Source organism: Paraburkholderia lycopersici (genome assembly GCF_900096975.1).
Lineage (GTDB): Bacteria > Pseudomonadota > Gammaproteobacteria > Burkholderiales > Burkholderiaceae > Paraburkholderia > Paraburkholderia lycopersici.
This window is the reverse complement of the sequence record NZ_FMYQ01000029.1, coordinates 57362-109714: the sequence shown is the minus strand read 5'-3', so window position 1 is coordinate 109714 and position 52353 is coordinate 57362. Positions and strand designations below refer to the sequence as shown.

General features: G+C 64.7%; 45 protein-coding genes and 1 pseudogene. 30 read left to right on the top strand and 16 right to left on the bottom strand.

Features of this window, described 5'->3' with window-relative positions; translation table 11 throughout:
- Positions 1 to 99 precede the first annotated feature (99 nt).
- From tnpC to BLU17_RS25870, 4 genes and pseudogenes are all read right to left on the bottom strand, one after another.
- A pseudogene (gene tnpC, locus BLU17_RS25885) lies at positions 100 to 1287 on the bottom strand (IS66 family transposase); the annotation flags it as partial.
- Positions 1288 to 1317: 30 nt separating this feature from the next.
- A complete protein-coding gene (gene tnpB, locus BLU17_RS25880) occupies positions 1318 to 1662 on the bottom strand; it encodes an IS66 family insertion sequence element accessory protein TnpB (RefSeq protein ID WP_092003338.1) in 345 nt (114 codons plus the stop codon).
- Positions 1659 to 2084 carry an IS66-like element accessory protein TnpA gene (gene tnpA, locus BLU17_RS25875; protein WP_092003335.1) on the bottom strand — a complete coding sequence of 142 codons (426 nt, stop codon included), beginning with the start codon at positions 2082 to 2084 and terminating at the stop codon, positions 1659 to 1661. Before tnpA ends, tnpB begins: the two co-directional genes overlap by 4 nt.
- A gap of 78 nt (positions 2085 to 2162) precedes the next feature.
- Positions 2163 to 3356 (bottom strand): M20 aminoacylase family protein, encoded by a 1194-nt coding sequence (locus BLU17_RS25870; RefSeq protein WP_092003332.1) that lies wholly within the window; start codon positions 3354 to 3356, stop codon positions 2163 to 2165.
- Between the two features lie 179 nt (positions 3357 to 3535).
- Between BLU17_RS25870 and BLU17_RS25865 the strand changes: the two genes are divergently transcribed.
- Entirely contained in the window at positions 3536 to 5614 is a 2079-nt protein-coding gene (locus tag BLU17_RS25865; RefSeq protein ID WP_092003329.1) for a molybdopterin-containing oxidoreductase family protein, read from the top strand.
- Between the two features lie 143 nt (positions 5615 to 5757).
- Positions 5758 to 7431 (top strand): long-chain fatty acid--CoA ligase, encoded by a 1674-nt coding sequence (locus BLU17_RS25860; RefSeq protein ID WP_092003326.1) that lies wholly within the window; start codon positions 5758 to 5760, stop codon positions 7429 to 7431.
- 172 nt (positions 7432 to 7603) lie between these two features.
- On the opposite strand, the gene BLU17_RS25855 is transcribed toward BLU17_RS25860, so the two are convergent.
- Entirely contained in the window at positions 7604 to 8779 is a 1176-nt protein-coding gene (locus tag BLU17_RS25855) for a porin (RefSeq protein WP_092003323.1), read from the bottom strand.
- 309 nt (positions 8780 to 9088) lie between these two features.
- Between BLU17_RS25855 and coq7 the strand changes: the two genes are divergently transcribed.
- The 18 genes from coq7 (at position 9089) to lpxC (ending at position 29639) form a co-directional block, all read left to right on the top strand.
- The gene (gene coq7 / locus BLU17_RS25850; protein ID WP_092003321.1) at positions 9089 to 9751 is read left to right on the top strand and encodes a 2-polyprenyl-3-methyl-6-methoxy-1,4-benzoquinone monooxygenase; all 663 of its coding nucleotides are present in this window, start codon (positions 9089 to 9091) and stop codon (positions 9749 to 9751) included.
- 398 nt (positions 9752 to 10149) lie between these two features.
- The gene (gene mraZ / locus BLU17_RS25845; RefSeq protein WP_092003318.1) at positions 10150 to 10578 is read left to right on the top strand and encodes a division/cell wall cluster transcriptional repressor MraZ; all 429 of its coding nucleotides are present in this window, start codon (positions 10150 to 10152) and stop codon (positions 10576 to 10578) included.
- 16 nt (positions 10579 to 10594) lie between these two features.
- On the top strand, positions 10595 to 11548 hold the full coding sequence (rsmH, locus tag BLU17_RS25840; protein ID WP_092003315.1) for a 16S rRNA (cytosine(1402)-N(4))-methyltransferase RsmH: 954 nt from the start codon (positions 10595 to 10597) through the stop codon (positions 11546 to 11548).
- Complete coding sequence (gene ftsL, locus BLU17_RS25835; protein WP_092003312.1) at positions 11545 to 11901, top strand: cell division protein FtsL; 357 nt, start codon at positions 11545 to 11547, stop codon at positions 11899 to 11901. Before rsmH ends, ftsL begins: the two co-directional genes overlap by 4 nt.
- Positions 11898 to 13793, top strand: a complete 1896-nt coding sequence (locus tag BLU17_RS25830) for a peptidoglycan D,D-transpeptidase FtsI family protein (protein ID WP_092003310.1) — start codon at positions 11898 to 11900, stop codon at positions 13791 to 13793. Before ftsL ends, BLU17_RS25830 begins: the two co-directional genes overlap by 4 nt.
- The gene (locus tag BLU17_RS25825) at positions 13790 to 15340 is read left to right on the top strand and encodes a UDP-N-acetylmuramoyl-L-alanyl-D-glutamate--2,6-diaminopimelate ligase (protein ID WP_092003307.1); all 1551 of its coding nucleotides are present in this window, start codon (positions 13790 to 13792) and stop codon (positions 15338 to 15340) included. Before BLU17_RS25830 ends, BLU17_RS25825 begins: the two co-directional genes overlap by 4 nt.
- Complete coding sequence (locus tag BLU17_RS25820) at positions 15337 to 16773, top strand: UDP-N-acetylmuramoyl-tripeptide--D-alanyl-D-alanine ligase (RefSeq protein WP_092003305.1); 1437 nt, start codon at positions 15337 to 15339, stop codon at positions 16771 to 16773. The genes BLU17_RS25825 and BLU17_RS25820 overlap by 4 nt, the downstream gene beginning before the upstream one ends.
- Before the next feature lie 20 nt (positions 16774 to 16793).
- Positions 16794 to 17963: a phospho-N-acetylmuramoyl-pentapeptide-transferase gene (mraY, locus tag BLU17_RS25815; RefSeq protein WP_092003300.1), complete on the top strand. Its 1170-nt coding sequence runs from the start codon at positions 16794 to 16796 to the stop codon at positions 17961 to 17963.
- Between the two features lie 43 nt (positions 17964 to 18006).
- Positions 18007 to 19524, top strand: coding sequence for a UDP-N-acetylmuramoyl-L-alanine--D-glutamate ligase (murD, locus tag BLU17_RS25810; protein ID WP_092003297.1), 1518 nt, complete (start codon positions 18007 to 18009; stop codon positions 19522 to 19524).
- Positions 19521 to 20786 (top strand): putative lipid II flippase FtsW, encoded by a 1266-nt coding sequence (ftsW, locus tag BLU17_RS25805; protein ID WP_092003294.1) that lies wholly within the window; start codon positions 19521 to 19523, stop codon positions 20784 to 20786. Before murD ends, ftsW begins: the two co-directional genes overlap by 4 nt.
- On the top strand, positions 20783 to 21907 hold the full coding sequence (gene murG, locus BLU17_RS25800) for an undecaprenyldiphospho-muramoylpentapeptide beta-N-acetylglucosaminyltransferase (protein WP_092003290.1): 1125 nt from the start codon (positions 20783 to 20785) through the stop codon (positions 21905 to 21907). Before ftsW ends, murG begins: the two co-directional genes overlap by 4 nt.
- Positions 21907 to 23301, top strand: coding sequence for a UDP-N-acetylmuramate--L-alanine ligase (gene murC / locus BLU17_RS25795; protein ID WP_092003287.1), 1395 nt, complete (start codon positions 21907 to 21909; stop codon positions 23299 to 23301). The genes murG and murC overlap by 1 nt, the downstream gene beginning before the upstream one ends.
- A 5-nt stretch (positions 23302 to 23306) precedes the next feature.
- The gene (locus BLU17_RS25790) at positions 23307 to 24248 is read left to right on the top strand and encodes a D-alanine--D-alanine ligase (protein ID WP_092003360.1); all 942 of its coding nucleotides are present in this window, start codon (positions 23307 to 23309) and stop codon (positions 24246 to 24248) included.
- Positions 24249 to 24308: 60 nt separating this feature from the next.
- On the top strand, positions 24309 to 25064 hold the full coding sequence (locus BLU17_RS25785) for a cell division protein FtsQ/DivIB (RefSeq protein WP_092003284.1): 756 nt from the start codon (positions 24309 to 24311) through the stop codon (positions 25062 to 25064).
- Positions 25065 to 25091: 27 nt separating this feature from the next.
- Positions 25092 to 26324, top strand: a complete 1233-nt coding sequence (gene ftsA, locus BLU17_RS25780) for a cell division protein FtsA (protein ID WP_092003279.1) — start codon at positions 25092 to 25094, stop codon at positions 26322 to 26324.
- A gap of 139 nt (positions 26325 to 26463) precedes the next feature.
- Complete coding sequence (ftsZ, locus tag BLU17_RS25775; RefSeq protein ID WP_092003276.1) at positions 26464 to 27666, top strand: cell division protein FtsZ; 1203 nt, start codon at positions 26464 to 26466, stop codon at positions 27664 to 27666.
- Between the two features lie 284 nt (positions 27667 to 27950).
- Positions 27951 to 28460 carry a peroxiredoxin gene (locus tag BLU17_RS25770; protein WP_092003273.1) on the top strand — a complete coding sequence of 170 codons (510 nt, stop codon included), beginning with the start codon at positions 27951 to 27953 and terminating at the stop codon, positions 28458 to 28460.
- Between the two features lie 261 nt (positions 28461 to 28721).
- Complete coding sequence (gene lpxC, locus BLU17_RS25765; protein WP_092003270.1) at positions 28722 to 29639, top strand: UDP-3-O-acyl-N-acetylglucosamine deacetylase; 918 nt, start codon at positions 28722 to 28724, stop codon at positions 29637 to 29639.
- A gap of 84 nt (positions 29640 to 29723) precedes the next feature.
- On the opposite strand, the gene BLU17_RS25760 is transcribed toward lpxC, so the two are convergent.
- The gene (locus tag BLU17_RS25760) at positions 29724 to 30197 is read right to left on the bottom strand and encodes a DciA family protein (RefSeq protein ID WP_092003267.1); all 474 of its coding nucleotides are present in this window, start codon (positions 30195 to 30197) and stop codon (positions 29724 to 29726) included.
- Between the two features lie 407 nt (positions 30198 to 30604).
- Here BLU17_RS25760 and secA point away from each other — a divergent pair, with 407 nt between their 5' ends.
- The 4 genes from secA to mutT all read left to right on the top strand — a co-directional run bounded on the left by secA (position 30605) and on the right by mutT (position 36081).
- The gene (gene secA / locus BLU17_RS25755; protein WP_092003265.1) at positions 30605 to 33409 is read left to right on the top strand and encodes a preprotein translocase subunit SecA; all 2805 of its coding nucleotides are present in this window, start codon (positions 30605 to 30607) and stop codon (positions 33407 to 33409) included.
- A gap of 122 nt (positions 33410 to 33531) precedes the next feature.
- On the top strand, positions 33532 to 34773 hold the full coding sequence (argJ, locus tag BLU17_RS25750) for a bifunctional glutamate N-acetyltransferase/amino-acid acetyltransferase ArgJ (protein WP_092003262.1): 1242 nt from the start codon (positions 33532 to 33534) through the stop codon (positions 34771 to 34773).
- A 16-nt stretch (positions 34774 to 34789) separates the two neighbouring features.
- A complete protein-coding gene (locus BLU17_RS25745; RefSeq protein WP_092003259.1) occupies positions 34790 to 35662 on the top strand; it encodes an ATP-binding protein in 873 nt (290 codons plus the stop codon).
- Positions 35659 to 36081 carry an 8-oxo-dGTP diphosphatase MutT gene (mutT, locus tag BLU17_RS25740; protein WP_092003256.1) on the top strand — a complete coding sequence of 141 codons (423 nt, stop codon included), beginning with the start codon at positions 35659 to 35661 and terminating at the stop codon, positions 36079 to 36081. Before BLU17_RS25745 ends, mutT begins: the two co-directional genes overlap by 4 nt.
- A gap of 89 nt (positions 36082 to 36170) precedes the next feature.
- Here the strand turns inward: mutT and BLU17_RS25735 are convergent, their stop codons facing one another.
- The 7 genes from BLU17_RS25735 to BLU17_RS25705 form a co-directional block, all read right to left on the bottom strand.
- On the bottom strand, positions 36171 to 36365 hold the full coding sequence (locus BLU17_RS25735; protein ID WP_092003253.1) for a DNA gyrase inhibitor YacG: 195 nt from the start codon (positions 36363 to 36365) through the stop codon (positions 36171 to 36173).
- Between the two features lie 49 nt (positions 36366 to 36414).
- Positions 36415 to 37170, bottom strand: a complete 756-nt coding sequence (gene zapD, locus BLU17_RS25730) for a cell division protein ZapD (protein WP_092003250.1) — start codon at positions 37168 to 37170, stop codon at positions 36415 to 36417.
- Positions 37171 to 37389: 219 nt separating this feature from the next.
- Positions 37390 to 38010 carry a dephospho-CoA kinase gene (gene coaE / locus BLU17_RS25725; protein ID WP_092003247.1) on the bottom strand — a complete coding sequence of 207 codons (621 nt, stop codon included), beginning with the start codon at positions 38008 to 38010 and terminating at the stop codon, positions 37390 to 37392.
- 3 nt (positions 38011 to 38013) lie between these two features.
- Positions 38014 to 38931 (bottom strand): prepilin peptidase, encoded by a 918-nt coding sequence (locus BLU17_RS25720; RefSeq protein WP_092003244.1) that lies wholly within the window; start codon positions 38929 to 38931, stop codon positions 38014 to 38016.
- Between the two features lie 28 nt (positions 38932 to 38959).
- Positions 38960 to 40180: a type II secretion system F family protein gene (locus tag BLU17_RS25715; RefSeq protein WP_092003241.1), complete on the bottom strand. Its 1221-nt coding sequence runs from the start codon at positions 40178 to 40180 to the stop codon at positions 38960 to 38962.
- Positions 40177 to 41472: a GspE/PulE family protein gene (locus BLU17_RS25710; protein WP_092003238.1), complete on the bottom strand. Its 1296-nt coding sequence runs from the start codon at positions 41470 to 41472 to the stop codon at positions 40177 to 40179. The genes BLU17_RS25715 and BLU17_RS25710 overlap by 4 nt, the downstream gene beginning before the upstream one ends.
- A gap of 83 nt (positions 41473 to 41555) precedes the next feature.
- Positions 41556 to 42875 carry an HlyC/CorC family transporter gene (locus tag BLU17_RS25705; protein WP_092003235.1) on the bottom strand — a complete coding sequence of 440 codons (1320 nt, stop codon included), beginning with the start codon at positions 42873 to 42875 and terminating at the stop codon, positions 41556 to 41558.
- Between the two features lie 667 nt (positions 42876 to 43542).
- On the opposite strand from BLU17_RS25705, the gene BLU17_RS25700 reads away from it, so the two are divergent.
- The 6 genes from BLU17_RS25700 to BLU17_RS25675 all read left to right on the top strand — a co-directional run bounded on the left by BLU17_RS25700 (position 43543) and on the right by BLU17_RS25675 (position 49502).
- Entirely contained in the window at positions 43543 to 43911 is a 369-nt protein-coding gene (locus tag BLU17_RS25700) for a hypothetical protein (RefSeq protein ID WP_092003232.1), read from the top strand.
- Between the two features lie 20 nt (positions 43912 to 43931).
- Positions 43932 to 44411 carry a hypothetical protein gene (locus BLU17_RS25695; protein WP_092003229.1) on the top strand — a complete coding sequence of 160 codons (480 nt, stop codon included), beginning with the start codon at positions 43932 to 43934 and terminating at the stop codon, positions 44409 to 44411.
- 20 nt (positions 44412 to 44431) lie between these two features.
- A complete protein-coding gene (locus tag BLU17_RS25690; protein ID WP_092003226.1) occupies positions 44432 to 45037 on the top strand; it encodes a hypothetical protein in 606 nt (201 codons plus the stop codon).
- An 11-nt stretch (positions 45038 to 45048) separates the two neighbouring features.
- Positions 45049 to 46257 (top strand): hypothetical protein, encoded by a 1209-nt coding sequence (locus tag BLU17_RS25685; protein ID WP_092003223.1) that lies wholly within the window; start codon positions 45049 to 45051, stop codon positions 46255 to 46257.
- A gap of 400 nt (positions 46258 to 46657) precedes the next feature.
- A complete protein-coding gene (locus BLU17_RS25680; protein ID WP_092003220.1) occupies positions 46658 to 48901 on the top strand; it encodes a P-loop NTPase family protein in 2244 nt (747 codons plus the stop codon).
- A gap of 241 nt (positions 48902 to 49142) precedes the next feature.
- Complete coding sequence (locus tag BLU17_RS25675) at positions 49143 to 49502, top strand: helix-turn-helix transcriptional regulator (RefSeq protein ID WP_092003216.1); 360 nt, start codon at positions 49143 to 49145, stop codon at positions 49500 to 49502.
- 1028 nt (positions 49503 to 50530) lie between these two features.
- Here the strand turns inward: BLU17_RS25675 and BLU17_RS25670 are convergent.
- Genes BLU17_RS25670 through BLU17_RS25660 form a run of 3 tightly spaced genes read right to left on the bottom strand, consistent with a single transcriptional unit; the run spans position 50531 to position 51712 of the window.
- Positions 50531 to 50914, bottom strand: coding sequence for a hypothetical protein (locus BLU17_RS25670; protein WP_092003213.1), 384 nt, complete (start codon positions 50912 to 50914; stop codon positions 50531 to 50533).
- 18 nt (positions 50915 to 50932) lie between these two features.
- Entirely contained in the window at positions 50933 to 51136 is a 204-nt protein-coding gene (locus BLU17_RS34460) for a BPSL0761 family protein (RefSeq protein WP_342713865.1), read from the bottom strand.
- Positions 51137 to 51163: 27 nt separating this feature from the next.
- On the bottom strand, positions 51164 to 51712 hold the full coding sequence (locus BLU17_RS25660) for an HAD domain-containing protein (protein WP_092003208.1): 549 nt from the start codon (positions 51710 to 51712) through the stop codon (positions 51164 to 51166).
- Between the last annotated feature and the right edge of the window lie 641 nt (positions 51713 to 52353).

Here is a 52353-nt window from a genome sequence, read left to right as displayed (position 1 = left end):
TCTTTGTCAGGCATAGGTGTCCACCTCGAATTGGTGGACCCCTATGCTCCTCGCTCCTGTCGATCAGGACTAGACGTTAAAGATGGACCGCTTACCGATGAGCAGTGGCTTGCTCTTCTCTTGCCGCACTCGCAGCCGTTCGGTGGCTGGTTTGCCGCGGATATTCGCCTCGATGCTGTAGAGCTCGCCGAGCATGTCGAGCAGTTCCTGCGTGTCGTCGGTTGGCGTGCTCGCATGAACTTCGTAGTACCGTCTCCTCGCATGGTCCCAGCAAGCCGCCTGACGAACTCTGCCGCTCGCGTACAACTCGTTGACGCCATCGTAGCCATCTGCTTGCAGGATGCCCTCGAATCCGGCGAGACGGGTCTGGGGATGGATGCCTTTGCGGTCAGACGAGTAGTCGAACCATACTGCGGCCGGTTCGTTCGAACCAGAGCGGCGGTCGTCGCGCACGTAGACCCACAGGCGACCGGTCCTGGTCTTCTTGTTGCCCGGCGCGAGCACGGGGATCGGTGTGTCATCCGCATGCAGCTTCTTGCCGGCCATCGTGTAGCGGCGCAGTGCCTCGGTCAGCGGGCGGCACAGCTCCTCGCATTGACCAACCCAGCGCCCCATGCTGGCGCGGTCGAGCGCGACGCCGTCGCGTGCGGCAATCTCCGACTGACGGTACAACGGGGCGTGGTCCGCATACTTCGAGACGAGGATGTCAGCCAACAGGCTCGGGTGGGCAATGCTGCGTTCAATCGGCAGACCGGGCATCGGCGGCTGCGAGAAGTGCTTGCAGCAGGTGCAGACGCCCTTGCGCCGGATCGTGCGGATCACCTTGAAGGCGGCCGAGACACGAGCGAGCTGCCCGGATGTGTCTTCGCCGATCAGCTACATCACGTTTCCGCACAGTGGGCAGCCCGGATCGAGTTCGAACGCATGCTCTTCGCGCGGCAGATGGGGCGGCAGGGCCTCCTGCGGCGACGCGTTGACGCCAGACATGCTCGCGGTCGACGCGCGGGCTCGGCGCATATCGGCAACGCCGCGACCGGCAGCCAGATCTTCGAGCTCGGTCTAAAGCCGGTCGATCTGCCGGTCAAGCTGCTCGGACTTGCGACCGAAGTGCATCCGTTTGAGCTTGTCGATCTGCGCCTTCAGCCGCTCGATCTCGAGTTCCCGTTCGGCCATGTCCCGCACGAGCCGTTCGATCTCGCCACTTTGTTCGGCAAGCGACGCGCGTTGCGCAAGCACCAAGGCCTGCAGCGCGTGAACATCCTCAAGGAGATCGGCGCCGTTCGACATGAAGCGCAGTTTACGAGCCTTCCTCGCCGTTTACAACATCGACAGTGCAGCGGTGCGGCGTGGTTGCCGCCAGTCGATACCCTCAAGCAACATCGACAGTTGGGCGGAGGTCAGGAAGACCTTGCCGCCATCGGCCTGCGGCCAGACGAAACGCCCTCGCTCCAACCGTTTCGCGAGAAGCCAGAGCCCGTCCTCAGTAGCCCAAAGCACCTTCACGAGATCGCCGCGGCGCCCGCGGAAGATGAAGACGTTACCGCCCAGCGGGTTCTCCTCAAGCGCTGTTTGCACCTTGGCAGCCAAGCCCTGGAAGCCGCAGCGCATATCCGTGATGCCCGCGACAAGCCAGATACGCGTACCTGTTGGCAGAGAAATCACGAGCGCAGGCTCTCCAAAACCGTTCGAAGCATCTCAGCGTCGACAATACCGTCGACCTTAACCACTGCCCGGCCGATCCGAACCTCGATTGAACCAGCAGGCACAGCCGGCCGCACGATCTCTGGCTCTGGCGGCGCCGGAGGTTCATCGACCGATGACGCCTCGTTCACGATCGCCACCGGAACGAGTTGCACCGGCTCGGCTTGCTGTTCCGCCAGATACCGGCGCCGCCACGCGAACACGAGGTTCGCGTTCAAGCCGTTCTCACGGGCCAACCGGGCGATTGACACCCCTGGTTCGCAAGCTGCCTTCGCCAAGCGACGTCGGAATTCGGGATTATGGTTCGGGCGACCTTTACGGCTGCCGGGCCTCTGTGTTGGCTCTGACAAAGTGGTGTCCATCACTTCGAAAATGATGGACATCACTTTGATTCCGATCCCTGAAGCCGTCTACGACGGCCGCCGCGAGCCGCTTACGCTTTTTGCGTTAACAGCCCGAAATCACGCCTGAGCCAGGAATCTCGTCGCCAGATGCACCCAGTACGACGACCCCACGGGCAGCAGTTGGTCGTTGAAATCGTAGCTCGCGTTGTGCAGCATGCAAGGGCCGGTGCCATGTCCCGCTTCTCGATGCCCCCCTTCGCCGTTGCCGAGAAACGCGTAGCAGCCTGGCTTTTCGAGCAGCATGAAAGAGAAGTCTTCGGCGCCCATGGTCGGCTCTACGTTTGCATCCACGTGGTCGGTGCCGACCACATCACGCATGACCTCGACAGCGAACTTTGTTTCCGCACCGCTATTCACAGTCGGCGGATAGTTGCGGTAGAAGGTGATGTCGACCGAGCACTCGTAGGCTTCGGCCGTACTCCCGGCGATCTTGCGCAGCCGCGATTCGATCAGGTCTAGCGTCTCCGTTGTGAACGTACGCACCGTGCCCGCGATCCACGCCGTGTTCGGCACCACGTTGACCGCATCGCCGGCATGAATCTGGGTGATAGACAGCACGGCCGTATCGAGCGGTTTCTTGTTGCGCGTGATGATGCTCTGCAACCCGTTCGCGATCTGGACTGCCGTGAAGACCGGATCCCGACCGTTGTGCGGCAATGCGGCATGTGAGCCCACGCCCCTGATTTCAATGCGAAATTCGTTGCTCGAAGCCATGATCGGCCCTTCGGTCACGCCGAAGTGGCCAGCCGGCATGCCGGGCCAGTTGTGAATGCCGAATACCGCATCGACGGGAAATTGCTTGAAGAGGCCATCTTCGATCATCGCCTTTGCGCCGGCGCCGCCTTCTTCGGCAGGCTGGAAAATGAAGACGATCGTGCCGTCGAACTGCCCGTGCCGCGCGAGGTATTGCGCCGCGCCGAGCAGCATCGCCGTATGGCCGTCGTGCCCGCACGCATGCATCTTGCCTTCGTTGCGCGAGCGATGATCGAAGGTATTGAGTTCCTCGATCGGCAAGGCGTCCATATCGGCGCGCAAACCGATCGTACGGTTGCCGTTGCCGCGCTTGAGCACGCCGACTACACCGGTTCTGCCCATGCCGCGATGCACTTCGATGCCCCATTCGGCGAGCTTCGATGCAACGAGGTCGGAGGTTTGGGTTTCTTCGTAGCGCAGTTCGGGGTGCGCGTGGATCGTTCGTCGGAGGCCCTGAATTTCGCCTTGGGCGGCCTGGATTTCGGGAATCAGTTTCATGGCGGACGGTGCTCGAAAAGTGGGCGCCCGGCCCTTGTCTCCCCAAAAGGCCGAGTCTAGACAAACCATTCTACGCCGAACCTTTTTTTTCGCGCCAACCCCCACGGTGCATGCGAGACGCTCGCCGTGGGCATAATAAAATCCCCCTTACGACAGAACGCCTTACCCACGGATTCCCGATGAGCGCCCCAGCCGAATTTGCCCGCGCGGTTTGCCCGCACGACTGTCCCGATACTTGCGCGATGCGCGTGACCGTCGAAAACGGTCGGGCGATCAAGGTAAGTGGCGATCCCGACCATCCGCCTACGCAGGGCGTGCTATGCACGAAGGTGACGCGCTACGCCGAGCGAGTCCATCATCCGAAGCGTCTGACTCAGCCAATGAAGCGCGTCGGCCCCAAGGGGGCAGGGCGTTTCGAGCCGATCGGCTGGGAAGAGGCCTGCCGCATCGCGGCTGCGCGCCTCGGTGAAATCGCACAGCGTGCGCCTGAAGCGATCCTGCCGTACAGCTATGCCGGCACGATGGGGCTAGTCCAGGGCGATAGCATCGCCCAGCGTTTCTTTCACAAGCTGGGTGCCTCCCGTCTCGATCGCGCGATTTGTGCGGCGGCGGGCGCCGCCGGCCTGCGTTATACGTTCGGTTCGAGCCTCGGCATGCTCACGGAATATTTCGCAGAAAGCGAAGTGATCCTGATCTGGGGCGCGAATCCCATCGCCTCGAACCTGCATTTCTGGACGCGCGCGCAGGAAGCAAAACGCAACGGCGCGAAGCTGATCGCGATCGACCCCTATCGCTCACTCACCGCCGAGAAGTGCCATCAGCATGTCGCGCTCAAGCCCGGTACCGACGGCGCGCTCGCGCTCGGCATGATGCGCGTGCTGATTAGCGAGGACCGGCTCGATCACGAATACATTGCCGCGCACACGCACGGCTTCGACGCCCTGAAAGCGCGCGCCCTGACCTATACGCCTGCGCGCGTCGCCGAAATTTGCGGTATCGAAGAGCAGGTGGTCGTCGATCTCGCGCGTCTTTATGCGTCGACGCGCAAGGCGGCAATTCGCATGAACTACGGTCTGCAGCGCGTGCGCGGCGGCGGCAATGCCGTGCGCGCAATCGCCTGCCTGCCCGCGTTGACGGGTGCCTGGCGCGAGCGTGCGGGCGGCGTGCTGCTTTCGTCGTCGGGCTGGGCACCGGTCGATGTGCACGCGCTGCAACGTCCCGACCTGATCCCGGGCTGGCCGCAGCATCAGCCGCGCATCATCAACATGAACCAGATCGGCGACGCGCTCACGCACCCGGGCGACGCCGCATTCGGTCCGAAGATCGAAGCGATCGTCGTCTATAACTCGAATCCGGTCGCCGTCGCGCCGGAATCGGCGAAGGTCGCGGCCGGCTTCGCGCGGGAAGATCTCTTTACGATCGTGCTCGAGCAGTTCCAGACCGACACGGCCGATTACGCCGACCTGCTGCTGCCCGCCACGACCCAGCTCGAGCATCTCGACGTCCACAAGTCCTACGGCCACACCCACGTGATGGCGAACCTTCCCGCGATCGCTCCCGTCGGCGAGGCGCGTCCGAACACCGGAATCTTCCGTTCGATTGCGCGCGCGATGGGTTTGACCGAGCCGGCGCTGTTCGAAAGCGACGAAGACGTGGCGGCGCACGCATTCGACTGGAGCGATCCCGTGTTTGGCGGCGCCGACTGGACCGTGCTCAAGCGCGAAGGCTGGCTGAAGCTGGACATCCCCGAAGCACCGTTCGCAAACGGCGGCTTTCGCACACCCACGGGCAAATGCGAGTTCCGTAGCGAGGCGCTCGCGAAGGCCGGGCTCGATCCGCTGCCGGACTACCTGCCGCCGCACGAATCGGCGGACGGTGCGCCCGAGCTCGCGGCGCGTTATCCGCTCGCGATGATCTCGCCGCCGGCGCGCAACTTTCTGAACAGCACCTTCGTGAACGTGGAGAGCCTGCGCGCAACCGAAGGCGAGCCGCACGTCGACCTCCATCCGGACGACGCCGCGCACCGCGAGATCGCCGATGGCGACGAGGTCCGCGTGTTCAACGACCGCGGCTCGATGCGCGCACGGGCGCGCGTGACCGACCGGGCTCGCAGCGGTCTCGTTGTCGGTCTCTCGATCTGGTGGAAGAAGCTCGCGCCGGACGGCCGCAACGCCAACGAGGTGACGAGCCAGGCGCTCACCGACCTTGGCGGCTCGGCGACTTTCTACGATTGCCTGGTCGAAGTCGAACGCGCCTGAATCTGTTTCATGCCGCCTGCCCCCTCGAGCACGTGTTCGAGGGGCCTTTCTAACACGCTGATTTGCTGGCATAAAAGCGAGATCGGCATGCTACGATCCGCTTTTTAGCACGACCATTCGAAAAATCAGGGAGGAGACGCCACATGGAAAAAGTCTGGCTGAAATCGTACCCGCCCGGCGTTCCTGCGGAAATCGACGCGAGCCGTTACGTGTCCATCACAGCGCTGCTCGAGGAGAGCTTCAGCGAATACCGCGCGAAGCCCGCTTTCGCGTGCATGGGCAAGACGATCACTTACGGTGAGCTGGACCAGCTCTCGCAGCGTCTCGCCGCGTGGTTGCAGTCGCGCGGCATTGCGCGCGGCGCGCGCGTCGCGCTCATGATGCCCAATGTGCTTCAGTATCCGGTTGCGCTGGCCGCGGTGCTGCGCGCGGGCTATGTTGTCGTGAACGTGAATCCGCTTTACACGCCGCGCGAGCTCGAACATCAGTTGAAGGACAGCGGTGCCGAGGCGATCGTCATCCTCGAGAATTTCGCCGGAACGTTGAGCGCCGTTATCGCCAATACGCGCGTGAAGCATGTGCTGGTGGCGTCGATGGGCGACCTCCTCGGCGCGAAGGGGTTCATCGTCGACTTTGTCGTGCGGCACGTGAAGAAGATGGTGCCGGCCTGGAACCTGCCGGGGCACGTGAGCTTCAGCGACGCGCTCGCCGAGGGCGCACGCGCGGGCTTCGAGCGCGTCGAGCAGACGCCCGACGACGTCGCCTTCCTCCAGTACACGGGCGGCACCACCGGCGTGGCCAAGGGCGCGACGCTGCTGCATCGCAATCTGGTCGCCAACGTGCTGCAGTCGGCGGCGTGGACCGAGCCCGCGCTCGCGAAACTGCCGTCCGGCACGCAGGCCGTGACGGTCGCGGCGCTCCCGCTTTATCACGTATTTGCGCTCACGGTCTGCGGCCTGCTGTCGATCCGCACCGGCGGCCTCGCGATCCTGATTCCGAATCCGCGCGATATCGGCGGGATGATCAAGGAACTGCACGGCTACTCGATCACCACGTTTCCCGCGGTCAACACGCTCTACAACGCGATCCTCAATCATCCGGAATTCGACAGGCTCGATTTCACGCATCTGCTGGTCGCGAACGGCGGCGGCATGGCGGTGCAGGAAGCCGTGGCAAAGCGCTGGTACGAGCGCACCCATACGCCGATCGTCGAAGGCTATGGGCTCTCGGAAACCTCGCCCAGCGTGACCTGCAATCCGGTTACAGCCACCGAATACACCGGGACGATCGGCTTGCCGCTGCCTTCCACCGAAATCTCGATTCGCGACGACGCCGACAACGAACTGCCGATTGGCGAGGCCGGTGAGATCTGCATTCGCGGTCCGCAGGTGATGGCGGGCTACTGGCAACGTCCGGAAGAAACGGCGAAGGTCATGACGTCCGATGGCTATTTCAAGTCGGGCGACGTCGGCCTCGTGAACGCACGCGGCTATATCAAGCTCGTCGATCGCAAGAAGGACATGATCCTGGTCTCGGGCTTCAACGTGTATCCGAACGAGGTCGAGGACGTCGTTGCGAAACTGCCGGGCGTGTTCGAGGTGGCGGCGGTCGGTGTGCCGGACCAGCATTCGGGCGAAGCGGTGAAGCTCTATATCGTCAAGAAGGACCCGGCGCTCACCGACAAGGACGTGTTCGAGTATTGCAAGACCCAGCTCACGGGCTACAAGCGGCCGAAAATCATCGAGTTCCGCAACGATCTGCCCAAGAGCAACGTCGGCAAGATCTTGCGCCGCGAACTGCGCGACGGCCGCGCCTGACCGCGAACGCGCCAGGCACGAAGCAGGCGCGAGTCAGGCGAAAAGCAGGCGAAAAAGCCTGCCCATCGAGGGCAGGCTTTTTTTGCGACTTGCGGTGTGTCGCGAAGCGAAGCGTCTCGCAAAAGAAAAAAGGCGCCCGGAGGCGCCTTCGAGATTACAACGGCTGTTCTTATTAGAACTTGTGACGGATACCCACGCGAGCCGTGAACTGGTTGTCGTTGCTCGACGGGGTCAGGGCGTTGATCGATGCGACAGCGGAGCCGCCCGTCGAATCGTTGCCCGAAGCGTGCTGGTACACGCCGATCACGTAGACGTCCGTGCGCTTCGACAGGAAGTAGTCCGTGCCGATCGAGTACTGGTAGTACTTCGCGCCGCTCTGGCTCGTGCCGTTCGCACGCGTGACGTTGTTGCCGTCCGTGTAGTCGAACGCGAAGCCTGCCAGCAGGGCCGGCGTGAACTGGTACTTGAAGTTCGCTTCGACGTTGTTGAACGTGGCGTTCGTGCCGCGCTCGAAGATCGACGTAGCCGTCGTGCCGAGGTTGCGGAAGCTGACGTTCGAGTACGTCACGCCGAACGTCGCTGCGCCGAACGTGTACGCGCCGCCTGCGCCGATGACCTGATAGGTGTTCGCCGACGCGAAGCCGCCATACACCGGGTTGCTCGTCGCGGACAGCGGCGCAGCGGCGCCGCCGTTGTTGAAGATGCCGCCGGTGGCGTTCGGCGTACGTGCATTCAGGTAACCAACGCCGAGGGCGAGGGGGCCGTTGTTATAGCCGGCGCCCAGCGACCAGATCTGGTTCGCCGAGAAGTTGCCTGCCTGGCCACCGAAGCTGTACGTGCCGCCGAACGTCAGGCCGGCGTAGTTCGCGCTCGTGAACTTGACCGTGTTGTTCGTACGGTAGGCGTTGTTGAAGTTGTCGAGATCCTGCGGGTGAGCCGCAATGTAGCCGCCCCACTGGTCGCCTGCTTCGAGCGGACCGACGTAGTCGACGACGGAGTCGTACTGGCGACCCAGCGTGACCGTGCCGAACTGCGCGCTCGAGAGGCCGACATAAGCCTGACGGCCGAACATCAGGCCGCCCTGACCGAGCTTGCCGCTATTCACGTCGAAGCCGTTTTCGAGCACGAAGACTGCCTTCAGGCCGCCGCCGAGGTCTTCAGCGCCGCGCAGACCGAAGCGGCTGCCTTGCAGAACGCCGCTCGACAGGTTGTACAGGTGCTTGCCGCCCGCATTGGTGTTGATGTTGAAACCTTCGTCGATGATGCCGTACAGCGTGACGCTGCTCTGAGCGTGAGCAACGCCCGCGAACGCGCCCAGCGCAGCGAGCGCGAGAAGCGACTTCTTCATTGAATGATCTCCAGTGTTTGCGAATCTTTTGCGTCTTTTTAACGGGACCCGTTTTTTATCTTGCGTGGTCCTGTCCTTCTAACTTCGCGAGAAGTTGCACGTAATGTAACAAAAGGGTTAATAGTCACAAAGGAAAAGCCAGGGCGTCGCTAAGTACCTGTTTCGTTTACACAACATGGTCTAGAATATGCGGCTATCTATCGGCGCTGCCCCGGATTGACGGATCTCCATGAGATTGTTAGTGCTTAAGAAAGGGCGGTCCCGGGCGAGCGATTCTCTGGCTCGCCGACGAAACGAAAGGGAGGCTGGATGACGTTAGATGATCTGATTACCGAATTCGACCGGGGCCTGCGCTCGATCACCGGCGTGTCGCGCATGACGCGCCCGATGCCGCAGCCGTCCCCCGTCACCGTGGAAGTTACGCCCGCGGGCGATGCTGTGCCGGCCGGCAGCGAACTCACGGCCGCCGAGCGCGCACATGCCGCCGGCCTCATGCGTGTCAACCACGTGGGCGAGGTGTGTGCCCAGGCGCTCTATCAGGCCCAGAAAATGTCGGCGCGCTCGCCCGCGCTCAAGGCCGCCTTCGAACAAGCCGCACGCGAAGAAGAGGATCACCTTGCGTGGACCTCGCGCCGTCTGCAGGCGCTCGACTCGCGTCCCAGTCTGCTCAATCCGCTGTGGTATGCGGGGGCGCTCGCCATCGGCTTCGCAGCCGGGCGGCTGGGCGACAAGGTGAGTCTTGGCTTCATGGCCGAAACGGAGCGCCAGGTCGAGCACCATCTCGACAGCCACCTGGAGAGCTTGCCGCCCGCCGATCACGAATCGCGCGCGGTCGTCGAGCAGATGCGTACCGACGAGATCTCGCACGCCAAGTCGGCCACCGATCTCGGCGGAGTCGAATTGCCATTGCCGGTGCGCTCGCTGATGCGTGTAGCATCGAAGGTCATGACGCGTACCGCTTACTATCTTTGATTCGGCAACCCGGGCCGGCAATCGTTGTCGGCCCGGTTACGATTAATCTTTCAGAGCTTTCAGCCCCCCGAATTACTCCCCGCCAGACCCCCGCTCGCTCCCGCCGTAGGCCGTTTATCGCCGCGCTTTTCACGTATCACCTTCAGAACCTGCGTTAGTTCATTCATTCATAACGATTTTTGGCTTTTCGCCCGACTTCAACAAGTGCCGCTAAGTCCTTGTTCTAGCGGATAAATTTCGTCAAAAAACGTCCGGCCTCCCTTGACCCTCGATGGCCCTTCCTCTAAAGTGGGAGACAGTGTGAGAAAGTGTATTTTTGTGTGATTTCAGGCGCGTATTCCGGTAAATTTTCTGAGATTTAGGCGGGCGGCGAACGGCGCCGCGTTAGGGGGAGCAAATTGTTCCAGGGGGCGTCGGCGCTGGCACTCGATGCGAAAGGACGGATGTCTATTCCGTCGCGCTATCGGGAAGCGCTGCAACAACAGGCAGAAGGACGGGTGACGATCACCAAGCACCCGGACGGCTGCCTGTTGCTATTTCCGCGCCCCGAATGGGAAGTGTTCCGTGCGAAGGTCGCCGCCTTGCCGATGGACGCGCACTGGTGGCGTCGCATTTTTCTCGGCAACGCGTCCGACGTCGATCTCGACAGCGCGGGCCGCGTGCTCGTTTCACCTGAATTGCGTCTGGCGGCAGGAATGGAAAAGGAAGTCATGCTGCTCGGCATGGGTAGTCATTTTGAGTTGTGGGATGCGCAGACCTACGCCGCCAAGGAACAGGCGGCAATGGCGCAGGGCATGCCCGACGCCTTGAAGAATTTCACGTTCTGATCGCGGGTAAAGAGCTATGGCATCTGCGATGGGACAAGGATTGCAGCATCGCACGGTGCTGCTGGACGAAGCGGTCGAAGCGCTCGTTACACGCGCGGACGGCGTCTATGTGGACGGCACGTTCGGCCGCGGCGGCCACAGCCGCGCGATTCTCGGGCGCCTCGGCGAAGCCGGGCGCCTGATCGCGTTCGACAAGGACCCGCAGGCGATCGCGACGGCGCAAGCCATCGGCGATGCGCGGTTTTCGATCGTCCATGAGAGTTTTGCTTCGCTGCGCGACGAGCTCGCGTCGCGCGGAGTAGGGCGTGTGTCGGGAGTGCTGCTGGACCTTGGCGTGTCGTCGCCGCAATTCGACGATCCGCAGCGCGGTTTCAGTTTCCGCGCGAACGGCCCGCTCGACATGCGGATGGACCCGACGCGCGGCGAGTCCGCCGCTGACTGGCTCGCGCGGGCCACGTTGCAGGAACTGACGGAGGTGATTCGAGATTATGGGGAAGAACGGTTTGCTTTTCAGATTGCAAAGGCGCTTGTTGCTCGCCGGGCAGAGTCCGACCGTCTCGGGCCTCTCGACAGCACGGGCGAGCTTGCCCAAATCGTGGCTAACGTCGTCAAAACCCGTGAGAAGGGTAAGGACCCGGCAACCCGCACCTTTCAGGCTATACGGATTCACGTCAATCAAGAGCTTGCGGAGCTGCAAGTCGTTTTAGAGGCGGCTTTGGCGTCGCTGGAGCAGGGGGGGCGGCTGGTGATCATCAGCTTTCATTCGCTCGAAGACCGGATCGTCAAGCGGTTCATGCAGGCGCACGCGAGCGCGCCTGCCATCGACCGTCGCCTGCCGATCCGCGCCGTCGACCTGCCGAGCCCGCCGCTCAAGCTGCTCGGCCGCGTGTTCGCGAGCGACGAGGAAGTCGCCGCGAACCCGCGCGCCCGCTCGGCCGTGATGCGCGTCGCGGAGCGCGTCACGCCATGAACCGCCTGAACATCTTCCTGCTGATCGTCGTGATGGGGTGCGCGCTCTCGGTCGTGAACGCCACCAATCAGCAGCGCCAGATCTTCATCCAGTTGCAACGCGCGCAGTCGCAGGAGCACCAGCTCCAGCAGGATTACGCTCAACTTCAGTATCAGCAGAGTGCGCTGTCGAGGACGTCGCGCATCGAACAGATCGCCACCGACTCGCTCAAGATGCAGCCCGTCACGACCGGACGCACGCAATATCTGACGCTCGCACCGGGTGCCGCAACCGCCGCCGACGCTCCCGTGCCGACCTCGGCGCCGCCGCAGGGCGCCGCGACCACGCCTGCCCGCCGCGGAGCCGCGCGATGAAAAAGGACAATCGCCGCAAGAGCGTCGCCTTCAGCGCCAACCCCATTCTTTCCGTGCGTCTGCCGATGTGGCGCTCGAAGCTCGTCGTGTTCCTGCTCTTCATGGCGTTCGTCGCGCTTGCCGCGCGCGCGTTCTGGATCCAGGGCCCGGGCAACGCGTTCTATCAGAAGCAAGGGGAAAGCCGCTACCTGCGCACCGTCGAGTTGCCGGCCACGCGCGGCAAGATTCTCGACCGCAACGGACTCGTGCTCGCCACGAGCCTGCCCGTGCGCGCCATCTGGGCGATTCCCGAAGCCGTGCCCGACGATCTCGGCGCCGACAAGCTGGACCAGCTCGGCACGCTGCTCGGCATGAGCGCGAAGGAGCTGCGCGCGAAGCTCTCCGAAGACAAGACCTTCGTCTACGTGAAGCGCCAGGTGCCGCTCGACGTGGCGCAGAAGGTCTCGGCGCTCGACATTCCGGGCGTCTATCAACGCAACGAATACAAGCGCTTCTACCCCGAAGGCGACGTCACCGCTCACCTGATCGGCTTCACCAACGTCGAAGACGAAGGCCAGGAAGGCGTGGAACTCTCCGACCAGAAGATTCTCGCTGGAGTGCCCGGCATTCGCCACGTCATCAAGGACCGCATGGGTCACATCATCGAGGATGTGGACGAAACGGTCGTGCCCCATGATGGCAAGGATGTCGAACTATCGATCGACAGCAAGATCCAGTACATCGCCTATTCGAACCTGAAAGCGGCCGTCGAAAAGTTCAAGGCGAAGGCCGGCGCGGCGATGGTGGTGGACGTGCGCACGGGCGAAGTGCTCGCGCTCGTCAACTATCCGACCTACAACCCGAACGACCGCTCGCACCTCACGGGCGAGCAGTTGCGCAACCGCATTCTCACCGACGTGTTCGAGCCGGGCTCGATCATGAAGCCGTTCACGGTGTCGCTCGCGCTCGATTTGCACCGCGTCTCGCCGAGTACACTGGTGGATACGGGCCCGGGCCACTTCACGCTCGACGGCGCGACCATCACCGACGACGCGGCGTTCGGCGTCCTCACGGTCGGTGGCGTGATCCAGAAGTCGAGCAATATCGGCGCGACGAAGATCGCGATGACGCTCAAGCCCGAAGAAATGTGGGACATGTACACCAGCATCGGTCTCGGACAGGCGCCGAAGGTCGGGTTTCCCGGCGCGGCGGCGGGCCGTCTGCGCCCGTGGAAAAGCTGGCGCCGCATAGAGCAGGCGACGATGTCGTACGGCTACGGCCTCTCCGTTTCGCTGTTTCAGCTCGCGCGGGCGTACACGGCGATCGCGCACGACGGCCAGATCCTGCCGGTCACGATCTTCCGCCACCCCGGCGACACCCAGCCGGTGCTGGGCACGCAGGTCTTTTCGCCGGTCACGGCGCGTGAAGTGCGCACGATGCTCGAAAGCGTGGTGTCGAAGGACGGCACCTCGCCCGACGCCGCCGTGCCCGGCTACCGGGTGGGCGGCAAGTCCGGCACGGCATACAAGCACGGTCCGCATGGCTACGACCGCTCGAAGTACCGCGCTTCGTTCGTCGGCATGGCGCCGATGCCCAATCCGCGCATCGTGGTCGCGGTCTCGGTCGACGAGCCGACGGCCGGCAGCCACTTCGGCGGCGCGGTGTCGGGGCCGGTGTTCTCGGGCATCGTCGGCGATACGCTGCGCTCGCTGAACGTGCCGCCCGACATGCCGGTGAAGCAGCTCGTCGTCGAGGACGACAGCGCCGCGGGCGCCTCGGCTCCGTCTGCCGAAAACGTGCCGGCCGCTCCCGCGAAGCGCATGGTGAACTCACCCGCAAACAAGACGGCTGTGACCGCGCATCGCATGACGGTCGCGGACAACGCGAAGAACCGACCCGGAGTCGTCCGATGAGCGCCCTGCGCACCCAGCATCCCGCGCACCGGCAGATCGCGGACGCGCTCGCATGGCTGCGCGCGCACGTTGCGCCCGCAGCCGGCCTGCACGCCGACACGCGCTCGCTCAAGCAGGGCGACGTATTTCTCGCCTATGCCGTGGAAGGCGCGGACAACCGTCGGCACATCGCCGGCGCGATCGAGCGCGGCGCCGCTGCAGTGCTGTATCAGCCGGAAGGCTATGCGGGCCGGCAACCGGACACGACGATCGCGCTTGCCGTGCCGCAGCTCGACGTGCTCGCGGGCGAAATCGCGAGCGGCTGGTACGGCGACCCGAGCGACGCGATGCTCGTGGTCGGCGTGACGGGCACCAACGGCAAGACTTCGTGTAGCCAGTGGGTCGCTTCGGCGCTCACGGGCATTGGCCAGAAGTGCGCCATCGTCGGCACGCTCGGCAGCGGCTTTCCCGGACAGCTCGTGCACACCGGTTTCACCACGCCGGATGCGCCGCAGCTTCAGCGCAGCCTCGCGCAGTTGCGCAGCGAGGGTGCGCAGGCCGTGGCGATGGAAGTTTCGTCGCACGCGTTGCATCAGGGCCGCGTGAACGGCACCTCGTTCGACGTCGCCATCTTCACGAATCTTACGCAGGACCATCTCGATTATCACCGCACGTTCGAGGCCTACGAGGCCGCGAAAGCGCGTCTCTTCGCATGGCCGGGCCTGCGCGCCGCGGTCGTCAATGCCGACGACGCAGCGGGCCGCCGCCTGATCGCGGCCACGCGGGGCAAGGCCCGCACGATCGCGTACGGCGTGCAGACGCTCGCCGCCGATGCGCCGGCCGCCGACGCCTGGTTGCGCGCGAAGGACGTGCGCGCGACGGCCACCGGCACGGTTTTCCATCTGGAAACGTCGGACTGGGGTGAGGCGCAAGTCGAGGTGCAGGTTCTCGGCCTTTTCAACGTCAGCAATCTGCTCGGCGTGCTCGGCGCGCTGCTCGCGGCGAACGTGCCGCTCGTCGCGGCGCTCAACGAAATCGCGAAGCTGCAGCCGGTGAACGGCCGCATGGAGCGCCTCGGCGGCCGCGCCGATCAGGACGAGCCGCTTGTCGTGATCGACTACGCGCACACGCCCGACGCGCTCGAAAAGACGCTCGAAGCATTGCGCCCGATCGCGGCTGCGCGCGGTGGCCAGCTCGTCTGCATGTTCGGCTGCGGCGGCGATCGCGACGCGACCAAGCGTCCGCTGATGGGCGCGATCGCCGAACGCCTCGCCGACCAGGTCGTCGTGACGAGCGACAACCCGCGCAGCGAGTCGCCGGCCGCGATCATCGAGCAGATCGCGCAAGGCATGCACGAGCCCGCAAAGGCGCGCTGCATCGAGGACCGCGCGAGCGCGATTCTGCAGGCGGTGCGCGGCGCGGCGCGCGAAGACGTCGTCGTGCTGGCCGGCAAGGGCCACGAGGCGACCCAGGAAATCATGGGCAAGAAGCGCGCGTTCTCCGACCAGGACCACGCGCGGCTTGCCCTCGCAGCTCGTGCCACGCACGGGCGCGGAGGCGGTGAATGACAATGCTTTCCCTGCGCGAAGCAGCGGCGCTGATTCCCGGCGCAAGCGTACTCGGCGACGAGAACGCAACGTTCGAGCGCATTTCGACCGATAGCCGCACGGCGGGCCCCGGCGATCTCTTCGTCGCGCTCAAGGGCGACCGCTTCGACGCGCACGACTTTCTCGGCGAGGTCGCGAACCGTCACGTGAGCGCGGCGCTCGTCTCGCGCAGTCCCGGCGACTGGCGCATTCCCGCGCTGCGCGTGGACGACACGCGCACGGCGCTCGGCGCGCTCGCGCTCGGCTGGCGGCGGCGCTTTTCGATGCCGCTCGTCGCCGTGACGGGCAGCAACGGCAAGACGACCGTCAAGGAAATGATCGCGTCGATCTTCGCGGCGGCCGTCGGCGAAAATTCGCGGCTCGCGACGAGCGGCAACCTCAACAACGACATCGGCTTGCCGTTAACGTTGCTGCGTTTGAGCGGCGCTCACCGGCTGGCCGTGGTCGAACTCGGCATGAATCATCCGGGCGAGACCGACCTGCTCGCGAAAATCGCCGAGCCGACGGTCGCGGTGGTGAACAACGCGCAGCGCGAACATCAGGAGTTCATGGCGACGGTGGAAGCCGTCGCGCTCGAGCACGCGAGCGTGATTCACGCGCTCAAGCCCACGGGCGTCGCAGTGTTCCCCGCCGACGACGCCTATGCGGGCATCTGGCGCGTGGCGGCGACCGGGTCGCGCGTCCTCGACTTCGCGCTCCATACGCATACCGGCGCGGTCGATGCGGCGGTTACCGGCAAGCTCGTTGGCAACGCGGGCGGCAACCGTCTCGCGATCGCGACGCCGGAAGGCCACCTCGAGGTGGAACTGAAGGTGCTCGGCGCGCACAACGCGCACAACTCGCTCGCGGCCACGGCGGCGGCGCTCGCGGCGGGCGTGCCGCTCGAGGCGATCGGCCGGGGGCTGGAGGCGTTCGAGCCGGTGAAAGGCCGTCTGCAGGTCAAGCGCGCGGCGCTTGGCGAGCTGGCGGGCGCAACGGTGATCGACGACACCTACAACGCCAATCCCGATTCGGTCCGCGCGGCAATCGACGTGCTCGCTTCGCACGCGTCGCCGCGCGTGCTCGTGCTGGGCGACATGGGCGAAGTCGGCGACGACGGCCCGGCGTTTCACCGCGAAGTGGGCGCCTATGCGAAAGAGCGCGGCATCGACGCGCTCTACACGCTCGGCGACGCCGCGCGTGACATCGCGGCGGCGTTCGGCGCGCAGGCGCTGCATGCCGCGGATGTCGGCGAACTCGTGCGGGCGCTTGCCGGCGGCGGCTACGGCGCCGGCGCAACGATTCTCGTGAAAGGCTCGCGCTTCATGCAGATGGAGCGCGTGGTGGCGGCTTTGACAAGCCCGCTCACGAATCCGCAAACCCCTGCGCCGGACGCCGCGTCCGGCGCGCACTGAAATACGAAGGAATACAAGGCATGCTACTGGCGCTGGCGCAATGGCTGCAGAATGACGCAAGCTTCTTGCGCGTGTTCAGTTATCTGACGTTCCGTGCGGTGATGGCGACCATCACCGCGATGGCGATCGGGCTTTTCCTCGGCCCATGGGTGATTCGCAAGCTCACCGCGATGAAGGTCGGCCAGGCTGTGCGCACGGATGGCCCGCAAACGCACCTCGTGAAGTCCGGCACGCCCACCATGGGCGGCGTGCTCATTCTGTTGGGCATCGCCGTTTCCACGCTGCTGTGGGGCGATCTGACGAACCGCTTCATCTGGATCGTGATGCTCGTCACGTTCGGCTATGGCGCGATCGGCTGGGTCGACGACTATCGCAAGGTCGTCCACAAGGACCCGCGCGGCATGTCGTCGCGCGAGAAGTACTTCTGGCAGTCGGTGATCGGGCTCTTCGCGGCGGTGTATCTCGCGTTCAGCGTCTCCGAGGCGAGCAACGTGCGCGTGTTCGACCTTTTCATGGCCTGGGTGAAGAGCGGCCTCTCGATGGGCCTGCCCGCGCGCGCCGATCTGCTGCTGCCGTTCCTCAAGTCGATCAGCTATCCGCTCGGCGTGTGGGGCTTCATCGCGCTCACGTATTTCGTGATCGTCGGCGCGAGCAACGCCGTGAACCTCACCGACGGCCTCGACGGCCTCGTCATCATGCCGGTCGTGCTCGTGGGCGCGTCGCTCGGCGTGTTCGCGTACGTGATGGGCAGCTCGGTCTACTCGAAGTACCTGCTGTTCCCGCACATTCCCGGCGCGGGCGAACTGCTGATCTTCTGCTCGGCGATGGGCGGGGCGGGGCTCGCGTTCCTCTGGTTCAACACGTACCCCGCGCAGGTGTTCATGGGCGACGTGGGCGCGCTCGCGCTCGGCGGCGCGCTCGGCACCATCGCGGTGATCGTGCGCCAGGAAATCGTGCTCTTCATCATGGGCGGCATCTTCGTGGCGGAAACGCTTTCCGTGATGCTCCAGGTCACCTGGTTCAAGTACACGAAAAAGCGCTACGGCGAAGGGCGCCGCATCTTCAAGATGGCGCCGCTGCATCACCATTTCGAGCTGTCCGGCTGGAAGGAGACGCAGGTTGTCGTGCGCTTCTGGGTCATCACGCTGATGCTGTGTCTGATCGGCTTGTCGACGCTGAAGCTGCGTTGACCGGCATTCCGTGTTCATCAGGGTAACGAAGGAAAGGCAAGCAATGTTTGGCGAGAAGTTTCGGGATCGGCAAACGCCGATGGTGCTCGTGCTGGGACTCGGGGAATCGGGTCTCGCGATGGCGCGTTGGTGCGCGCGGCATGGTTGCCGCCTGCGCGTCGCCGACACGCGCGAAGCGCCGCCCGGGTTGCCCGAACTCGCCGTGCACGGCGTCGAGGCCGATTTCGTGGGCGGTCCGTTCACGACCGCGCTGCTCGACGGCGTGGAACTCGTGGCGATCAGCCCGGGACTTTCGCCGCTCGCCGAAGATCTCGTGCCGCTGATCGCGGCGGCGCGCGAGCTCGGCATCGACGTGTGGGGCGAACTCGAACTCTTCGCCCAGGCGCTGCGCCATCTGGGCGAGAGCGGTTACGCGCCGAAGGTGCTCGCCATTACCGGCACGAACGGCAAAACCACCACGACGAGCCTCGCGGGCATGCTCTGCGAGCGCGCGGGCAAGCGCGTGGCCGTGGCGGGCAACATCAGCCCGGCCATGCTCGACAAGCTTGCCGAAGCTATCGACAACACCGCGCTGCCCGACATCTGGGTGCTCGAGCTGTCGAGCTTCCAGCTGGAGACGGCGCATACGTTCGAGCCCGACGCCGCGGCGATTCTCAACATCACGCAGGATCACCTCGACTGGCACGGCGGACTCGACGCCTACGCGGCCGCGAAGGGCCGCATCTTCGGGCCGCGCACCACGCGCGTGCTCAACCGCGACGACGCACGCGTGATGTCGCTCGCGCATGTGAAAGCGAACGGTGACGCGAAGATCGTGACCTTCGGCCTGAACGAGCCGCAAAACGACGGCGACTTTGGCCTCTTGCGCGAGAACGGCATGCAGTGGCTCGTGCAGGCTCACGACCTCGACGCAACGGACGAACCCGTTTCGCCGCGCCGTCGCAAGCAGCAGGAAGCCGCGCCCGTGAACCTCGCGATGAAGCGCCTCATGCCCGCCGACGCGCTGCGCATTCGCGGTCTGCACAACGCGGCGAACGCGCTCGCGGCATTCGCGCTCACGCGCGCGATCGACCTGCCGCCCGCGCCGCTCCTGCACGGCTTGCGCGAATATCGCGGCGAGCCGCACCGCGTGGAGCTGATCGCTTCGATCGACGGCGTCGACTACGTGGACGACAGCAAGGGCACGAACGTCGGCGCGACGGTCGCGGCGCTCGACGGCCTCGCGCAGCGCGCGGTGCTGATCGCCGGCGGCGACGGCAAAGGCCAGGACTTCGGCCCGCTCGCGGCGCCCGTCGAGCGCTGGTGCCGCGCCGTGATGCTGATCGGCCGCGACGCGCCGAGAATTCGCGCGGCGCTCGAAGAAACCGGCATCGCGATGAGCGACCACGCAACGCTCGAAGAAGCCACGCGCGCGGCCACGGCACTCGCCCAGCCGGGCGACGTGGTGCTGCTTTCGCCCGCGTGCGCGAGCCTCGACATGTTCCGCAACTACGCCCATCGCGCGGCGGTGTTCCGCGACACGGTGGAAGACATCGCCGCAGAACGGGGGACGATGATATGAGCTGGTCCGAACGATTCGGTGCGCGTTTGTCGCGCGAAGGCGGTCAGGCCGGCGCCTCGTCGAGCGGCGGCGCGCGCTCGGGCGGCCTCGCGAGCGTCGTCAACGGCGTGCGGCCCGGCCGTTCGCGCATGCTCGACTATGACCATTCGCTGCTGTGGGCCGTGGTCGCGCTGCTCGGACTCGGCGTGGTGATGGTCTACTCGGCCTCGATCGCCATGCCCGATTCGCCGAAGTACGCGTCGTACCGCGACTGGGCGTTCCTCGTGCGCCACATCGTTTCGCTCGTGATCGGAACGGTCGCGGCGCTCGTCGCCTTTCGCATCCCCGTGTCCACGTGGGACCGCTACGCGCCCAAGCTCTTTCTCATCGCGCTCGCGATGCTCGTCGTCGTGCTGATTCCGCACATCGGCAAGGGCGTGAACGGGGCGCGGCGCTGGATTCCGCTCGGCATCACGAACATGCAGCCGTCGGAAATCATGAAGCTCGCCGTGACGGTCTACGCGGCCAACTACACGGTGCGCAAGCAGGAATACATGCACAGCTTCGCGAAGGGCTTCCTGCCGATGGCGTTCGCCGTGGGCGTGGTGGGCGCGCTGCTGCTGCTCGAACCCGACATGGGCGCGTTCATGGTGATCGCGGCGATCGCGATGGGCGCGCTGTTCCTTGGCGGCGTGAACGGCAAGCTGTTCGGCGGCCTCGTGGCGACGGCCGTCGGCACCTTTACGCTGCTCGTGTGGGCGTCGCCGTGGCGTCGCGAGCGGATCTTCGCGTACCTCGATCCGTGGGACGACCGCTACGCGCAGGGCAAGGCGTATCAGCTCACGCATTCGCTCATCGCGTTCGGCCGCGGCGAGTGGTTCGGCGTGGGGCTCGGCGGCAGCGTCGAGAAGCTCAACTATCTGCCCGAAGCGCATACCGACTTCATTCTTGCCGTGATCGGCGAGGAACTGGGCTTCATCGGCGTGCTCGTCGTGATCCTGCTTTTCTACTGGATCGTGCGCCGCTCGTTCGAGATCGGCCGCCAGGCGCTCGCGCTCGACCGCACGTTTGCGGGCCTCGTCGCCAAGGGCCTGGGCGTCTGGTTCGGCGCGCAGGCCTTCATCAACATGGGCGTGAACCTCGGCCTCCTGCCGACCAAAGGTCTCACGCTGCCGCTCGTGAGCTACGGCGGCTCGGGCATTTTGCTCAACTGCATCGCGGTGGCGCTGCTGCTGCGCGTCGATTACGAGAACCGGGTTTTGATGCGCGGAGGGAAAGTATGACCGCGGCAACGCGCACGCTCATGGTGATGGCCGGCGGAACCGGGGGACACGTGTTCCCGGGGCTCGCCGTCGCGCATCGCATGGAGCAGTGGGGCTGGCGCGTGGTGTGGCTCGGCAATCCCGCGGGCATGGAAGCGACGCTCGTGCCGAAGCATGGCATCGCGATGGAATACGTGCGCTTTGGCGGCGTGCGCGGCAAGGGCATCAAGACCAAGCTGATGTTGCCGCTCAATCTGCTGCGCGCATGCACGCAAAGCCTCGCGGCGCTGCGGCGCGTGAAGCCCGATGTCGTGCTCGGCATGGGCGGCTACATCACGTTTCCGGCGGGCGTGATGAGCGCGCTGTCGGGCCGCCCGCTCGTGCTGCACGAGCAGAACTCGATTGCGGGTCTCGCGAACAAGGTGCTCGCGAGGCTCGCGAAGCGCGTGCTCGTGGCATTCCCCGGTGCGTTGCCGCACGCCGAGTGGACCGGCAACCCGATCCGCGAGGCGCTCGAACACGTCGACCAGCCGAAGGCGCGCTACGCGGCGCGCAGCGGTCCGCTGCGCGTGCTCGTGGTGGGCGGCAGCCTCGGCGCCGCGGCGCTCAACGAGGTCGTGCCGCGCGCGCTCGCGTTGCTCGCGCCGGGCGAGCGTCCGCGCGTCGTGCATCAGGCGGGCGCGAAACATATCGAGGCGCTGAAGGCCAATTACGTCGCGGCCGGGCTGCTCGACGCCAACGCGCCAGCCGACGCATCGGACCGCGACGTGCAACTCGTGCCGTTCATCGACGACATGGCGAGCGCTTACGAGAGCGCCGACCTCGTGATCTGCCGTTCGGGCGCCATGACCGTGGCCGAGATCGCGGCGGTAGGCGTGGCGGCGTGCTTCGTGCCGTTCCCGTACGCCGTGGACGACCATCAGACCACCAATGCCGCGTTCCTCGCCGACAAGGACGCAGCGCTCGTGGTGCAGCAACGCGACCTGACGGCGGAAGGACTCGCCGACTGGTTGCGGCAACAGACCAGAACATCGCTGGCGGAAATGGCCGAGCGCGCCCGCGCGCTCGCGAAACCCGACGCCGCCGATCAGGTCGCGCGCATCTGCGCGACCGTGGCGGGCGCAAGTCCGGGAGGAAAGTAATGAAACACATCGTCAAACATATCCATTTCGTCGGCATCGGCGGTGCGGGCATGAGCGGCATCGCCGAAGTGCTCGTCAACCTCGGCTATCAGGTAAGCGGCTCGGACCTCGCGAAAAACGCGGTCACCGATCGACTCGCCGCGCTCGGCGCGCGCATCGCGATCGGCCATGCCGAGGAAAACATCGAAGGCGCGAACGCCGTGGTCGTTTCGACCGCGGTGCGCAGCGACAACCCGGAAGTGCTTGCGGCGCGCCATCGCCGTATTCCCATCGTGCCGCGGGCCGTGATGCTCGCGGAACTCATGCGCCTGAAGCAGGGCATCGCGATCGCGGGCACGCACGGCAAGACCACCACGACGTCGCTCGTCGCGAGTGTGCTGGCGGCGGGCGGGCTCGATCCGACTTTCGTGATCGGCGGGCGCCTCATCAGCGCGGGCGCGAACGCGCGCCTCGGCACGGGCGATTTCATCGTCGCGGAAGCCGACGAATCGGACGCCTCGTTCCTCAATCTTTTCCCGGTGATCGAAGTCATTACGAACATCGACGCCGATCACATGGACACCTACGGGCACGACTTCGCGCGCCTGAAGCAGGCGTTCATCGAGTTCACGCACCGGCTACCGTTCTACGGCATCGCGGTGCTGTGCGTCGACGACCCGAACGTGAAGGAAATCCTGCCGTTCGTTTCGAAGCCGATCATCCGTTACGGCTTCGCGTCCGACGCGCAGGTGCGCGCCGTGAACGTGCTCGCGCGCGACGGCAAGATGTACTTCACGGTGATGCGCGAAGACGCGCCGTCGCTCGACATCGTGCTGAACCTGCCGGGTACGCATAACGTGCAGAACGCGCTCGCGGCGATCGCGATCGCAACCGAACTCGAAGTGAAGGACGCGGACATCCAGCGCGCGCTCGCGGAATTCAACGGCGTGGGCCGGCGTTTTCAGCGCTACGGCGAGATTCCGGTCAACGGCGGTGGTGCCTGGACGTTGATCGACGACTACGGCCACCACCCGGTGGAGATGGCCGCGACGATCGCGGCGGCGCGCGGCGCGTTTCCCGAACGCCGCCTCGTGCTCGCGTTCCAGCCGCACCGTTACACGCGCACGCGCGACTGCTTCGAGGATTTCGTGAAGGTGCTGTCGACCGTCGACGCGCTCGTGCTGACCGACGTCTATGCGGCCGGCGAAGCGCCGATCGTCGCCGCCGACGGCCGCGCGCTCGCCCGTGCGATTCGCGTGGCGGGCAAGGTCGAGCCGGTGTTCGTGGAGACCGTGGATGAAGTGCCGGAGGCGCTCGCGGCAGTGGTGCGCGACGGCGATGTGGTGATTACGATGGGCGCGGGTTCGATCGGCGGTGTGCCGGGCAGGATCGTAGCCCAGGAACAGAAGGCGTGAGCGAGATGAGCAGTATCGATCCCAAACAATTCGGCAAGGTCGCGGTGTTGTACGGTGGCGTGTCCGCCGAACGCGAGGTGTCGCTCAAGTCGGGCACGCTGGTGCTGCAGGCGCTGCGGAGCGCCGGCATCGACGCGCATGCGTTCGACCCGTCCGAGCGCCCGCTGTCCGCGCTGAAGGACGAGGGCTTCGTGCGCGCGTTCAACGCGCTGCATGGCGGCTACGGCGAGAACGGCCAGATCCAGGGCGCGCTCGACTTCTACGGCATCCGCTATACGGGCACGGGCGTGCTCGGCTCCGCGCTCGGGCTCGACAAGTTCCGCAGCAAGCTCGTGTGGCAGCAGCTCGGCATTCCGACGCCGCCGTTCGAAACGGTGCTGCGCGGCGACGACTACGCCGCGCGCGCGCCGCAGATCGTCGCGAAGCTCGGCCTGCCGCTCTTCGTGAAGCCCGCGAGCGAAGGCTCGAGCGTTGCCGTCATCAAGGTGAAGGCCGAAGCCGACCTCGTGCCGGCGCTCGAAGAAGCCGCGAAGTTCGACAAGATCGTGCTCGTGGAAAAGAGCATTGAAGGCGGCGGCGAGTACACCGCGTGCATCGCGGGCGACCTCGATCTGCCGATCATCAAGATCGTGCCGGCGGGCGAGTTCTACGATTACGACGCGAAGTACATCCTCGACTCGACGCAGTATCTGATTCCCTGCGGCGTCTCGCCCGAAAAAGAAGCGGAGCTGAAGCAGCTCGCGCGCCGCGCGTTCGACGTGCTGGGCTGCACCGACTGGGGCCGCGCCGATTTCATGATGGACGGCGCGGGCAACGCGTATTTCCTCGAAGTGAACACGGCGCCCGGCATGACCGATCACTCGCTGCCGCCGAAGGCGGCGCGGGCGGTGGGCATCGAGTATCGCGACCTCGTGGTGCGCGTGCTGGCGCTCACGCTGAAAGATTGAAACCCTAAATAATCTCTGACCGACGAATTGCCGTACCTGCATTGAACCGACAATCTCGACATGTGGAATAACGTACGCCAGCTCAACCTTGCCGCCAACGCGTTGCACGCGCTGCTCGCGCTCGCGTTGCTGGCGGCTGGCTGCTACTGGCTCGTGCAGCGTCCGAACTTCTCGCTGCGCGAAATCCGTATCGAGGGCGACACCGAGCACATCAACGCGCCTACGGTACGCGCGGGCGTGGTCGGCCGGCTGAAGGGCAACTTCTTCACCGTCGATCTGGACGCGGCGCGCGCCGCGTTCGAGCAGATGCCATGGGTGCGCCACGCGAGCGTGCGCCGCGTATGGCCCAATGCGCTGGCTGTCACGCTCGAAGAGTACAAACCGTTGGGCACGTGGGGCAGCGATCAACTGGTAAGCACCGACGGCGAACTCTTCACCGCGAACCAGGGCGAACTGGATGAAGACCTGCCCGCGTTCGACGGACCCGACGGCACCGCCCCCGAAGTGGTCGCGCGCTATCGCGATCTCGAGAAGTGGTTCGCGCCGCTCGGGCTCACGCCCGACGAGGTGACGCTCTCGCCGCGCTACGCGTGGACGGTGAAGCTCTCGAACGGCATGCAGGTGGAACTCGGCCGCGAGCGCAACGCCGACACGCTCAGCGAGCGCTCGCACCGGCTAATCGCGGCGTGGTCGGCGGTGACGCAACGTTGGGGCAAAGAGATCGAATACGCGGACTTGCGTTATCCGAACGGGTTTGCGATAAGGGCGGCCGGCATGCGCTTCATCAGTGACACGCCCGCTCCGGGCAAGAAGTAACAGGACATCACACGCAACGAGCACGATATGAGTAAAGACTATAAGGATCTGCTGGTCAGCCTCGACATCGGGACGTCGAAGGTGGTGGCCGTCGTCGCCGAAATGAAGGGCGACGGCCACTACGAGGTGATCGGCCTTGGCCAGAGCGAATCGAAAGGTCTCAAGAAGGGCGTGGTGGTGAACATCGAGGCCACGGTGCAGTCTATCCAGCGTGCGCTCGAAGAAGCGGAACTCATGGCCGACTGCAAGATCACTAATGTGTTCACCGGCATCGCGGGCAGCCACATCCGCAGCTTCAACTCGAGCGGCATGGTCGCCATCAAGGAGAAGGAAGTCACGCAGGCCGACGTCGCGCGTGTGATCGAAACGGCCAAGGCGATCAACATCCCGACCGACCAGCAGGTGCTGCATATCCTCACGCAGGAATTCATCATCGACGGCCAGGAGGACGTGCGCGAGCCGATCGGCATGAGCGGCATCCGCCTCGAAGTGAAGGTGCACATCGTGACGGGCGCGGTGAGCGCGGCGCAGAACATCGTCAAGTGCGTGCGCCGCTGCGGGCTCGAAGTGAACGACCTCATCCTGCAGCCGCTCGCGTCGTCGCTGGCGGTGCTGACCGAGGACGAGAAGGAACTGGGCGTGGTGCTCGTCGACGTCGGCGGCGGCACGACCGACATCGCGATCTTCAGCGAAGGCGCGATCCGTCATACCGCGGTGATTCCGATCGCCGGCGACCAGGTGACGAGCGACATCGCGATGGCGCTGCGCACGCCGACGCCCGACGCGGAAGATATCAAGGTCAGCTACGGCATCGCGAAGCAGGCGCTCGCCGATCCGGACGAAATGATCGAAGTGCCGGGGCTCGGCGAGCGCGGTCCGCGCACGCTGTCGCGCCAGGCGCTGGCGGCCGTGATCGAGCCGCGCGTCGAAGAACTGTTCTCGCTCGTGCAGCAGGTCGTGCGCGAGTCGGGCTACGAAGAATTGCTGAGTTCGGGCGTCGTGCTCACGGGCGGCGCCGCGATGATGCCGGGCATGGTCGAACTCGGCGAGGACATTTTCCTCAAGCCGGTGCGCATCGGCGTGCCGGAATATGCGGGCGGTCTCGCCGACGTGGTGCGCAATCCGCGCTACTCGACGGCGATGGGCCTGCTCGTGGAAGGCCGCTCGCAGCGCATGCGCGGGCGCAAGGTTGCAGTGCAGTCGGGGTCGATGGGCCAGGTCTTTTCGCGCATGAAGGACTGGTTCCTCGGCAACTTCTGAAACGCAGGCGCAGGACAGAAGGCGAAGTACGAGCTTCGAAAATCGCGCCGGTGACGGCGGCTGGCGCGCAGCGGAAGGTTGCCCGATCTTCCACTGGATAACGGCCGAGGAGCGGAATCTTTTTCTTGACGGAGGCAACATGGAATTCCAGATGCTGGAAACGGAAACCAACGGCACCATCATCAAGGTGGTAGGCGTTGGCGGTGCTGGCGGCAATGCCGTGCAGCACATGATCAACCGCGGCGTGCAAGGCGTCGATTTCATCGTGATGAACACCGATGCACAGGCGCTCTCGCGCTCGCGTGCATCGGCGGTGATCCAGCTCGGCAACACGGGCCTCGGCGCTGGTGCGAAGCCGGAAATGGGCCGCGCGGCCGCGGAAGAAGCGCGTGAGCGCATCGCCGACGCCCTGCGCGGCGCGCACATGGTCTTCATCACCGCCGGCATGGGCGGCGGCACCGGCACGGGCGCAGCCCCGGTCGTCGCGCAGATCGCCAAGGAAATGGGCATTCTCACGGTTGGCGTGGTGAGCAAGCCGTTCGAATTCGAAGGCGGCAAGCGCATGCGCGTCGCGGAAGCCGGCTCGCAGCAACTGGAGGATCACGTCGACTCGCTGATCGTCGTCCTGAACGACAAGCTGTTCGACGTGATGGGCGATGACGCCGAGATGGACAAGTGCTTCCAGTGCGCTGACGACGTTCTGAACAACGCAGTCGCGGGCATCGCCGAAATCATCAACGTCGACGGTCTCGTGAACGTCGACTTCGAAGACGTGAAGACGGTGATGGGCGAGCAGGGCAAGGCGATGATGGGCACGGCGACGGTCGCCGGCGTCGATCGCGCGCGCCTCGCGGCCGAGCAGGCCGTGGCGAGCCCGCTGCTCGAAGGCGTCGATCTGTCGGGCGCGCGCGGCGTGCTGGTCAACATCACGTCGAGCCGTTCGCTGCGTCTGTCCGAAACGCGCGAGGTGATGAACACCATCAAGAGCTATGCCGCGGAAGATGCAACGGTGATCTTCGGCGCGGTGTACGACGACGCGATGGGCGACGCGCTGCGCGTGACGGTGGTCGCGACGGGCCTTGGCCGTGCGGCGAAGAAGCAGCAAGCGGCGCCGATGCAACTGCTGCGCACGGGCACTGACAACCATCCGGTCCCGGCCCCGGCGGGCGCGTACGCACCGCAGCACAGCGGCCACGGCAACACGGCCGACTACGGTGCGCTCGACACGCCGGCGGTATGGCGCACGTCGCGCGACACCGCGGCTTCGCACGTGCAGGCGCTGCAGGAAAAGGGCGTCGACACGTACGACATCCCGGCCTTCCTGCGCAAGCAGGCGGACTGAGTGCGAGCAGGTCCGCCGCGGCGTGGGATCGGGGCAGGGCGCTAACGCGCCAGCTCTGATCGCCACCCAGACGGACGGCGCGCTGCATTGCGATGAAGGCGAGCAAGACCAGCAAGGCCGCATCCGCGAGGATGCGCGGCAGGGACGGTTGCCCACCACGCGCATGGCGTGGAGGGACAGGCGCGGTGTCGCCCGACGAACCTGCACGACCTTGAAGTACATCGTTGCCCAACATTGCAGGATGCGCGCGCGAGACGCTTGCACATCGTTGCAAAGGACGAGTCATGATCAAACAGGGTGAAACGCTGCCCGACGCGACCCTCTTCGAGTTCGTCGAAGACGCGCGCGAGGGGTGCACGCTGGGGCCGAACAGCTTCGACGTGCGAACGGAAGCGGCGGGCAAGCGCGTGGTGATCTTCGGATTGCCGGGCGCGTTCACGCCCACGTGCTCCGCGAAGCACGTGCCGGGTTATGTCGAACACTACGACGCGCTGCGCGCGGCCGGTGTCGACGAGATCTGGTGCGTCTCCGTCAACGACGCGTTCGTCATGGGCGCGTGGGGGCGCGATCAGCGTACCTCGGGCAAGGTACGCATGATGGCCGACGGCAGCGCGGCGTTGACTCGTGCACTCGGACTGGAGCAGGATTTGTCGGCGCGTGGCATGGGAATCCGCTCCCAGCGCTATGCGATGGTGATCGACGACGGTGTGGTCAAGACGCTGCACGTCGAAGCGCCCGGCAAGTTCGAAGTAAGCGATGCCGCGAGCATACTCGCCACGTTGACCCGCGCATGAGCGCAGTTCGCGGGCGCTGCGTTGCCTTGAGGCAACGCGAGTCCGTGGCGCAAATGTGACAGGCGATTACGCGAGCCCAGCGGGCCGATCACCCCGGGAACGCCTCCGTTCCGGGAATCGGCCCGCCCTCCATCGGCGACTGGGTAACGATGGGAAACAGTTTGTCACGCCGGTGAGAACGACGGACTTGCCGCAACTGGAGTATAATTCGTGCTATGAATTAAAAAGTCCCGATTGGGATTTTCAATGAGCAGAAAAACCATGTTGAAGCAGCGAACCATCAAATCGATCGTGAAGACAGTCGGCATCGGCCTGCATTCGGGGCGCAAGGTCGACTTGACGCTCCGTCCGGCGGCGCCGGACACGGGCATCGTGTTTTCGCGCGTGGATTTGCCCACGCCGGTGGATATTCCCGCATCGGCGATGGCGATCGGCGACACTCGTCTGGCCTCGGTGCTGCAGAAGGACGGCGCACGTGTTTCGACGATCGAGCACCTCATGTCCGCCTGCGCGGGTCTTGGCATCGACAACCTCTACGTCGACGTGACGGCGGAAGAAATTCCGATCATGGACGGCAGCGCGGCTTCGTTCGTGTTCCTGATCCAGTCGGCGGGCATTGAAGAGCAAAACGCTCCCAAGAAGTTCATCAAGGTCAAAAAACCGGTCGAGATCCGCGAGGGCGACAAGTTTGCGCGTCTCGAGCCGTATTTCGGCTTCAAGCTCAAGTTCACGATCGATTTCCGCCATCCGGCCGTCGACAAGACGGGCCAGGCGCTCGAAGTGGACTTCGCGAATACCTCGTATGTGCGCGAGATCGCGCGTGCCCGCACCTTCGGCTTCGCGCACGAAGTGGAGATGATGCGCGAGCTGGGTCTCGCGCGCGGCGGCAGCATGGACAACGCGATCGTGCTGGACGAGTACCGCATCCTGAACAACGACGGCCTGCGCTACGACGACGAGTTCGTGAAGCACAAGATGCTCGACGCGATCGGCGATCTGTACGTGGTCGGCCATCCGCTGCTGGCGGCGTACGACGCCTACAAGTCGGGCCACGGCCTGAACAATGCGCTGCTGCGCGAACTGCTCGCGAACGAAGACGCCTACGAGATCGTCACGTTCGACGATCCGCAGAAGGCGCCGCGCGGCTTCGGCTACGAGGCGCAGACGGCGTTTGCCTGAGCGTTTCGGGATGAATGGCGAAAAGGGCGGCTATATGCCGCCTTTTTCTTTTTGCGCGATTTTGAGTGACTGGCGGCCGCTGGCTCAACGCTTTTTCGTGTGGCGAGCCGCCATTTTTGCCAGCGCGGCCTGCAGTGGCGATGGTTCCAGCGTTTCGCTGAGCGCCTGGAGCGCTGCCGCGCCCACTGGCGTCATGCGCGCCTGCTTGGGCGGCGCGGGGTCTTTCACGGCCTGCGGACGCACGCGGATACGCACGCTGTTCAGGGCCCAGCCGCGGGCCTGCAAGTCGGCCACGAGCCGCGGCTCCAGATGCCGCAGCCGCGCCGCAAGTGCATTGTGTGCGGCGAAGAGAGCCAGCGTCCCGTCCTTGATGAAGCCGGGCTCCACGCTAGCCGCGAGATAGTCGGGCAGCAGTGCGTTGAGGTCGCGCTGGATTGCCGCGATTTGCTCGACGCCTGCGCGCAACGGCGCGAACGCATCCGTGCGGCTCAGCACTTCGGCGAGCGGCTGTGGGGCGCGCGGTCCCGTGGACCTTGAAAACGGCGAGAAACGGCTCATGTGGCGTAAGGACGGGCGAGTGCGCAGGCGGCGTTTCGTTGCCGGCCGCGGCCTGATGCAGTTGAATGCAGCGAAGCGCGCTACGTGGCTGCGATGCCGTCATTGTAGCCTGCACGCCGTCCGTCAACGCGCCTTCAGGCCATTCGGCCAGGACCGTATCGCGGCCCATCGCCGCATGGCGGGAAGGCCGTCCGCGCGGGCATCGCGCACACCGGCGCCGTCTTTCCGCTGACACAGGCGGCTGTGAGGGCGCGTGCTAAAATGCCCGATTCGAATCCACCATTTTGGGCTTAAGCCGCCGAGATCCTTCCGATCCGGGTGCGCGGTGCGCGTGCAGGCGTTGCACGACCCGCCGAATCCGCCCGCGCAGGAATCCCGGCCGAAGCCGCGACGCAGACTCCGATCCGATGACCACCGGTTTCTTACAGAAAATCTTTGGCAGCCGCAATCAGCGCCTGATCAAGCAATATCAGAAGACGGTCGCGGCGATCAACGCGCTCGAACCGAAGATCGAGCAGTACAGCGACGAGCAGCTGCGCGCGAAGACGGTCGAGTTCCGTGAGCGCGTGGCCAACGGCACCTCGCTCGACGAGCTGCTGCCCGAGGCGTTCGCCGTCTGCCGCGAGGCCAGCAAGCGCGTGCTGAAGATGCGCCACTTCGACGTGCAACTGATCGGCGGCATGGTGCTGCACTACGGCAAGATCGCCGAAATGCGCACCGGCGAAGGCAAGACGCTCGTCGCCACGCTGGCTGCGTACCTGAACGCGCTGTCCGGCCGCGGCGTGCACGTCGTGACGGTGAACGACTACCTCGCGCAGCGCGACGCCGAATGGATGGGCCGTCTTTACAACTTCCTCGGCCTGAGTGTCGGCATCAATCTCTCGCAGATGGACCACGCGATGAAGCAGCAAGCTTACGCGGCGGACATCACCTACGGCACGAACAACGAGTTCGGCTTCGACTACCTGCGCGACAACATGGTCTACGAGACCGAGGCGCGCGTGCAGCGGGCGCTGAACTTCGCCGTGGTCGACGAGGTGGACTCGATCCTGATCGACGAGGCGCGCACGCCGCTCATCATTTCGGGCCAGGCCGAGGACCACACCGAACTCTACGTGCGCATGAACGCGCTGCCGCCGCTGCTCGAACGCCAGATCGGCGAGGAGAAAGCCGACGGCACGGGCGTCGAAAAGCCGGGCGACTACACGCTCGACGAAAAGGCGCGCCAGGTGTTCCTCACGGAATCGGGGCACGAGAAGGCCGAGCGCATGCTCGCCGAGTGGGGCCTGATCGGCCAGGGCGAGAGCCTCTACGCGCCGCAGAACATCACGCTGATGCACCACGTGTACGCTGCGCTGCGCGCCCACACGCTGTTCCACAAGGACCAGCACTACGTGGTGCAGAACGGCGAAGTCATCATCGTCGACGAATTCACCGGCCGTCTGATGGCCGGCCGCCGCTGGTCGGACGGCCTGCACCAGGCCGTCGAGGCGAAGGAGCACGTGAAGATCCAGAGCGAGAACCAGACGCTCGCCTCGATCACGTTCCAGAACTACTTCCGCATGTACGCGAAGCTCTCGGGCATGACCGGCACGGCCGACACCGAAGCGTACGAGTTCAACGAGATCTACGGTCTCGAAACGGTCGTGATCCCGACCAACCGCGTGCCCAAGCGCATCGACAAGCAGGACCAGATCTACAAGACGGCGAAGGAGCGCTACGACGCGGTGATCCGCGACATTCGCGAATGCTACGAGCGCGGCCAGCCGGTGCTGGTCGGCACGACGTCGATCGAAAACTCCGAGCTGCTCTCGCACCTGCTCACGAAGGCCGGTCTGCCGCACGAAGTGCTGAACGCGAAGCAGCACGCGCGCGAAGCGGCGATCGTCGCCGAAGCCGGGCGCCCGAAGCGCATTACCATCGCGACCAACATGGCCGGCCGCGGCACCGACATCGTGCTCGGCGGCAATGCGGAAAAGCAGGCCGCGTTCCTCGAAGCCGACGAATCGATCCCCGCCGACGAGAAGGCGCGCCGCATCCAGCAGCTCCACGACGAGTGGCAGACGCTGCACGACCAGGTGAAGGCCGCGGGCGGCCTGCACATCATCGGCACCGAGCGGCACGAGTCGCGCCGCATCGACAATCAGTTGCGCGGCCGTGCGGGGCGCCAGGGCGATCCGGGTTCGTCGCGCTTCTACCTGTCGCTCGAAGATCCGCTGCTGCGCATTTTCGCGGGCGACCGCGTGCGCGCGATCATGGACCGCCTGAAGATGCCCGAGGGCGAGGCGATCGAGGCGGGCATCGTCACGCGCTCGATCGAGTCGGCGCAGCGCAAGGTCGAGGCGCGCAACTTCGACATCCGCAAGCAGCTGCTCGAATACGACGACGTTTCGAACGACCAGCGCAAGGTGATCTACCAGCAGCGCAACGAGCTGCTCGAGGCGCACGACATCACCGAGACGATCGGCGCGATGCGTCACGGTGTGGTCACCGACATCGTGCGCCAGTACGTGCCGCACGGCAGCATTGAAGAGCAGTGGGACGTGCCCGAACTCGAAGAAGTGCTGCGCAACGACTGGCAGCTCGATCTCGCGATCCAGGAGATGATCAACGAGTCGTCGTCCATCGACGCCGACGAGATTCTCGAAGCCGTTATCGCGGCCGCCGACGAAGCGTACGAGCAGAAGGTCGCGCTCGTGGGCCGCGAATCGTTCAGCGCGTTCGAGCGCTCGGTCATGCTGCAAACGCTCGACCGTAGCTGGCGCGAACACCTCGCTGCGCTCGACCATCTGCGCCAGGGCATCCATCTGCGCGGCTATGCGCAGAAGAACCCGAAGCAGGAGTACAAGCGCGAGGCGTTCGAACTGTTCGCCGCGATGCTCGAAGCCGTGAAGCTCGAAGTCACGCGGATCGTGATGAACGTGCAGATCCAGTCGCCGGAGCAGCTCGAACAGGCGGCCGAGCAGATCGAAGAGCATGGCAATCATCTGGAGAACGTCGAGTTTCGCCATGCCGAGTTCGCCGAGGCCGACGCGGCGCCCGGTCCCGCGGCTGCCGCGCCGGTCGCGGCCGACGCCGCCGCGGCAATGGTCGGCGCGGCCATGAGCCATACGCCGTCAGTGGGGCACGATCTGCCGAAGGTCGGTCGCAACGACCCGTGCCCCTGCGGCAGCGGCAAGAAGTACAAGCAGTGCCACGGCAAGATCTCGTGACGCAGGCTTGAACGTAGATTCCGGTGGCCCGCTCTTCGTGGCGGGCCTTGCGTTTTGAATCCCCGATGCCGGCCAGGCCTTGAGCGCCTTGGCCGGCATCGCCTTTTCGACAGGTCGCCACCATGGCTGTCAATTTCCCCTCGATTGATCCCGCACAACTTCATCCGGTCGCCGGCGTGACGCTCGGCTGGGCGGAAGCCAGCATCCGCAAGCCCAACCGCAAGGACGTGCTGGTGATTTCCGTCGATGAAGGCGCGAGCGTGGCCGGCGTGTTCACGCTGAACCGTTTCTGCGCCGCGCCGGTGACCGTGTGTCGCGAGCATCTCGCGAAGGTGCGCGCAGGCGGCAAGGGAATCCGCGGGCTGGTGGTGAACACCGGCAACGCGAACGCCGGCACCGGCGAGCCGGGCCTCGCTCACGCGCGCGAGACCTGCGACGAGCTCGCGCGCCTCGCCGGCCTCGAGCCCTCGCAGGTGCTGCCGTTCTCGACCGGCGTGATCCTCGAACCGCTGCCCATCGACCGCCTGAAGGCGGGCCTGCCCGCCGCGCTCGAAAGCCGCAAGGCCGCGAACTGGTACGACGCCGCGCAGGCCATCATGACGACCGACACGCTGCCGAAGGCCGTGTCGCGCCAGGTCGCCATCGACGGCCACACGGTCACGTTCACGGGCATTAGCAAGGGCGCGGGCATGATCAAGCCGAACATGGCGACGATGCTCGGCTTCCTCGCCTTCGACGCGAACGTCGCGCAGCCCGTGCTCGACGAACTCGTGAAATACGTGGCCGACCGCTCGTTCAACTGCATCACCATCGACGGCGACACCTCGACCAACGACTCGTTCATCCTGATCGCCTCCGGCAAGTCGAGCCTGCCCGCGATCGCTTCGACGGACACGCCCGCCTATGCCGCGCTGCGCGACGCGGTGACGGCAGTTGCCCAGGAGCTGTCGCAATTGATCGTGCGTGACGGCGAAGGCGCGACCAAGTTCATGACCGTGCAGGTGGAAGGCGGCCGGAACGTGGCCGAATGCCGTCAGATCGCGTACGCGATCGGCCACTCCCCCCTCGTGAAGACGGCGTTCTATGCGTCGGACCCCAACCTGGGCCGCATTCTCGCGGCGATCGGCTATGCCGGCGTGACGGATCTCGACGTCGACAAGATCGACCTCTATCTCGACGACGTCCTCGTGGCCAAGGCGGGCGGCCGCAATCCGGCATACCGCGAAGAGGACGGCCAGCGCGTCATGAAGAAGAGCGAGATCCTGATTCGCGTGCTGCTCGGCCGTGGCGACGCGCAGGCCACCATCTGGACCTGCGATCTCTCGCACGACTACGTGAGCATCAACGCCGATTACCGTTCCTGATTCACGCCTTCACCACATGGACAAGCTCGAACAGTTTCTGACCCGCGCCGAAGCGCTGCTCGGCCGCCTCGAAGCCGTGCTGCCGCCGTCCGCGCCCGACGTCGACTGGAACGCGGCCGTCGCGTTTCGCTGGCGCAAGCGCCAGGGGCGCGGCTTTCTGCAGCCGGTGCCGTCGATCTCGCTGATCACGCTCGACGACCTGCAGAACATCGACCGCCAGAAAGAGCTCATCGACCGCAACACGCGCCAGTTCGTGCAGAAGAAGCCCGCGAACAACGTGCTGTTGACCGGCGCGCGCGGCACCGGCAAGTCGTCGCTGATCAAGGCCTGCCTGAACGCCTACGCGCAGGACGGCCTGCGCCTCATCGAAGTCGACAAGGACGATCTGCACGACCTCGGCGACATCGTCGATCTGATCTCGACGCGCCCGGAGCGCTTCATCGTCTTCTGCGACGACCTCTCGTTCGAGGAAGGCGAGTCGGGCTACAAGGCGCTGAAGGTGGCGCTGGACGGCTCAGTGGCCGCGCAGTCGGACAACGTGCTGATTTACGCAACCTCGAACCGCCGCCATTTGCTGCCCGAGTACATGAGCGACAACGAGTCGTACAAGCACATGCCCGACGGCGAGATCCATCCCGGCGAAGTCGTGGAGGAGAAAATCTCGCTTTCCGAGCGCTTCGGGCTCTGGGTCAGCTTTTATCCGTTCAAGCAGGACGACTATCTGACGATCGTCGGCCATTGGCTGCGCCATTTCGGCTGCAATGACGCCGAAGTCGAATCGGCGCGTGGCGACGCGCTCGTCTGGGCGCTGGAGCGCGGCTCGCGTTCGGGTCGCGTGGCCTGGCAATTCGCGCGCGACTGGTCGGGCAAGAAGGCGCAAGAGGCATGAGCGCCGAAGCCAACGCAGCAAAGACCGGCGCGCGCCCCGTGACGGAAGTCGCGGTGGGCGTGCTCGTGCAGCCCGACGGCCGCTATCTGCTCGCGCAACGCCCCGAAGGCAAGCCGTATGCAGGCTACTGGGAGTTTCCCGGCGGCAAGCTGGAGAAGGGCGAGACGGTTGAAGCCGCGCTCGCGCGCGAGCTGCATGAGGAGCTGGGTATCGACGTGAAGGCTTGCCACTTGTGGCACACGCTCGAGCACGATTATCCGCACGCGTACGTGCGCCTCTTCTTCTGCAAGGTGACCGAGTGGGCAGGCGAGCCGCACGGCCGCGAAGGCCAGGCGTTCGTCTGGCAGTCGTTGCCGGCCAGTGTCGAGCCGCTGCTGCCCGCGACGATTCCTGTGCTGGAGTGGCTCGCTGCGGAGTGAAACTGCGCTGCCATGAAGCGAAAAGCCGCTGTGCAACGTTGCACAGCGGCTTTTTTTTCGGCTGGCTGGAACGACTCCGAGCGCAGCGCTTATTGACGTGTGTCGCCTGGCGGGGCGTCTTCGGGCGGCGTCTCGTCGTCGGCACCGCCGATACGGTACTTTTCGGCCGCCCACGCGCCGAGATCCATCTGTTTGCAGCGCTCGGAGCAGAACGGGCGGAAGCGGTTTTCCGGCACCCAACGGACAGCCTTGCCGCAGGTTGGACATTTGACGACAGTGGTCATGCGATAGAACTTTCGTTGCGTTTGGTCTGGTGGAGCGACGCTGCCGGCGTCACAGGCTGCAGAGCGTGAGCTGGAACGGCACGTCCTGATCGACGGCGCGCGGCCGCAGATCGCCGTCCTGCACGGTGAACCGCACCCACAGCATGTACTTGTTGGCGCTCGCTTCCGGAATCACGCGCAATTCCGGTGCCACGCGTACCTGCATGAGCTGATACGCTCGGCCCGACAACATTTGCTGATAGCTGCCCTGCATTGCCATCACCTTCGACGCCTGGCCTGACTCGCGCGCGAGACGCAGCACGATGGCGGCGGCGTCTCGCAGCGGCAAAAGCGGCGTGACCCATTTGGCGATATCCTGACGGCGCTGGTCGGGGTGCAACTGCTGCCACGCGTAATACGACGGCAGGTCGAACTTGCAGGTTCCGCCGGGAATGATCGCGCGGCTGCGGATACTCGTGAGCCACTCGTTGTCCATCAGATGCTGGCCCGTCTTGCCTTGCATCTGCGTGAGGCCGGCGAGCGTCTGCTCGATTTCACCCAGCACCGTTTCGAGCGCATTCTGCTCGATGCCCGGATTGCCGCGGAACGGCGCGAGCGTTTGGCGCTGGCGCTCGAGTTCCTTCATGAGGTCTGACTTCAAGTCGGCGCGGCCAGCAACTTCGGTGATTTCGAAGAGCGTGGTGAGCGCGACGTGATGTTCCCTCGGATCCTCCTGGGTCAGGAAAAACGTGAAGCGCTCGAACAGGTCTTCGAGGCGCAGCAGCGTCCGGATTCGCTCGTTGAAGGGATACTCGTAAAGAATCAAGCGCGCTCGCCTCGGGCGTGGTAGGTGACGGATTGCAGGACATTCTAATGCCGTGGGACTACGGTCGCAATCGCGCCGCCGCGGCGCTTTGCCGATGTGTCCCGCTAATTTCGACCGCGCGCTGCCCCGCGAAGCGGTTCGACTGGTGGGACACCCGGGAGTTCTCGCGCGAAACCTTGCGAGCCCTGACTGGCTACCTTTGTGTGCCGGTGGCGCGCTTCAGGCTTTTCCGGCTTTTTCCGCAGCGAGGCCGAGATACGTCTGGTGCAGCGCGCCGACATCTCGAGCGAGTGTTTCGAGCGTTGCGCCGACGTCGTTGACCACCACGTCGTCGGCAGCTGCGAGGCGTGCCTCGCGCGTGGCCTGCTGCGCGATGATGGCGAGCACCTGTTCCCGCGTAAAGCCATTGCGGCGCATGACGCGCGCGATCTGCGTTTCTACGGTGCAGTCGACAGTGAGTACGCGATCGACGCGTGTTTTCCAGGTGCCCGATTCCACGAGCAGGGGCACGACCACGATGACATAGGGTCCGCTGGCTTCGCGCGTTTCGCGTTCGGTCTCCGAACGGATCAGCGGGTGGGTAATGGCCTCGAGCCGCTTGCGTGCAGACTCGTCGCCAAATACGAGTGCGCGCATGCGTGCTCGGTCCATGGAGCCGTCGGGTGCCTGGAATTCGGGGCCGAATTCTTTGATGATCCCCGCCATGGCAACGCCTCGCGGTGCGGTGATGCGATGCGCGATGAGATCAGTATCGACGATTGGCACGCCGTGCGCGGCAAAGCAGTCCGCAACGGTGGATTTTCCGCTACCGATGCCACCCGTCAGTCCGACCGCGAACATTGATTAGTTCCCCCACGCAAAAACGCCAGAGAGCGGCGTGCCGACAAACAATGTAACGAGCGCGCCTGCGGCGAGATATGGACCGAACGGCAACGGTTCCTCGAACCGCATGCGCCCGCTCAGGGTCGCGCCGATGCCGACGACCGCGCCCGCCACCGAGGCGATCACGACGATCTGCGGCAGTGCGCTCCAGCCGAGCCACGCGCCGAGCGCGGCGAGCAGCTTGAAATCGCCGTGACCCATGCCCTCCACGCCGCGAAGCAGCTTGAAGAGCCAGTAGACGCACCATAGCGCGAGATAACCGGCGACCGCGCCGATCACCGCTTCGCGCAGGCCAGAGAACGTACCCGCGAAGTTGACGATGAGCCCGACCCACAACAGTGGCTGCGTGATCTCGTCGTAGAGCATCTGGTGCTCGAGATCGATGGCACTCGCGGCGATGAGCGCGGCACACAGTACGAAGGCGGCGAACGCCTTGCCCGTGGGCCCAAAGGCGAGCAATGCGCCGGCCGCGCAGGCGGCGCTCGTCAGTTCGATGAGCGGATAGCGCGCACTCACGCGCGCATGACAGTGCGAACACCGTCCGCGCAGCGCAAGCCAACTGATCACCGGAATGTTTTCCCACGCGTGCAACACGTGACCGCAGTGCGGACAGGCACTGCGCGGCAGCCAAAGGTTGTAGCGCGCGGGCAGACCGTCGTTTTCGAAGAGCGGGCCGGGCGTACCGGTAGCCTCGGCCACGTCGGCGCGCCAGGCGCGCTCGAGCATGATCGGAAGTCGATACACGACAACGTTGAGAAAACTGCCGATGACGAGCCCGAACACGACGGCGAAGCCTATGAGCGCGCCGAAAGGCAGGCTGCCAAGAGCGGCGGCGAGCGGCGTGGCGACGTCGGGCGCGGAAAGAAATTGGACGGGCATGTCAGGGAACCGGAATCTGGCAGCGATGCTACACCACGTTGCCCAGTTGAATGATGGGAAGATACATCGCGACGACGAGCCCGCCGACCAACGCTCCGAGCACGACGATCACGAGCGGTTCGCAAAGGCTGGAGACGAGCCCGATCTTTTCGTCCACCTGACGGTCCGCGAGCGAGGCTACGTCGAGCAGCATGGCATCGAGCGCGCCGGACTCTTCCGCAACCGCCACCGGCTGAACCACGTCGGCTGGAAAGCAGCCGGCGGCGCGCATGGCGGCGGCAAGCCGCTCGCCGTGGCGCAGGCGCACGCTGATGCTTCTGCTCGCGCGGTCGAAAAATGCATTGCCGCTTGCGTGCGTCAGCGAATCGAATGTGTCGGCGAGCGGCGTGCCTGCGGCGAGCAGTGTGCCGAGCGCACGGCTCCAGCGGGCCGCGCACAACGTGGTGAGCAGCGCGCCGACGAACGGCAGCTTCAGGAACACGCGCCCAAACGCAATTCGTGCGGCTTCCGAGCGGTGCAGAGCGGAGCGTACGGCAAGCGTGCCGGCCGAGGCCGCGACGGCGGCCGGTACGCTCCAGCGCGCGGCCCCGGCCGAGAGCATGAGCACGAACTGCGTGGGCGCGGGCAGCGCAGCGCCGAATCCGTCGAAAATCTGCTTGAACGTGGGTACTACCCAGATCAATAGCGCCGCTGTGATGAGGAACGCGAGCAGCAGCACTGCGACGGGATACGTGAGCGCCGCGCGCACCTTGGCGCGTTGTGCGGCGGCACGTTCCCGGTCGTCGGCGAGACGGGCGAGTATGGCAGCGAGTGCGCCCGACGCTTCGCCCACCGCAACGAGCTGGCAATAAAGCGCGTTGAAGCGCGCTGGATGCCGTGCGAGCGAGTCGGCGAAGCGCAGGCCGCCGGCGATGTCGCGCGCGAGCGCGGCCGCGATGCGCGGCATGCCATGAGGGCCAGGTGAGTGAGCGAGCAGTTCGAGCGCGTTCGCGAGCGGCAGACCGGCGCGCAACAGGCTCGCAAGCTGGCGCGTGAACCGCGTGACGTCCGCGTGACTGGCCTTGGGTGCGGGCGCCTTTGCTCTGCGTTCGATCACGAGAACGGTGATGCGCTCGCGTTTGAGTGCGGCGCGCACCGCGGTGGCGTCGAGCGCAATCAGGTTGCCCCGCTTCGTTGCGCCCGTTGCGTCGAGGCCGCGCCACGCGAAGCGCGATTCGGAAGGGCCGGCGTGGATGCGCGCCGTGTTCATGACGCTTCCGTAGCGGCGAGCGCTTCCGCGAGGCTCGTCGTGCCGTCGCGCACGCGGGCGAGCGCCGCGTCGCGCAAAGTCGATACTCCGCTCTTGCGCGCTGCGCGAGCGATCTCGTGCGCGCCGCGCCCCGTGATGATCAGGTCGCGAAGGGTTTCTGTTACCGGCAAGACCTCGTGGATGCCGACACGCCCGCGATAGCCGATGCCGTGGCAAGTTTCGCACCCGCGCGCGACATAGGGCTGCGCGACCTCGCCGTCCCGTGGATCGAATCCCGCCGCGATGAGCGTTGCCGGAGACGCTTCGCCACTCACGCGGCAATCCGGACATAGCCGACGCACGAGCCGTTGAGCCGTGACGAGCCGAAGCGCGCCCGCCAGGTTGTACGGTTCGACGCCGATGTCGATCAGGCGTGCGCAGGCCGAGCTGGCGTCGTTCGTGTGCACGGTGGAGAGCACGAGGTGCCCTGTCTGTGCGGCCTTCACAGCGACGCTCGCGGTCTCTTCGTCGCGGATCTCGCCGATCATGATGACGTCCGGGTCCTGACGCAGCAGCGCGCGCAGCGCCACCGCGAAAGTGAGCCCCGCCTTCTCGCGCACGTTGACCTGGTTGATGCCCGCGAGCTGGATTTCGGCGGGGTCTTCCACCGAACAGAGATTGCGCGAGGTGCCGTTGAGCATCTGCAGGAAGCAGTAGAGCGAGAGCGTCTTGCCGCTGCCGGTGGGACCAGTAACGAGCACGAGGCCATGCGGCGCGCCGATGGCTTCGGCGACGAGGCGCTGCTGACGTTCATCGAGCCCGAGTTCGGGGAGAGACAGCGTTACGGGAAGTGCTTCGAGCCTGCGCAACACGAGCTTTTCGCCGTGAAGCGTGGGCAGTGAATTCACGCGATAGTCCTCGGCCGCCTGTGACGGTGCAACGGGCGCGAGCCGCAGCCTGCCGTCCTGCGGAATGCGCCGCTCGGCGATGTCCATGCGCGCGAGCACCTTGATGCGCGTGACGAACGCGTCGCGCAGGTGCGCGGGTGGCCGCGCCATTTCGTGCAGCACGCCGTCGATGCGCAGACGCACGCGCCAGCCATGCTCCATCGGCTCGATGTGCAGATCGGAAGCGTCGCGCCGCGCGGCCTCGCGCAGCGTTTCGGCTAGCAGACGAACGGCGGGGGCGTCGTCGAGCGGCGGTGTCGAAGCAGGCACGGGTGCGCGCGGCGTCGAGCCGCCGCTCGTGCCGCTTTGGTAAGCCGCGATCGCGAAGGGGAGCGCATGGTGCGCACGATAAGGAGTGGAAAGCATCGCATGCCGGCCCGAAGCCGCCTCGGTCAGATGACGGCTTTATCTTCGCGTTCGGCGCGCTGCGCCGCCACCTGGCCTAACGGCTAACGTCCGGGCAGCAGCTTCTTCGCCTTTTGCAGCGTGCCCTCGCGCGGCCGGGCTCCCGGCTTGAAGAGCTTGACCGTGCGCACGGCCTGGTCGTCGCTGCGCAGTACTTCGAGTTTCACATCGCCGATCTGCAGGCACACGTCGCCTTCGGGAATCTCTTCGAGCTCTTCGAGAATCAGGCCGTTGAGCGTCTTCGGGCCGTCGGTGGGCAGCTTGATATGAAGCCAGCGATTGAGTTCGCGCAGGGGCATGCTGCCCGGCACGATGCATTCGCCTTCATCGTTCCAGCCGCCGCGCCCGCTGCCGCTGCGCGGCATCGAGGTCGTGAATTCGCCGATCAGCTCCTCGATGATGTCTTCGGGCGTCACGAGCCCTTCCATTTCGCCGTATTCGTTCACGACGAGCGCGATGCGATGGCGGCTTTCCTGGAAGTACTGAAGCTGCTGGAACACGGGCGTGCCCGTCGGGACGAAGTAGGGCTCGGTGAGCAGCTCACGCAGCGTCTCGCGTTCGAAATCCTGGTTGTGCAGGGCGGCCAGCGTCTTGCGTACATGCAGCACGCCGAGCACGCGGTCGATGTCGCCCTGGTAGACGATCAGCTTGTTGTGATAGCAGGTCTCGAGCTGATGCAGGATCTCTTCGAGCGGCGCCTCGAAATCGAGCGCCTCGATACGCCGGCGCGGGATCATCACGTCGTCGACGGTGATGTTCTCCAGGTCGAACAGGTTCAGCAGGATGCTGCGGTGCTTGGTGGGCATGAAGCTGCCGGACTCGAGCACGATGGTGCGCAGCTCCTCGGTGGAGAGCCGCTGGTCATGCGGCTTGTGCGTATTGATGTGCAACACGCGCAGGATAGCGTTCGCGAACATGTTGACGAACCAGATGACGGGCTTCGTCACGCGCATGAGCGGCGCGATCAGCAGGCTCGCGGGCAGCGCGATTTTCTCCGGGAACGTTGCGCCCACAATCTTCGGTGTGATTTCCGCGAACACGATGATGAGAAACGCGACGATGCCCGTTGCGACCGAGAGCACCAGGTTGTCGTGGCCGAACGTGTGCAGCGCGATCGAGGTCGTGAGGACCGGGATGATGGTATTGAACAGATTGTTGCCGATCAGGATCACCGAAAGCAGCAGATCGGTGCGCGCGAGCAGCTTCTGGGTGGTCTTTGCGCCGAGCGCGCCGTGACTGGCGAGATATTTGAGCCGATGGCGGTTGAGCGCCATCATCGCCGTTTCGGAGATGGAGAAAAAGCTGGAGCAGATGAGCAGGACGAAGACGGCGCAAATCTGCGCCCATAAGGGAAGGTGGTCCACGCGTCGAGAAGATGAGGGGGGCGGATTGGGAAACTATAACAGAGGGGTACCGCAGATCCAGGGCCGCTGGCCATTCGGATAAGGCCCCTGGTGCCGCGTCACGTACTGCGCGACGTACGGGCGAAAAAAAACCGCGCAATGCATGCGCGGTTTTTCTGGAATTCTGGTCGGGGTGAGAGGATTCGAACCTCCGGCCTCTACGTCCCGAACGCCGCCACGCCGGCCTGCACGGGTTTCGTCAGTATATTCGGTTCCTTAAGAATCAGCTACTTGCGCCTCGCTGCGCCCGCCTGCGCATCGCTGCGCGCAGGGGGAAATGGCGGCAATTGCCGCAAGATTGCCGCGGAAATATTTAGCCAGGTCAGTGGGCAGTCAGGAAGTGCCCTGCGTCGTCCCGCGGGTCGCCGGAGCGAACTGGCCGGCGCGCTGAGCATCTCAGCTCTACGGGGCAGCGGATTTTCTTGCAAGGGGGCATGACCTGTCATTAAATGGATTGTCGGCCGCTGGCTGGACGCATCTGGCCGGCTTGGGACAGACTCGCGGCCAACCGCTCACGGGAGGCGCGTCGCGTGAGTTCGGGCTCTTTGGCGTCGCACCTCGTTCGGCGGGTCCCGGACGACAGCGCACAAGCTGCGTACCGGAGGGCCTGACTCATACTGGGGGCAATATGGACAAGCCGGTGCCGCTCAAGGTCGAAGTGCTGGCGAACAGCCTGTCCGAGGCCGCGCGTCTTGCGGAGTCACTGGGAGTGGCGCTGCGGGGAGCCGCTAATTCAGTCGAGGTGTTACAGGCTGTCAAGGGCGGCCTGCTGGCGATGGTCGTCCCAAGCGCGATTGCCCCACTTTTGCAGTCGATAGGATTGTGGCGGACAACGCATCGGGCGGCTGCAGTTACGGTCGAAAATGCCGGTCGCCGAATCGAAATCACCGGTGCGAGCACAGAAGAGCTGCAGGCACTGCTTGAGGCCCTGCTGCACGGCGAGCCGGGGCAGGCGCCATCCCGGTTACCCAGGCCCCCTGACGCCGACCAGGACTAGTCTGTGTCACGGAGTGAATGATGAGCCACGCTGATGAATATTTCAGTGCCGCGCTGGACAGCCTTCTTGCCACGATAGACGGCTTGTTGTCCGAGCCCGCTGACAAGCTTATGGAGTACCGGGCGGTAGTCGAGACCGCCCGGTCCAATGCTGTATCGCCTGACCGCGCTGGCCACGCAGGCATAGATGACGCGACCATCTCGCAGTTGGGCTTCCTGTCTCGCCTCGCCCGGGGGTTTGCCGAGCACGCCGAACGGGAATTTGCGATTGCAGCCATAGAACTCGCGACGAATGAGCTTCGTCGCGTTCCTCGTTCCAGTGAAGACTTGAGTCCGCCGCAAGGCCTGATTCAGCGCTTTTCCGAGCACAGTGACCCTCAAACGTGGGTGGACAGCGGTATTCTCGACCCGGAAACCGTCCGTTCCGCCATCGGTCTGCACGGCGAACCCGGCCACGCACCCTCCCATTTGCCCAAACTCCCAGATACCAACGAGGACTAACCTGCCGCAAGGAGCTCCGGATGAATCGCGCTGATGTAGGCCAGGACGACGACGGCCCGGACGACTACCCGAAAGACGAAGAGCAGGGCGAGAACTATCCAAAAGTCGGAGGCCAGGGCGACGATGACCCAAAAGACAAAGGCCAGAGCGACGGCCTGGACCCGCTCGGCCGCGTGTTCGACGTGGCACTGGTGGAGCTCCTTGGGGCGATAGACGTCCTCGCTGCGGAACGGGGCTGGAGGACAAAGCGTAGGAAACTTCGTGCCCCCGTCCTGCGTGTGCAGCGTGCGCGTTCCCACGAGTCAGGAGAAAGCCTGGAGTGCAACCCAGTACAGGCATCGGAGTTCAGTCAGCTTGCCCGACAGGCGCTGGAGCTCGCCAGACGTTCCGAGTGGAATGCGGCCGAGTGGGCAGTCTCGCGTGCGGTTCGGGCCGTCCGGAGCATGCCTTTTTTCTCATCAGGCAGCTCGATTGTCAGTACTCTCTGCATCGACTGGGCCGCTTGCGGTGACAGGACGACCGTCATCACTGGTACGGTCGAGGGTGGTATTAACAGCGGTCTGCCCGGAGAGCCTGGGCAGGCGTCAGCCAAAATGCCGGCACCGCCCAGGCAGGAAGACGACTGAGCAAAACCGCCATGTTCAGTGGATTGTCAAAGCTCGCCGACAAGTCGTTCATCCTGGGCTTCTTCCTGCCCGCGCTTGTGGGTGTGCTGGCGTTCGTCGCGCTGAACCGGGACGTCGGACCGTTCGCGAAGCTGTTTCAGGGCTCGATGCAGGACAGAACCTTCGCGAACCTGACGGTCATGCTGCTGGTCGTCTGGACGCTTTCGGTGCTCCTGATGGCCGGCAGCCACTGGATGTACCGGGTGCTGGAAGGCTATGCCTGGCCGCTCAACCGACCGGGATTCCGGGCGCAGCAGCTCAAGCGTCGTAAGCAGCAGCGCGAGGACGTCCGCAGCGCGTACGCTGCAGTGGCGCAGGCAGAGAGTCTCATGGACGCGTCTGGCAGCGTGGCCACGCTTGCCGACCGGCAACGTGTGCTCGCCGAGCGGAAGCAAGACTTTCGGCTGCGGACCCGGGCGCTGGCGCTGGAGTACCCGGCGAAGCGTGAACTGGTGCTGCCCACGCGGTTCGGCAACGCGCTGCGCGCGTTCGAAATGTACGCCGGCGACGTCTACGGGGTGGAAAGCATTCATGCGTGGCCGCGCCTGCTGGCCGTGGTGCCCAAGGACTACCAGGCGACGCTGGCGGACGCCCGCGCACCGGTCGACTTCTTTGTCAGTCTCGTGTTTGTCGCATTCACGCTGGGCGTCGCTGGCCTGATTCGCGGTGGCGCGGCCATTCTGCATGAGCCCGTCGGCGCCGCGCCTGCCTGGCTTTTTTTCTGCCTTGCCGCCGCCGCGTTCGTCGCGGTACGACTGGCGTATCTCGCCGCCATTCCGTCAGCCATCGCCTGGGGCGAGGTGGTCAAGAGCGCGTTTGACCTGTACCTGCCTGCGCTTGCGCGCGCGATGGGGTATGAGCTGCCGAAGACGGCTGCGGAGCGCCGTCTGTTCTGGGAGGCGCAGGCCAACCAGTTCCAGTTTCTGGAGCCTGTCAGGCCAGAAGTCTGGGCGGCGGCGAACTCGTCTCCTGGCGCGGAGGGTGCGTCCGAGAGAGGCGTCGCCGGCGAACATGACGCGGGCGCGACTAGCGATGAGGCCGGCGAGCCTGACGATGAAGCCGATGAGTCTGACGACGACGCGGCGGGCGATGGCGACGACCGTGTCGCAACCGGGGAGACTCGCACTGGCGCGTCCGGAGAGGGGACGGTCCGAACAGATGAGGCGTCTGCGCGTGGCTGAACGCGACGAGCCGGCCTTGCCGGCTCTGGCGCTCAGACCGCCATGCGGGAAGGTACAAACGCGGAGCACTTCACTGGGCCTCGCCGGATTTCATATTTCCCACCGTAACCATCCAGCCGTTCAAGCCTCTTGCCAAGGAAGACGTCTCTGAGGTCCTCGGGCCGTCCATCCGCATCATTGAGAACGCCGCCCCACCCGCCTGCACACCGCTGAGCGCAGGAGGCAATTGCTGCAAAGATTGCCGCGAAAAATTAGGCGCGGTGTGTGCCTGATGGGACTGGGCGAGCCCCTACACATTGATGTTCCGCGGTGTTCCGAATGCTCTTGACGGCCTGCGGATTTCGGCTAATATTCAGTCCTACGCGACTGGCGAGGAACATCATGGAACATCGGAGGGGATATGGCGGCACACTACACGGCGGCAGCAAAGCGTAACCCGGGCCGGAAGGCATGGCTGGTCGAATTCCGGCATCCGCTCAAGAACGATGCGAGCAACAAGCCAGGCAAGAAGACCCGCAAGGGGCTGGGCACGGAAGACGAGACGGTCGCCAACCGGCTGGTGGAGGAGCTCAACGACCTGCTGCGCAATGAGGCACTCTGGTCGCTCGGCGCACGCGCAGAGGCGGCTAAAGCCTACGACCCGCGGGTTGTCGAGATTTTCTACAGCGAGGTCGAGCCGCGCGCGGCGTCCGCGCGACAGGTTTGCGACCGGTTGCTGCCTCTGCCGACGAGCGAAGACGGATACGCGCGCATCGTCCTGATTGGCGCGCCGGGCGCCGGCAAGACCACGCTCGTGCGGCAGCTGCTTGGCACGCACCCGAAGACCGAGCGCTTTCCGTCCACCTCCGCGAACCGCACGACTACCTTCCCGACCGAACTGGCGATGCGCGACGGTGACTACGAGGCGGTGGCGACGTTCATGTCCGAGCACGAGGCCCGTTTTGAGATAGAGGAGTCGATTTCCTCCGCCATCGTGGAAGCCGTCGACGGTAACGCGCGGCAGGTCGCCCGGGCGTTCCTCGAGAAAAGCGACATGCGCTTCCGGCTCAAGTACCTCCTTGGGAGCGTCGACGATGGGGATGATGTCGACCCGTACGCAGAGGACGACGAAGAAGAGGAGACCAACGACGCGGAAACGGGCTTCTCGGTGTCGCCGGGCGAGCGCGCCGTGCAGCAGCAGACGCTCGCGGGCTACCTGAAGCGCATCCAGGCGATTGCTGACGCCGGGAAGGCCGATGTTGAGTCGGTGCAAGGCGCGCTGGCCGACATGAATGCCGAGGACCGTGGCGCTGCCCTCGACCTCATTGAGGAACAGGCGGTGAGCTCGGATGCGTACTTTGAGCTTGTGTCGGACGTGCTGGATGAGGTGAAGTCGAAGTTCGACGGTATCCAGTCCGGTCGCTTCGAAAAGACGACAACCGGCTGGCCGCTTGCATGGCACATCCGGTGTGGCGCAGATGACCGCAACGCGTTCCTGCAGAGCATCCGCTATTTCGCCGGCAATGCCTATCAGGCCTTTGGCAAGCTGCTCACGCCGCTCGTCGGCGGTTTGAGGGTCGTGGGGCCGTTTGGACCGATGTGGGCGGAACAGGATGCGCGGCTCATCCTGGTCGACACCGAAGGTCTGGGCCACAAGGCCAATGCCACGGCCGACCTCACTGAGGGAGTGCTGTCACTTCTGCATGAAGCGGATGTCATCCTGCTGGTTGACAGCGCGAAGAACGGGATGACGAACTTTGCCACAGGGAAAGCCATTGAAAGCGTGGTCAACGCCGGCTATACGCGCAAACTTGCCGTCGTATTTACCCACATGGATGCCATGAAGGGTGACAACCTCAAGGGGCAGGAGAAGCTTGACCATGTGTTCGGTGGCCTGCGAAACGTGGCAGAAAACCAGCTCGCCAAAAACGTGTCCGGCGATGCCGCGCGCTACCTGCTGCAGCATCTCGAGGGCACCACGTTCTACGTCGGCAAAATCGACGCCCTCGACCCGAAGCCCGCCAGGCCCGAACTGAACCGGTTGCTTCAGCTGCTCGTCGACGCGCAGCCGGCTGTCTTCGAGCCGGTGGCGTTTCCGCAGTACAGCATGGACAACCTGGTACTTGGGATTCAGGACGCTGCGCGGGATTTCCGGCAGCAGTGGCAGGGGTTGCTCGGCCTGTCAGCGCATCCGCATTTCAGGCCGCGCGCCTGGCAAACAGTCAAGGCGCTGACGCGTCGCTATGCCGAAGGGTGGGATGACGGCTTCGTGCTTCAGCCCGCGGCCAACCTGATTGCGTCGCTGTCGTCCTCGGTCTCGCGTTTTCTCGAAAGCCCGATTGGCTGGTCGGGAAATCCGACTCCCGAGCAGAAGCGGGACACCATCGACCGTATCAAGGCCGCTGTCGCCAGGCAGTTGCCTGCGTTGAGCAACCGGCGTCTGCGTGAGCAGCCCCAGCCGGTCTGGCTCGGCGCCTACGCGCTGCGAGGCTCAGGTAGTACGTTCGAGCGCAAAATGCGGGTGGAGGGCATTTACGAGCGGTGGGTGCCGATTCCGGATGCACGCGGCGATATCACGGCCCTGGAGTTCATGGAGGAGGTCAAGGCCCTTCTGACGGCCGCCATATCAGATGTCGAGAAGGCGGTCGAGGAAGCCACTTCTTGAGGGTGATGGCATTGTCAGGGGGCGTCCATGCGCGTCGCTTGCCGACATTCACGGCGGCGCTTTGCGGAACTGCGCCAATTCGTCGTGCCGGCACCCAGCGGTATAGCTGTATTCCGATGGCTGAGCAGAGTGCTGGTTTGGGGTGGTCGTATGGCAGGTGGGTGGCAGAACGCGTGAGTGTGGCGGTGATATAAATTGCGGTGGCTTCACTGTCGGTCACGGACTCGACCGCACACGCCAGATGAACACCACCGCCTTTACGCCCCTCAGCAAGCAGGACGTCGCCGCCATACTCGGCGTATCGATTCGCACGGTAGAGAATTTTGTTGCCAGGGGGCGTATGCCGGCCCCTGCCCACATCGGTGCCCGGGTGCTGTGGCACCCGGACGTGTTCTATGCGTGGCTTGACCAGGCGCTGAGAAGCGGAGGCTGGAGCGACGACAGTGACGGAGCGTGCCGCGATGAAAAACGCACTGAGAAAGCGGTTACGCCGGCGCTTGCACCGTCCAAGCCTGGAAAGGTTGCACATGCGCATTCGAAGGTCGCTTCACGTCTGCAGGCGAGGCAAGCGCGCATCTTGTCGACGGTCGGGCCCGCATAGCTGGCAATTCGGGGGGGGGGGGCCGCAGGCAGGCATCAATAAAGTGCGGTGTCCATTGTTCGCAACCGGGCGCTGGCCTGCTCCGCGGCTACAGGTCGGATAACCAAGGAATGCGTGTCGTTGTGAGCACAGTTGTTTGTTACCTCTGTTACCCAGCGGCATCAAGAGAGAATTGTTCAGGCTGAACGCGGAGCGGCCTTTTCCCGGGCCTGCGTTGGTCGATGACGGGCTATCGCCCTTCGCCGCGAAGAAGTCCGGTTCTCATGCAACAGCAGGGCGCCTCGCGGCACTTTGCACCGGCTCGACGACCGCCCTTAGTCGCCTGTGTACTTTAGCGCACACTTCAGTTTGTCATTCGACCCTTCAGAATCTTAAGCGCGCGATTACAAATCTAGAGCGCGTACACTGGTGCTCGGGCGCTGACAAGCGGAGGCGGGGATGATTTGGTCACAGCTAAGCTATTGGGGGCACATTGTCATGCCGCTGCTGCCGCTGCTGTACCTCCCAGTCGGCGCCGCGGCAGTGGGCTTTGCCCTTGGGCGACTCATTCGCGGCCGGCCGTACGTCGGGCGGCATATAAGTGAGCCGCCCCGGTGACATCATCGGCGCGCAGGCGTATCGCAGTGCTTTCGAAGCCGGAGGGTGCTATGGATTGGTCGCAAGTGGCTTGGACGCAGATATTCTTGGAGACATCGCCGGTTGCGGTTACAACCGTCGGGGCCGCCATCGTGGGCTTTGCGCTCGGCCGGCTGCTTCGCGGAAGGCCGTACATCGGGCGGCACCAGATTTCCAACCGTGGTTGACACATACCCAGTTGACGCTCGCGTCCAGCTAGCTCTCACTTCTGGGACTTCTCGGCGTGGCAACTGGTGGTAGCGCTGTAGTTAAATACACAAAGCCTGGCTCGCTCGGCTCCGCTCTAACTCCAAAAATTTCCGCGGGGCACTCAGGAAGGTCATACGGACCCAAGTGGCACACCGTGAAGTGCGGGTCCTGTTGTTGCAGCAGCGCTATCAGCTCACATACCATCATCTGGTCACCTGTCCGGCGAGGATTTTGCGCACAATTTCGACCACGTCGTCGTCCGGCGCGTACTTCGCCGGAACCGTGTCGAACCGCGGTCCGGCGCCCACAATTCCGGCGCTTGCATAACCGTTGTGAGCATAGCCGTCCAGTCGCACCAGCGGCGTCACTTCGAGGCCCTCTTTGTTGCCAATGAAAACCGTAAAGCCAGTGCCGCTCAGGTGCGGAGTACTGTACCTATCGCTGCACATTTCTAATACGCGCAGCGCTTCCTCCAGTGCGGTGAAAGGAGGCCGGTCGTACGCCTCGGCGCTGCCTTCCACGTCGCACAAATGCACCAGCGAGTCGGGGGCCACGATTTCGCCGTCGTAAATGGTGATTGTCAGCATGGGTACTCTCAGTCAGTTTTAGTCGGACCGTCGTGCGTCTATTCGTGCCCAAGTACCGGGTAGTGCTGCAGCAGATATGTCCAAGTCCGATGCGGTCGGGAAGTCCCTGAGCAGTGCCTCCGCTCGGTGCTGCAGCGTCGCTGCGTCAATACATGTGCCAAAGGCTAGGGCCTTGAGCAACTCGCGCGTGCGCAGGACTGCTTGTGTACGCTCACAAGGCATCGTCATCGTGTCTCCTCAGGTGTGCGCTCAGGCGTACATTGCTGCCAGCTTTGCCCGCAACTCGGCGAGCACGCGCGGTTCGTTGATACCAAGCACTTCGTCCGTTCGAACAAGATGGTCAAGGCACCACGGCGGCCAGTCCCTGTCGTCATCATCTAACGCGAGCCAAGCTTTGGGCTTGCGCCGCAGCACGTCGCTCCATATTTGCATACCGCGGGATGCCGACAGGAAGTCCGGGCTGTGCATGCGCGAATGAAAAGTCGCGCCCACAACTCTTGCTCGCAAGCCGGGCGGGAGCCACCTCGACGTACGGCGCAAACTTCCGCGATAACGGCGCACCCAGCTTGTCGACAAAACTATGCGCAGGTCCGGGTAGGGCAGCAGTAGCTCTTCAAGCAGCGCAGCGTTCTCGAACAGTTTGTGTCCAGGGAAACCAACGAGAAATGGACCAGAACCGGGCTTTTCGAACACCTGATGCGGGTGCAGGCAACCGTCAAAGTCCAAAAAAAGCGCGTACCCGCCCGTCCACCGCGGCGCAGGGATGTAGAGGGATTCACCGGGAAGGCCTGTCAGCATTCAACCCATCAGAAAATAGACCCAGTCGTGCCAATACGCGCACCCGCGTGGCTCAGGGTCTTCTACAATCTGCGGGCACGTACTGCCTTCGAGTGTGCTCTCAAAATGAGTCCGAGCCGGCCACGGAGTCTCGCGAAGCCGCACATAGTTCGTGCCGTCAGGCGTTGTGTGCATCGGCACTGCAGGCAAGCGGGGACGCGGTGGCAGCTGGTCGGAATTGCCGCCAAGCGCCGCCGCTATGCTGCGTGCGACCAAATCCCATACGGTCGCCGACCATCGCGGATACGCGCGCACGTGTCCTGTGCCTATGCTGCCAATACCGACCTCAGCGAGCCTGGCTTCGTAGTCCGCGTGTGCGCCGTCCGCGACCCGGCCGATGTCTGCCGTCGCAATCACCCGTTTGCCAGACTCGCGACCTCCTGGCCATAGCTCTACCGTTACCCGGAGCATGGTCTTAGCTTACCCACTGCCTGGCCGACCACACGCTGCGCACAAGATGAATGGCATTAGTGTCTGCCGCTACCGGCACGCACTCACTTAGGCCTGCTTTCGCCCAGCCGCCTCCTCGGACTGGGTCATGCATCCAGAAGCCTCTGGCAAAGTCTCCGCGTACGTCCACCACCAGTCGGAGACCGACTTCG

What these genes read in the sequence shown, in the direction of transcription:
- tnpA (WP_092003335.1), bottom strand. Translation starts at nt 2,084, where the DNA reads ATGTCCATCATTTTCGAAGTGATGGACACCACTTTGTCAGAGCCAACA.
- BLU17_RS25870 (WP_092003332.1), bottom strand. Translation starts at nt 3,356, where the DNA reads ATGAAACTGATTCCCGAAATCCAGGCCGCCCAAGGCGAAATTCAGGGC.
- BLU17_RS25865 (WP_092003329.1), top strand. Translation starts at nt 3,536, where the DNA reads ATGAGCGCCCCAGCCGAATTTGCCCGCGCGGTTTGCCCGCACGACTGT.
- BLU17_RS25860 (WP_092003326.1), top strand. Translation starts at nt 5,758, where the DNA reads ATGGAAAAAGTCTGGCTGAAATCGTACCCGCCCGGCGTTCCTGCGGAA.
- BLU17_RS25855 (WP_092003323.1), bottom strand. Translation starts at nt 8,779, where the DNA reads ATGAAGAAGTCGCTTCTCGCGCTCGCTGCGCTGGGCGCGTTCGCGGGC.
- coq7 (WP_092003321.1), top strand. Translation starts at nt 9,089, where the DNA reads ATGACGTTAGATGATCTGATTACCGAATTCGACCGGGGCCTGCGCTCG.
- rsmH (WP_092003315.1), top strand. Translation starts at nt 10,595, where the DNA reads ATGGCATCTGCGATGGGACAAGGATTGCAGCATCGCACGGTGCTGCTG.
- ftsL (WP_092003312.1), top strand. Translation starts at nt 11,545, where the DNA reads ATGAACCGCCTGAACATCTTCCTGCTGATCGTCGTGATGGGGTGCGCG.
- BLU17_RS25830 (WP_092003310.1), top strand. Translation starts at nt 11,898, where the DNA reads ATGAAAAAGGACAATCGCCGCAAGAGCGTCGCCTTCAGCGCCAACCCC.
- BLU17_RS25825 (WP_092003307.1), top strand. Translation starts at nt 13,790, where the DNA reads ATGAGCGCCCTGCGCACCCAGCATCCCGCGCACCGGCAGATCGCGGAC.
- BLU17_RS25820 (WP_092003305.1), top strand. Translation starts at nt 15,337, where the DNA reads ATGACAATGCTTTCCCTGCGCGAAGCAGCGGCGCTGATTCCCGGCGCA.
- mraY (WP_092003300.1), top strand. Translation starts at nt 16,794, where the DNA reads ATGCTACTGGCGCTGGCGCAATGGCTGCAGAATGACGCAAGCTTCTTG.
- murD (WP_092003297.1), top strand. Translation starts at nt 18,007, where the DNA reads ATGTTTGGCGAGAAGTTTCGGGATCGGCAAACGCCGATGGTGCTCGTG.
- ftsW (WP_092003294.1), top strand. Translation starts at nt 19,521, where the DNA reads ATGAGCTGGTCCGAACGATTCGGTGCGCGTTTGTCGCGCGAAGGCGGT.
- murG (WP_092003290.1), top strand. Translation starts at nt 20,783, where the DNA reads ATGACCGCGGCAACGCGCACGCTCATGGTGATGGCCGGCGGAACCGGG.
- murC (WP_092003287.1), top strand. Translation starts at nt 21,907, where the DNA reads ATGAAACACATCGTCAAACATATCCATTTCGTCGGCATCGGCGGTGCG.
- BLU17_RS25790 (WP_092003360.1), top strand. Translation starts at nt 23,307, where the DNA reads ATGAGCAGTATCGATCCCAAACAATTCGGCAAGGTCGCGGTGTTGTAC.
- BLU17_RS25785 (WP_092003284.1), top strand. Translation starts at nt 24,309, where the DNA reads ATGTGGAATAACGTACGCCAGCTCAACCTTGCCGCCAACGCGTTGCAC.
- ftsA (WP_092003279.1), top strand. Translation starts at nt 25,092, where the DNA reads ATGAGTAAAGACTATAAGGATCTGCTGGTCAGCCTCGACATCGGGACG.
- ftsZ (WP_092003276.1), top strand. Translation starts at nt 26,464, where the DNA reads ATGGAATTCCAGATGCTGGAAACGGAAACCAACGGCACCATCATCAAG.
- BLU17_RS25770 (WP_092003273.1), top strand. Translation starts at nt 27,951, where the DNA reads ATGATCAAACAGGGTGAAACGCTGCCCGACGCGACCCTCTTCGAGTTC.
- lpxC (WP_092003270.1), top strand. Translation starts at nt 28,722, where the DNA reads ATGTTGAAGCAGCGAACCATCAAATCGATCGTGAAGACAGTCGGCATC.
- BLU17_RS25760 (WP_092003267.1), bottom strand. Translation starts at nt 30,197, where the DNA reads ATGAGCCGTTTCTCGCCGTTTTCAAGGTCCACGGGACCGCGCGCCCCA.
- secA (WP_092003265.1), top strand. Translation starts at nt 30,605, where the DNA reads ATGACCACCGGTTTCTTACAGAAAATCTTTGGCAGCCGCAATCAGCGC.
- argJ (WP_092003262.1), top strand. Translation starts at nt 33,532, where the DNA reads ATGGCTGTCAATTTCCCCTCGATTGATCCCGCACAACTTCATCCGGTC.
- BLU17_RS25745 (WP_092003259.1), top strand. Translation starts at nt 34,790, where the DNA reads ATGGACAAGCTCGAACAGTTTCTGACCCGCGCCGAAGCGCTGCTCGGC.
- mutT (WP_092003256.1), top strand. Translation starts at nt 35,659, where the DNA reads ATGAGCGCCGAAGCCAACGCAGCAAAGACCGGCGCGCGCCCCGTGACG.
- BLU17_RS25735 (WP_092003253.1), bottom strand. Translation starts at nt 36,365, where the DNA reads ATGACCACTGTCGTCAAATGTCCAACCTGCGGCAAGGCTGTCCGTTGG.
- coaE (WP_092003247.1), bottom strand. Translation starts at nt 38,010, where the DNA reads ATGTTCGCGGTCGGACTGACGGGTGGCATCGGTAGCGGAAAATCCACC.
- BLU17_RS25720 (WP_092003244.1), bottom strand. Translation starts at nt 38,931, where the DNA reads ATGCCCGTCCAATTTCTTTCCGCGCCCGACGTCGCCACGCCGCTCGCC.
- BLU17_RS25715 (WP_092003241.1), bottom strand. Translation starts at nt 40,180, where the DNA reads ATGAACACGGCGCGCATCCACGCCGGCCCTTCCGAATCGCGCTTCGCG.
- BLU17_RS25710 (WP_092003238.1), bottom strand. Translation starts at nt 41,472, where the DNA reads ATGCTTTCCACTCCTTATCGTGCGCACCATGCGCTCCCCTTCGCGATC.
- BLU17_RS25700 (WP_092003232.1), top strand. Translation starts at nt 43,543, where the DNA reads ATGGACAAGCCGGTGCCGCTCAAGGTCGAAGTGCTGGCGAACAGCCTG.
- BLU17_RS25695 (WP_092003229.1), top strand. Translation starts at nt 43,932, where the DNA reads ATGAGCCACGCTGATGAATATTTCAGTGCCGCGCTGGACAGCCTTCTT.
- BLU17_RS25690 (WP_092003226.1), top strand. Translation starts at nt 44,432, where the DNA reads ATGAATCGCGCTGATGTAGGCCAGGACGACGACGGCCCGGACGACTAC.
- BLU17_RS25685 (WP_092003223.1), top strand. Translation starts at nt 45,049, where the DNA reads ATGTTCAGTGGATTGTCAAAGCTCGCCGACAAGTCGTTCATCCTGGGC.
- BLU17_RS25680 (WP_092003220.1), top strand. Translation starts at nt 46,658, where the DNA reads ATGGCGGCACACTACACGGCGGCAGCAAAGCGTAACCCGGGCCGGAAG.
- BLU17_RS25675 (WP_092003216.1), top strand. Translation starts at nt 49,143, where the DNA reads ATGAACACCACCGCCTTTACGCCCCTCAGCAAGCAGGACGTCGCCGCC.
- BLU17_RS25670 (WP_092003213.1), bottom strand. Translation starts at nt 50,914, where the DNA reads ATGCTGACAATCACCATTTACGACGGCGAAATCGTGGCCCCCGACTCG.
- BLU17_RS34460 (WP_342713865.1), bottom strand. Translation starts at nt 51,136, where the DNA reads ATGCCTTGTGAGCGTACACAAGCAGTCCTGCGCACGCGCGAGTTGCTC.
- BLU17_RS25660 (WP_092003208.1), bottom strand. Translation starts at nt 51,712, where the DNA reads ATGCTGACAGGCCTTCCCGGTGAATCCCTCTACATCCCTGCGCCGCGG.